The sequence below is a fragment of the Paraburkholderia sp. RAU2J genome, from assembly GCF_003634845.1.
In the GTDB taxonomy this organism is placed as follows: Bacteria; Pseudomonadota; Gammaproteobacteria; order Burkholderiales; family Burkholderiaceae; genus Paraburkholderia; species Paraburkholderia fynbosensis.
Genome location: NZ_RBXG01000003.1, coordinates 1152924 through 1209480 on the forward strand (window position 1 = coordinate 1152924; position 56557 = coordinate 1209480).

Sequence of the window (56557 nt, forward strand, 5' to 3'; positions counted from 1 at the left end):
GACACCTCTTCGAGCGCGCCGAACAAACCGTATCCAGCGTTATTGACGAGCACGTCGATGCGCCCGGCGCGGGCAAGCGCCTGCTCGATTGCTTGCGGGACGGCTGACGCGTCGGTCACGTCGAGCACCATCCCGTACGCCAGACCGGCGGGAGACAACTGTTCGAACGCCGCAATCTGCGATGGGTTGCGCACGGTGCCGACGACCTGGTCACCGCGCGCGAGCACTGCTTCAGCGAGGGCCCGGCCGAGACCGGACGACACGCCCGTGATTAGCCAGACAGCGGCCGATGTCGATTTGGCTGTCATCAAAATTCTCTCTAACGAAATTAAAAAATCAGTATCAGGCGACGGGGCCGGCTTCGACCATGTCGCCTAGCTCACCGCGCACATAGGCATCGATGGTGCCGGCACACGATAGCTTGTCGTCGCCGCCCGCCAGGTCCTTGTAGCGCACGACATCGCGAATGACCGGTGTGCGCACACCATCGATGCCGTGCCCGAACTCCATCACGACCTTGTCGCCGCTGATTACGCCACCCCAGCGTCCATCGGCCAGCAAATCGATAATCGCGAGGCGGCCCTCGACGACCCCTTTTCCATCGGGTGGATTTAGCAACTGTTCGCCCGTCGGGTCGAGTACGAGCGGCACAAGCCATGGCGGAACAGCCCACGCGTTTGCTGCGTGGAACCATGGGCAGAATCCGGATACCTCGCCCATGCCATAGCCGTCATTGAAGTTGCTCGCGTTGAAATTGAAGAAGCGCGCACACTGTTGCTGGAAGTCGTGGGGAAGACTCGCCCCTTTTTTGCCGCCACCGATGCTGATGACCGTGTCCGGATGGAAGTCGCCATCGGGTATGCCCCGTTCGCGCGCGGTTGCCACAATCTGGTACAGCATGCCCATCATCCCCATGATGAACATCGGCTCGCGGCGCCGTTCCAGCAGCAGATCGATGAAGCGCCGGAAGTCGGCCTGCACGAGTTCGGCGCGTGCGCGGCTTTCGATCTGGAATTTGGCGATCTCGCTGGGCATGGCGGTACCGTCGGCAATAGCGCGACGCATGCGTGCCATACGGGTGGTCTGTTCCGCGCTTTGCGGCACATCGGACATGTAGTGGATGTCGCCCGGAATGGCGATCGTTTCCGCGAACCTGGACATTCGCTCGGTGCCAGTATACGAACCGGAGGAGGGCGTCAGCAGGAACACCGGAACGCGGCGCGATGGATCGCGCATGGCGCTTGCCGCCCAACGAATGCCCTGGTCCATCAGCCGCCAGGCGAGTTCCCGGTCGACGCCGCTTTGATAGATGAACGATTGTTTTCCCGATGTGCCACTGGAACTCATCACGTAATGGCCGTGTCGGCGCAGTTCGTTGATCCAGTCGTCCATGTTCGTCACGTTGGCGTAGTTTGGTCCTTCGATCTTCTGCGCCGTAATCGTTTGCAGCCAAGCGGTCAGTCGCGCCCACTTTCCCTGTTCGATAAAGGAGTCGGGATAGCTCTTGTAGACGGCGTCCGCAAACAGCAGTGGCACCGCGTCGTGGAGGCTTGAAAGTTCGCTAACGCCCGCATCCGTTGCACGCTTGTCGAGAATGCGGATCTGTTGACGCCGCTGCGCGAACCGATCGCGCAGGGCTTGCAACTGGACGGCCGGAAGATCGTTGGGAGCGTTGCGAAAGGGGTCCGGATGATCGGTCAGTCGCAGGAGGGTGTCGAGCGCCGACATCATGCTGTCTCCTTCGCGTTATCAGTGCCCGCTTCTTCGGATATCCACTTCATAAAGCGGTGAATCGGGAACATGCCGTCATGCGGGTAGCCGCCAACGCCGTCTGAAATTGATTCGCCAAGCGTCACCATGCGCTGGACTCCGGCACACGCGAGCGCATCACGAACCTCGACGACGCGGTGAGGAGGGTAGATGCCAACGGTCTGGGTGGCCACGGTTGCAAAGCGGGTTGCATCGCGCAGGCTTTTCACCGGGATGACGTTCACCGTCTTGCAGATGGGATGAAAGTCGACCAGCTCGTCCGACCGGATCACAAGGCCCTTTCCGTCATAACCACCGAACACGCGATAAATCGGCTCCATTTCGCGTAGCACGTCGACTGCCTCGCGGATGTCGCCTGGCACCACAGGGCCTTGCCCGTCGCCATAGCGGAAGTCTTCGCCGAGTGCTGTCGCAAGGTGTTCACAATAGCGGTCGACATCGTCCTCGTCGCCTTCAATGAACTGATAACGGCTCGCATTGCACGCGTCCTGATTGAACGACTGGACATCGGCCGCGCCGGCGCGCGCAACTTCTCTAAGCAGTTCATCCGAAGCAAATGCTTCCCGGCCAATCAGCGAGATCGACACCTTCGGGTCGAAAGCGACCAGTTCGAGGCCAGGACCCGCGTAACGCATCGCGTGGCGCACGGCGCTTTCGCCGCCCCACACTACGAGCTTGTCGAAATATTGCGGGCGATACAGGATTGACTCGACGTTCTCGTCTCCGCCGCGCCAATAAGCTGCCGAAAACGACTGCGTCAGCGGATGCTCCAGGTCGATTTCGGCCATCGTGCGCAAAATGGCCGTTGCGGTAAAAAGGTCGTTGGAAGGCAGTTTCAGCAGATGCACACCTTTGGTCAGGGCGGCGCGCATCACTGTCATGGCGGCGACCATCGGGGAATTTCCGGCGAGTATGTGAACGAGGCGCGGCGGAAACGCGCGCAGGCGGCTGGGGCGTCCGCGCAACATGCGCGGCATCCAGCCGTCGATCACACTGGCGTCGCCGAGGCTGATGCGCAACTCATCTTCGATCACGCTGCGTGCGAACAGGTTCGGAATGTCCCGATAGCAGTTTTCCAGAATGCGGCGACCGAGCGGGCTCACTTCGACCATTGATTCAAGCGCCTGCTGCATCAGCGGATTCTTATCCAGATGAAGCCGCGGACCGAGTTCCACGAGAAAGTCGATAACCTGAGCAATCGGTAAATCGAACGCCGGCCCAGCCTGCATGCGAGACCAGATAAGATCGTCCAGTTCTATAGCCGGCGTGCGGAATCCCTTGCCAAGATCGCGCGAGATATGCGTGACAGCCTCGCCCGAAACGGTACGGCCGCGATAAACATGCGGCACGAGCAGATGCGCGGGGGTGCCGCCATGCAGTGATGGCGGGCTATTCTGGGCGGCGGTGTCGACATGATCCATAAGTAATCCTTCTCGATTCGGTAAGGGTGCGACGCTCGCGCCCGGGTGAATGCGCGCGTGGAAATAATCCTTATCAGCCTAGATTGACAATCATGCGATCCATGAACAGCTTCAGCGCTTTCACTTCGTCTTGAGTGAAACCGCGCAATTGCCGATCGTGCATCTCGACGATCAGAGGAAGGGTTTCGCAAATCGCGACGCGTCCAGTATCGGTCAGCACCAGGTAAACGCTACGTCTGTCCAATTCATTGCGAACGCGATGGAGAAACCCACGTCTTTCAAGAAAATCGAGCTGGCGGGTCATTGCTCCGCTGTCGGACAGCAGGATGCGATATAGCTCGGACGGCGTTCTGGCGCGGCCGTCGAACAGTGCTTTCAAGACACCCCATTGGAACGCGGATAGACCATACGCCGAGAGCTGCGCGTCTACCGCGTTGCATAACAAAATGCGTACCTGGTTCATCCGGTAGGCCACACTTTCCTCTGATCGATAGGTATGCGTGCCTTCTACAGACGGGAGTTCGCGGTCCGACGAAGCGGCCTCAAACTGAAGCTCTGACGAATTGTCCACTGGATTTCTGCCAAAAAAGTATCTGCGTTTGAAGGCAACTATATGCACGTCATTCAAAAAACGCAACGTTTTTCGTCGTGTGGTTTTCCCCATGTTGTCAACGATAGACGCGGTGCGCGACGATGCGGCGACATGTTCGGGAATGTCCAGTCTGAGGAAGGCTTGCCGGTCTCCAACGAGATGACTACGCGAATGCCTTAGACAGCGCGATCTGTTTTCAATGCTGTATGCGGTCGCGCATGCCGGGCCGCTACAAGATAAATACATTCAGGAAACCAAATGGAATGCGAAGACCGCATCAAGCTGTCGCCGTTACCGGTGGACGTAAGCGAAGTGACTGAGAAATGGCTGACGCAGGCACTTCAGACCTATTGCGAAGGTGTCGAGATCACATCGCTGAAACTGGTGGATGTCATCTACGGAACAGCAACGAAGCTGCGCGTTCACCTCGAATACAATGCGCGGGGAAATGAAGCCGGCTTGCCGCGATCTCTGATCGTCAAGGGCGGCTTTGTCCCCGAATATCGGCATCTGAATGCGTATATCTACGAGTACGAGGCGCGCTTTTTCGAGGAAGTGCAGCCTGAATTGCCGGTGCATGTTCCTCGCGCATTCTTCTCGGCGACCGATCATTCGAATGGGCAATCGATTGTCATTCTGGAAGATCTTGCGGAACGCGACGTGATGTTCTGCCGTGTACAGAGCACGTTGTCGTACGCGCAGGCTGCCGCAAACCTCGACGCGCAAGCCCGATTGCACGCGCAATACTGGGGTGCGCCCGCTCTCGCTGCAGGCGGTAAGCTTGCCTGGCTGGCGGAACAGGACCCCTTGCCGGAAGGGGAGGCCGGCACCTATCACTGGGGGCAGCTAAAAGCAGATGTATTCGCCCACTACACCCAGTTGCCGCGAGGGGCTGCGATTCCCAAGCAGTTCCATGACCGTGACTGGATGGAGCGAGCGCTGCTGAATCTGCGTTCGTTCGATCGGCTGGGCCCGATGACGTTTTTGCACGGCGATGTGCACTTGGGAAATCTGTATTTCGAGCGCGATGGCACGCCGGGTTTTCTCGATTGGCAATCGTATCGGCGCGGACCATGGGCGCACGATTTCACATACTTTCTCGTGTCCGCACTTGATATCGCCGATCGTCCAAAATGGGAACGCTCGCTGCTTACGCACTATCTCGAGCGGCTCGCCGCATATGGGGTTGCGACACCGCCGTCCTTCGACGAAGCATGGGATGCGTATCGACGGCATCTCGTTTACGGGCTCTACTTCTGGTTGGTGAATCCCGTTGAATGGCAGGCCGAGGTCAATAACTGCGCGGTCGTACCTCGTTTCGCGATGGCCGCCCTCGACCACGACGTGTTCGTTTTGATGGGTTAGCTACTAAAAAATTCTAATTGGGGGTAAACCTTGTCCGCGCTAATTGTTGCAAGCGACATGAGACTGCCGGTGACGGTCGATGGGATTTCCGCGAAGTGGCTGACCGCAGCGCTTCGGTTTCGCTATCCAGGTGTCGAGGTCACCAGCTTGATACGCGAGGACGTCTTGTCGGGAACCTCGACGAAGGTGCGTGTTCTGCTCGAGTACAACGGTACGGGAGACGACCTCGGTCTGCCGGCGCGGATGATCGTCAAGGGGGGATTTGAAGAGCACAGCCCGTTGATGAAAGATATGTACCATAACGAGATGCGTTTCTATCGCGACGTACTGCCATTCATCGATATGAACACGCCTCGGTGCTTCTATGCGGGCACCGATCCTTCTGGCTGGCAATCGATTGTCGTGATGGAGGATCTGCGAGCGAGCGGAGTCACGTTTTGTCACGCACAGCGTTCAGCAGGCTATGACGACGTCGCCGCGCGGCTTGTCGCGATGGCGCGTTATCACGCTCAAACGTGGGACAGTCCGGAATTCGCCGAAAACGGGCGATACGGGTGGGTCGGGGAGCGTTTCTCGGGGTGGTCGCTCGACTATCTGCGTCGCTATCTGGTGCCTGACGTATGGCGGCACTATGTTGAACTACCGCGTGGAGCGGCGGTCAGTCGGCTGCTTCACGACCGTGATTGGATGGACGCGGCGCTAACACACCTTGGCGAGTCGCATCGAGGCAAGCCGGTGTGTCTGATTCACGGTGACACGCACCTGGGAAATCTTTACGTGACATCAGATGGAAAGCCGGGGTTTTTTGATGCGCAGGTCAGCCGTGCGCCGTGGAGTCTCGAAGTTTCCTACCATATCTGCTCCGCGCTCGATATTGCCGACCGGCGCAAGTGGGAGCGCCCATTGCTTACGCATTACCTGACCCATCTTGCCGCAAACGGCGTGGAAACGCCTGCGTTCGAGGTGGCGTGGGAGGACTACCGGCGAGACCTGATCTACGGCTACTTCATCTTTGCCATAAACGAGACGCGCTTTCAAACGGAGGCAGTGAACACAGCTTACGCTGCGCGTTTCGGGGCGGCTTTGCTCGACCACGCAACGGTCTCGCCGGCGCAGTGATGCTCGGCTGACGGGTTCAATACAGATCCGACCGATGCTCACGGCAATAATGGAACTACTAGTTGCATTATTGGGCAACGGGGATTAAGCTAAATCTCCAATCCACAGGTGGAAAGGTCGACCGCGCGGACGAACTGCGGCGAACAGAAAGGAGGCGAGATGAACGCGACATTGGATACCGGCGTACCGGCAATGCAGGAACTCCACGTGTCGAACGAGATTCTTGACGATCGCACGGCCCTCCAGGCGGCGTGGGACCGCGATGGGTACTGGTTCTTCCGGGATGTGCTCGACACCCAAGCGGTTGGCCGGTTGCGCAGAGTATTTCTGGACGAGCTGTCGCAACTTGGCGTGATTGCCCCAGACGATCCCGTTGCTCGATACAACGGCAAGAGCCTGGAAGACTTTCCATTTCGTATGGAGTCGCTCGCGTCGCGCAAGACGTGGAAACCTTTCGTCGCCGAGCCGTCAATTCATCGTTTTTTCAGCCGCCTGCTTGCCGACGACCCGTTCTGGATTCCGACAGTCGAGTATCGAGCTACGCCCCCGGCGCAAGATCGCACCCGAGCTCGCTTCGACTACGTCCATCAAGACGGTTTCTACAACGCGGGAATTCCGTTCTCTATCTGCTGGATTCCGCTGGCCGAGATCGACCCGGAGGTCGGAGGGCTGGTTCTCGCCGAAGGGATGCACAAGGGGCCCTATTTGCACGATCTCGCGCAGCCGCCGCTTTTTCCGATTCCTGATGGCGCGGTGCCAGCGCATGCATGGCGCCGCACTACGTATCGCCCCGGCGATGTTGTCATCATGCATCTGAACACTCCACATACTGGGGTGGCAAATTACTCGGACCGCTTTCGTCTTTCGATGGACATCCGTGTGATGGCCGCGTCCGGCGACACACCGATTATCGGCAACATCACCTCGCTTACGTCTCGTGAGGTGGCGGTGCAGGGCGATCACGGCCGCAGTGGAACATTCGTGCTCGATGAAAACACGTACTGCCGGGGGATCGATGGCAGGAAGGTGCCGCTCGACGAGATTCCATCGCACTTTCATGAAGGAAATGAGGTGATTCTGGCGGCGTGTGATGGCCGGGTAACGGTGCTGCGTCCACCACACTGACAGTTCGTCGAACACTCACATCGGGTAAAGCATGCCTTTTCCAAAGATTTTCTATCAGCGTCTCGCAGGCAAGGTCGCGATCGTGACTGGCGCGGGTTCGCAAGGCAATGGTGTCGGTACCGGCAAGGCCATTGCTTGCCTTTTCGCGCGTGAAGGCGCGTCGGTCTGCCTGGTCGATCATGACGAGGATCGGGCTGCCGAAACGCTTGCAATGATCGTTGAAGCGGGGGGTAGTGGGTTCGTGTGCGCTGCCAATGTCACCGACAGCGATGCATGTGCACGCGTCGTGGCCGCTACGGTCGAGCGTTATGGCGCATTGCACATCCTGGTCAACAATGTCGGTGTGGCAGGGGCTGGCGGCCGCTTTGAGAATATTGATGAAGCCTCGTGGGATTACATTATCAACGTCAATCTCAAGAGTGCCTTTTTGATGAGCCGAGCGGCGGCACCTCATCTGGTTGCGGGAGGGCGTGGCGCAGTGGTCAACGTCAGTTCGACTGCGGGTATCCGGAGTCACGGCGCGGCGGCATACGGGTCGTCGAAGGCGGGCATGATCGCATTGACGCGTGAACTGGCCGTCGTGTACGGCCGCGATGGGCTCCGTGCCAATGCAATCGCGCCGGGACATATTTTTACCCCAATGGTCGAGAGCATGCTGGACCAGCAGGCAAAAGAGCGGCGCCGCAAGGTCGCGCCACTCGGCATCGAAGGGGACGCATGGGACGTTGCGGCTGCTGCGTTGTTCCTCGCAAGCGATGAGGCGCGCTTCATTACCGGCGTCTGTCTGCCGGTGGACGGCGGCGTGACGGAGGTTGCGGCACTCTGCGCTTACGATCTGGTGCGGCAATAGCGTCGTCGTGGAGCAGATCAAGTTCATCTTCACAATCGCGACCTCTCCGCTATCGCGGGCTGTGAAATCGATCGACATCATGCTGCGGACATCTTTCGCAAGATGCTGCAGACTCCGAGATCTGCCCCCCCGGGGGCCGCATGATCGTTCACGACAGCGATGTATTCAAGGAACACCCGCCACCGCAGATCTGGTAAACATTCTTACCTCTCTGTTAAGACATGCTGGAGCGAACGCGCCGGCGCAGTTTCTTCGTGTTCCTGATTCGCATCGGCTACATGGTTAGCCCTCGTCCGGGCCGGTGTCTCGTCTACCAGCATCTAGCTGGCAGGGAAATGTCGATTGACGCAATGTCAATGCTTCCAGATACCGCGACCAGGAGCCTGCGAATCAAGCAGTCACGCTAACGCTCGCGTCTCGCGCGCTGATGTGATCTTCGAAGCAGGCAATCCTGCTCAGATGGCCGGCTAATTCAAAGTGACCGTGATCGATGAGCGTTCAGTCGATCCTTCCTGGGGATCGCTGGCGTTAAGAGAAGGACCACGTGACGGTAAATGTTACGTTCATATTGTCAAATGTCATTCACAAAAGTATACTTCGTTCATGATGATGATTGGGTTCTCTTTCGGGAAGGGAGTCCCACGCGCGTCTTTCCGCGCTTTTAATGCGGGTTAAAAACTTTAATTGCGGAGAAATGCATCCGCGAGACCGGCAGGGAGACTTTTTGCATGACCGCAGCATTGGTAGAACAGTACGGCCCCCGCGAGTCGATGGAATACGACGTGGTGATCGTCGGCGGCGGCCCGGCTGGCCTGTCCGCGGTGATCCGCCTGAAACAGCTGGCGGCTGAGAAAGGCGTCGAGCTGGGCGTGTGCGTACTGGAAAAGGGCTCGGAGATCGGGGCGCATATCCTGTCGGGCGCGGTGATGGACCCGCGCGCGATCACCGAACTGATGCCGGACTGGAAGGAAAAAGGCGCGCCGCTGACGGTCGACGTGACCGAAGACCGCTTCCTGTTCCTGACGGAAACCGGCTCGAAAAGCGTGCCGACCTGGGCGCTGCCGGACAACTTCAAGAATCACGGCAACTACGTGATCAGCCTCGCGAACGTCACGCGCTGGCTCGGCCAGCAGGCCGAGGCGCTCGGCGTCGAGATTTTTCCGGGCTTTCCGGCGGCCGAAGTGCTGTACAACAACGACGGCTCGGTCAAGGGCGTCGCGACCGGCAACCTCGGCATCGGCAAGGACGGCGAACCGACCGAAAACTTCCAGCTCGGCATGGAACTGCATGCGAAGTACACGCTGTTCTGCGAAGGCGCGCGCGGCCACCTCGGCCGCCAGCTGAACGAGAAGTTCAAGCTGCGCGAGGGCGTCGATCCGCAGGTCTACGGCATCGGCATCAAGGAACTGTGGGAAATCGATCCCGCGAAGCACAAGCCCGGTCTGGTGATGCACACGGCCGGCTGGCCGCTCGAAAACGACACCTACGGCGGCTCGTTCCTTTACCACATGGACAACAACCAGGTCGTGGTCGGCTTCGTGGTCGGCCTCGGCTATTCGAATCCGTATCTGTCGCCGTTCGAGGAATTCCAGCGCTACAAGACGCATCCGGCGATCCGCGCGGTGCTCGAAGGCGGCAAGCGCGTGTCGTACGGCGCGCGTGCGATTACCGCCGGCGGCCTGATGTCGCTGCCGAAGCTGGTGTTCCCCGGTGGCGCGCTGGTCGGTGACGACGCGGGCTTCCTGAACGCATCGCGGATCAAGGGCTCGCATGCGGCGATCAAGACCGGCATGCTGGCCGCCGACGCCGCGTTCGATGCCGTGCAGGCTGGGCGCACCAGCGACGAACTCACGGCCTATCCGGAGAGCTTCAAGGCGTCGTGGCTGCATACGGAGCTGTACCGCGCGCGCAACTTCAAGCAGTGGATGAGCAAGGGCCTGTACCTCGGCACGCTGATGGTCGGCATCGAGCAGAAGCTGCTGGGTGGCAACGTGCCGTGGACGCTGCATCACCAGCATTCCGATCACGAGATGCTCAAGCCGGCTTCGCAGTGCACGCCGATCACGTATCCGAAGCCGGACGGCAAGCTGACGTTCGACCGTTTGTCTTCGGTGTTCATCTCGAACACGAATCACGAGGAGAACCAGCCGGCGCATCTGACGCTGAAAGATCCGTCGGTGCCGGTGAACGTGAACTGGCAGACCTATGCCGGGCCGGAGGCGCGCTATTGCCCGGCGGCGGTGTATGAGTTCGTCAAGAACGACGACGGCAGCGAGCGGCTCGTGATCAACGCGCAGAACTGCGTGCATTGCAAAACCTGCGACATCAAGGACCCGACGCAGAATATCGTGTGGGTCACGCCGGAAGGTGGTGGCGGCCCGAATTACCCGAATATGTAATCAATCTCCCAGACTGAACATCACGCTGAAGACGCAGTATGAAAATTGTCCGATCTATCGAAGAAATGCGCGCCCAGTTGCGCGGGCAAAATCGAACCGCCTTTGTACCGACGATGGGTAACCTGCACGAAGGCCACCTGTCTTTGATGCGACTCGCGCGCCAGCACGGGGATCCGGTTGTCGCAAGCATCTTTGTGAACCCGCTGCAATTCGGCCCTAACGAGGACTTCGAGAAATATCCGCGTACCCTGGAAGCCGATATTGAAAAGCTGCAAAAGGAAAATGTCTACGTGTTGTTTGCTCCGACCGTACACGATATGTATCCGCAGCCGCAAGAGTATCGCGTTCATCCGCCGCACGCCCTCGGCGATATGCTCGAAGGCGAGTTTCGCCCCGGTTTTTTTCACGGCGTGTGCACGGTTGTGATGAAACTGATGTCTTGTGTACAACCGCGCGTAGCGGTGTTCGGGAAAAAGGACTATCAGCAGTTGATGATCGTTCGCCAGATGTGCACGCAGTTCGCGTTACCAGTCGACGTCGTCGGCGCTGAGACCGTGCGCGACGTTGACGGCTTGGCATTGTCGTCGCGTAACCGGTACCTGTCGCCGGCAGAGCGCGCCGAAGCGCCTGCTCTATACCGACTACTGAATCAGATTCGTGACAAGGTGTTGAGCGGAGAGCGAGATCTGAAGTCGATCGAGTACAAGGCGTTCAGCGCACTTGCCGAACGGGGATGGGTTCCGGACTACGTGTCTATCCGCAAGCGGTCGGATCTGCAGTCGCCGGGCGCGTGTGGATCCGTCGACGAGCCTCTTGTGGTGACGGCTGCGGCGAAGCTCGGCGCAACTCGCCTGATCGACAATCTCGAAATCTGAATACGCGACACCGTTGGATGAAACCATGAGCGTTCATGCGCAAGACGTCCGTTACAGCGATCAAGCAGGGAGTTTGGGCGGTCACCTCAACGTGCCGTTTCTCGACTACCTCGGAGTGGAGTTACTACGCGCTCGTCGCCGGGCTTGGTGGAGATAGCGCTGTCCCTCGCGAAAACTCACGGTGGCTATGCACTGATGGCACATGACGGTGTGGTTATGGCGCTGCTCGGTGCGACGATGTCGAGTGCTGAATCTGCGATCGATCCACAGGGTGGAGTGCATTCATATCAGCATCGGAAACGCGAGGTCCGAGGCCTCCACACAGTATGGGATGGCGGATACCTAGAAGATCGGTGATACGTGTTCTAAAAAGCTGGGGGCGCATGGTGTGTTCCGTTTGCGGGCAGCATTAGCCGAGTCGCCGTTTTTTCAGAAATGCGAGAGCTAGTTGATGGTGTTCATCACTTAGCGTTGCAGCACGCTGCGTTGCCGGTGTGGCGTCGAGCACATGCGATGCCCTCTGACGCAGGAGGGTGTTCATGAGCTTTTTGCTCTCCCGCAGAGGGTCGTCAGACGCAATCTGTAGTTCAGGAGGCATTGCGTACATGCTCATGGAGCTTGCGGTCATTTGAGTGTCTCCTTGTACGTTTGCCCGACGTCATGGGCTGCTCTTTAGCGCGTTAGCCCGAGCGCGCAGATCGCCTTTGCGCACTTTCCCTGATGCCGTGCGGGGCAATTCGTCGACGATAAGCAGACACTCAGGCGTTTTCTGACGCGCCACGCCGGCCTGGACGAAATGCCGTAGTACAGCGGCGAGATCGAGTTCAGCGCCGGACTGGAGCACGACGACAGCGCACACTTTCTCGCCGTATTGCGCATCGTGTTGGGCGACCACTGCGACGTCCCGTATTGCGTTGTGCGTGGCCAGCACACGTTCGACCTCTTGTGATGAGATGTTCTCGCCACCACGAATCACAATATCTTTCTTGCGATCGGTTATCGTCAGGCAGTTCGCCGAATCGAGCTTGCCGATGTCGCCTGTACGGAACCAGCCGTCCGGGTTGAAGGCGTTAGCATTGAGCGACGGGTCGGTGTAGCCGACAAACAACTCGGGACCCTTTGTCAGAATCTCGCCCTCACTTCCGGTCGGCAAGTCACGATCCAACTCATCGACGATGCGAACCTGACTACCGGGCTGAACGCGACCGTCTGTGCACGCGCGCTCGGAGAACGTGTTGGCGCGCCAGCCGATGCTTACCGTCGAGTGTTCTGTCAGGCCGTATGCGCGCGTGCCGGCGAACCCGGCACTGTCGGCTAGCGCCACATGCTCGGGGGTGACTCCGGTTCCTCCTAGTCCATAAGTGACCAGAGACGAGAGGTCGCGTCCGGCGTGCCGTGCGGCGTCAAGCAAACCTTGAAGATGAAACGGCGTCCCTCCCGACAGGCGAACGCGATAACGCTCGATCAGTTCGGCTGCGAGCGGAGCATCCCAGCGGTCCATGAACACCATGTCGGTGCCCGTCACGAAAGGCCGCAGCAGGAAATTGAAGCCAGCAATGTGTCCGGCGGGGAAGGGCGTGAGATAAGGCCCGGAGCCGTCTATGAATGGAATCGACCACTCGGCTCCGACAGTCTGATGCGTATGCTGAACGCCCTTCGGGGCGGCAGTGGTGCCTGAGGTATAGAGCAGCAGGCAAACGTCCTGTGGCTGCGGTGGCGACTCGTTTTTGATCTTGGCATGCTTCGAGATCGCGTCGACCTCTTTCAGCGTGATGCCGTTTTGTGGCGTGCGCTCGCCGACGACGATGACACGCTCCAGATCAGGCAGATCGCCGAGCGCTTCGACGCGTTCCAGAAAATCGATCCCGCGCCAGCGCTCAGGCACGCACAGGAATCGCGCGCGCGACTGACGCAGAATAAAGCCGACTTCGGCAGGGCCATAGATGTGCACAATCGGCACGAGTACCGCACCGACTTCGAGCGCGGCCAGATAGAGCATGGCGGTCTCTTGCTGCGTCGGCATCTGCATGGCAATAACGTCGCCGCGGCGCAGACCGATGGCACGCAACCCGCGCGCGAGTCGTTCCGCGGCGGTAGTCAACTCTAAGGTCGTGACGCTCGTCAGCCCCTGCTGGGTATGGAAGTGCATGCGCGTACCCGGATTGGCATGCGCAGCCTTCGACAACAATACGTTCAACGGTACGTTCGGAATCCAATTTCTATCGCTAACTGGCTCATTCATAACAATTGCCCCAGCAATTTCCGCAACTGATCGACAAGCGCTAGCGGCTTATCCAGCATGAGGTGGTGATGTGCGCCGGCCATGGTGATCAAGTTCCGCGCGGTAGGGATGGCATCGATGATTCTGTTGGCCCGTTCGGCGCTGACTACCGTGCTCATTTCCGCGTGTACATAGGTCACAGGAACTGTTATTCGGCCCAGCAATCCCTCGTCGCTCTCGACCGTCTGGATATGACGCAAAGCTGGGTCGAAGCGCCAGGTCCAGCCCATCTCTGTTTGACGCAGGGACGTCTTCGCAAGATGATCCATCAGCCATGGCTCACACTTCTGATCGGGAATAAGCCGAAAGTGCTTCCTGCCAGTCGCGGCATCGAGATACGGTCGAGGGGCGGGACGTCTTTCTATCACTGGAAGCGCGTCGCCAGGCAGCGCATAGAATGAATCGAGCACAATCGCATGGCGGATCAATTCAGGGAACGTCGCGCAAGTCTGCAGGAGGCGCGAGCCACCGAAGCTGTGTCCCACCACAAAGGCCGGTGCAATGGATGCGGCCTTGAGCACTGCAGAAAAATCGCGCACGAAACTGTCGGGGCGATACTCAGCGCGATAATCACTCTCTCCCATGCCGCTGAAGTCGAAGGCGTGCACGCGGAATCGTTCCGTAAAAAACGGTGCAATAAAGTCCCACCAATGGCTGTGACCTAGATAGCCATGCGCGAACAGCAAGCCTGGCTTGTGCGTGTCTTCAGCGTTCCAGGACACGTAATGGATGCGTGTGCCGCTGGCATCGGTGAAATGGGAGTGGCGTGGCCGTTGCAGAGCCCGTTCAAACCACGAAGGTGCCGCGCTCGTCATCACTTTGACTCCATCATTGATTGGCCTTTGACACGAAGCGGGGAGTCGGCGGCTCTGCAGACCATGACTTCTGCCCGGTCTCGTCAAGATATTCATGCAAGGGGGTATTGTTGGTCGGTAGCCGGTTATGGTGTTTCTGAGCCCATTCCCGCAGGGAAGTCAGCGGAAGACCGTACGACGCCACTTTGTCGATATCGACAAAGTAGCCCACCTCGTTGATCCACTCCTGTGCGTTCACCCAAGCCGGAAAGAGACCGCGCGCGATCGCCTCCTGCGGTCCTACGTGCACCGCTTTGATACTTGTCCTGAGCACAGCGGAGAGTGTCGCGGCTACCTGGGACATCGTAGGCGCTTCGGAAGCCAGCGGGATAGTCTGCTCATGAAAACGCAGAGGATCAACCATCGACGCCGCAGCAAATGTACCTACGTCATCGGCCGCAACGAAGTGCAGTTTGGTTTGGGGCAGCAGCGCGGATAGCAACTCGCCTGTTTGTAGATGCGGAAACATGGACGTGGCCTTGGGGAGTGCCAGATTGTCCATCATGAAGGCAGGTCGCAGCACGGTCCAGTTGGCGAATCCCGCATTGCGCACTGCGTTTTCAACGTCCCACTTGTCCGTCCAATATCTGGTCGACCAGCGGTTTCTATTCCAACCTGGAAAAGACGTGTGATTTCCCGATTGCGCCACTGAAGTGTGCACAAACTGGGCAACGCCAGCCGCTCGCGAAGCGTTGATAAGCGCAAACCCATGGCGGCGTTCACTGTCTTCGCCTTTGACGCTCGGCAATTGCACCGAAAAGACTGCATTGACGCCTTGTAGGGCGACTACGAGGGAATGAGTGTCATCGAGATCTCCCTTAAATGCGTACGCGCCGGCGGCTTCGAGTGCGCGTGCGGCAGCAGACTCCGGATCGCGTGTCAGGAATTGCACTCGGAACCCTCTGGCGAGCAAGTGACGAGCGGTGGCGCCCCCTTGCGCTCCGGTGGCGCCGATGACAAGGACTGTGCCCGATGGTTGAGTCATTGAGTCTCCTTAGCGGCCTTAGCGTCGCACTGGCGGGCATCGTTTCGACGGTCACACCGTGGGAATGCCCACGGGCGGACCATTTTTAATTTCGACTGACAGTATTGTTGAGTTCGCATTATCATACATCGTTCACATATTGCGTGTCCGAGTTATGATTCGTTCATTGAGGCCCGGCATGTCCGGTCCGGGTCTTCGGTTGTCCCGTGCTTGCAGAAGAGTCCATGTCTTCCACACTGTTTGATTTGAGCGGTAGGGTTGCCGTCGTCACAGGATCCAGTCGCGGTATCGGCTTTACGAGTGCGCGCCGGATGGCGGAGCACGGTGCAAAGATGGTGATCTGCGGCCGTAGAGCAGACGCTTGCGACTTGGAGGGCCTTGGCAGGAAATGGTGCCAATTTTGTGATGAGCTCATGCGATATCCGCCGGGCGGCAGCGCGATAGCGACCACGTTCCAGTTACCGATGTGCTCGTGGATGTCGCAAAAATGCCATTCGCAGTGCTATCGGACTCTTTTGTAAATTCAGACGATCTCTTATGAAAATGGGTTGTGTGCGCGTGGCAGGGGACAGGAAAGTGCCGTGCTCATAGTAATTCGGCAAACAGTCACACGGTCTCGCGGCTGAGGCCTTGCGCAGAGCCGGTGACAACCGCAGTCTTTCGCGTGAGATTGAAAATCTGCGCGAGGCGTGCGCCGATCTGGGTTTCGCTAAACATCGAATGCTCTGCTCTAGTGCGCGCATCTTGTTTATCTACTCGAGCCACGTCCTGATGCCCGCGATATAGTTCGCCATCTGCGTTCGCGCCCTCTCCCTGTCACGGGCAATGACTGCGTGCGCGATCTCCCGATGGCAATGCTTAATCCGCGCGACGACGCGGTCTTTATGCTCGCGACTTCGAGAGTGGAAGGTGGAATGCGCATCGGCCAGTTGCAGGACGATGCCGCCGAAGAGCCGCAGCGCCGGGTCGCCGCTCAATTCGGCCAGAAGAAAGTGAAATCGCAGTAGCTCGTCGGCGCCTGCGCGGCCGTCGAGTTGTGCCTCGGCCGCCACCTGCTCGCACAGCCGTTGTTCGCCTTCTTCGTCAAGCCGCTCGATGGCGAGATCCATCGTCGCCAGTTCGAGCGCGAGGCGCGTGGCGAGAATGTCGCGTGGCGCGACGCCTTCGTACTCCAGATAAATGCTGACCGTCCGCATTGTCACGCTGAGGTCCGGGTGTATAACGACCAGACTGCCACCCGTTCCGCGTTGCACGTGCACGATGGAATGGTGTTCGAGTAGGCGGACCGCCCTGCGCACGACGGCTCGGCTCACAGCGTGCATTTCCATCAGATCCTGCTCTGAGCCGAGAGGCAGCCCTTCAGGCCAACCCAGATCGATGATTTCCTTGAGTATAGATGCGAAGAGCGTCTCAGCGCGAGTGATCGGTGAGCCAAGCGAATTTCTTCTACGACGGGGCGCAGACGGCACAGCGACACGGGGCATCAGCGCCGCCAGCATAGACAGCCACTGCTGGCGCGGCGCGCCAGCAGGGTGCCTGCCTTCGAGATGCCTGTCACGGCGTTGCGCCGCGAACTGGTTGAACAGGCCGACGTCTGCCGCGGGGACGACAAGGGACAGCGTAGCCATGCCTTGGGCTTTCTTGCGGGCACGATATTCGGCAACTCGCTCTGCGGATGACTTCGGCATATCCCGACGCGATACGAGGTTAACTGGAGACGTGAAGATGAAATCGATAACTACAAACCGAACGATGTTCAGTATATCGCACAAGCGGCGTAACAGGTAACGAATTTGCGCCACTCGAAAAGTATGCAGCACCGCGCATCGAAAAGGATGCCGACAAATCAATGGATTGGCGGCCGATGGGGGTTTTTGGTTTCGTGGCGAGCGCGCTTTTGTTCAAGCCCACGAATCGATCGATTTTTCCCCAGACCAGGAGACACCTATAGTGAATCGCTCCAACAATTCCACCATCCTGACGAGTACCTCCATCATGAGCGACATAAACGCCAAACTCCCACGCCGCGGCGACTTCGGCTGGCAACCGCTGGTCAGCGCTTTCGAGCCCACCATCGAGGACATGATGTCCAGCCGGGCCTACTTCGGCATGCTTCCCGAAGCGCTCTACTTGTGGGGAACCTTTCGAGACGAGGATGGCGAGATCTACTGTCCGATGCGCCGGATACCCGCAGGGCTGTCGACGGACGCCAGGGACACACGTCGTCGCTTTTATCTTTGCTCGACGCTTGGTCACGACGACGGTATGCATATGCACTCGGTCGGCAAGGAATCCGCGCCGAACGACGGCTTCTCGAGAACGTTGGAAGGCGAGCGCATCCACTGGCGAAGCCATCCGCAGGCACCTGGCAACGGCTTTCACGTGACCTGGACGCCCAACGAATGCAGCTGGTACGAAGAGAATGGCATGAACATCAAGGGCAAGCTCGTCAAGCCGGGTATGCATTGGTATCTGCCAGGGCGCGACGCCGGCATGTATTACGTCGCCAACATCTTCGAGATGGAAGGCACCATCCTCGGCAAGAAAGTACGCGGCATGATTGGGTTCGATCCGATCTATATGTACGAGGGCGGCGAGATCTACAAGACGAAAGACGCACTCGTACAAGAGAAGCTGGAACTCGTCTGGTACACATGGGCCACGCGTTACAAGGACGGCAGCATCGATTTTGGCCACTTCACGCTCGGTAACGACATGTTCGGCTTTGCCATTCTCGGCAATGAGAAGGGCGAGGTGCGCTTCACGTATGACGTGACCGGCGAGGTTGATTTCGGCGCCAACGGTTATTGGCAAGAAGGTATCAAGTACTCGGCCTTCGGCGACGAATGGGAATTCATTCCCGATCCGAAAGGACGTTTTGTCGGTCTCGGGAAGCTTAAAAATCCACAGGTGGATGGTCGCTGGCGCCGTGTCGGCGACACGCGCGAGCCCGACGTTTGGTTCGCGTGGGGCGAGGCGGCGCCTGAGCATGGGAGTCGTCCCGTGAATCGTCTGCCAGAAATGGGTGCGCGCATTGGCGTGAACTTCCAGAAATATTGAAGCGGACGAAACGCGCCCCTTTGTAGCTGTTATGACCGACGTAATCAAGGGCTACGCGGCGGTGGCCTCAGACGCCGACCTCGCGCCCTTCCAGTTCATCGGGCGTCATGCGCGGGCCACGACGTAGTGATCGATGTCTAATACGGCAGCGTGTGCCACTCGGATCTTCATCAGGCACGTGATGACTGGGCAACACGCGTTGTCCGGGCATGATCGTCGTTGGCGAGGAGGGTGGTTGCGGACGAATACATGGCCTCGTCCCGTTCGCCAAATGGTTTGGTCGACTGCATGCAGGTACTGGATTGCATATATACATTCGGCGTGTTTGTGGCACATAGGTGCTTGGCCCAATGGATTTCGCTCGGCGACTCCTTTACATATCCTCGGCTTCGTGAGCCCTCTTCGTGAGCCCTAAGACCGCGCGGGTTTTGTCGCCGACAGCGCGTTGCTCTACCTTCGGAGCTCGGCCGCTTGTCCCGCGTGCACCGGTGTTCTCAACGACCTCGTTGCCCCAGGAAGCACATCCAGGGACGAAGCGTCCGCTACAGCATGCTCAGTTCGCGCAGCTGCTGGATTTCGATTTTCCGGCCTTCAGATGCGGTCGTATCAGTCTTCGGAAGTTGAAGCGTGAGCACTCTCCAATGTCGAACTGCGCGTCGATGTGATCGACGTCCCCACGGAATAATCCGCATAAATTGTCGGGGTGTCGATCCGGCCCAAATGCGAACTTCAACAGAATTCAAGATCACAAACCTGATGCAGCGCAGGGATGCTCATGCTGTCGTGCCACTGCTATTCAGGCTCTCTAGCGCCTTCCTCAGGCGTTCCTCCTGATCGTTCGTGAGAGACGTCTTCAAAACCTTTCCGCCGAAAGGCTTCAGCTCTGGCAGGACCTTGTCGAAATTCACGCGACGCACGAGGATGAAGAGCGCCGACGAACCCGGCTCAATGTTCTGGCCCGTCGAACGCATGAAATCGTCATCGATTCCATAGTCCGAGAGCGCGCCCGACAACGCGCCCGTGCCAGCACCGATGGCCATGCCTGTTGCCAGCCCGACGAGCGGATTGAGCAACATCAGCCCAACCAGCGAACCAAACAGACCACCCCAAGCCGCGCCACTGAGCGCGCCGATCTTGACAAGATCGACGGCTTGCTTGAGGTGTACCTTGCCCTTCGCGCTACGGACCACGATGCAGGCATCCTCAAGATCGATCAGGTGTTCCTTTTGCATCTGCTGGAGTTTGGTCAACACCTGGTCGGCCGTCTCTTCGCCTTTGAAGCTTACAACGACTAGATCGCTCATCGATTTGCTCCTTTTCTCTGGGAAATAAGCCGAGCCCCTTCCGCGGCAAGGCGGTTGAATTCATGCTCAGCGCCGCGCGCGAGCCGGTCGACCGCACCGCAAAGCAGCTGCGCTGCCAGCCAGTGCATGTCCCGCCCGGCGCGCACCTTGGGTCGTTAAAGGGGGCCATTGACGCGATGACGATGACATCAAGACTAGGTTCTTGCCGGTTGCACTTCTTCCTCATTCCTGCAAGACGTGTCGGATCTCTGCGCTTGTGCTGCGCGTCTTTCAGATGTGAACGTACGGCGGCATTTCGAAAAAACTACGCAGCAGTACGGAAGAAAATCGGCTCGGCGCGCCCTACCTTTGCCCTACCGTGGACGGATGCGTGTGGCACTGGGCGTGGCCCGCGTGCGCGCGTTAGTCCATCAACAAACTGACGAGGAGCGGCGATGAGAACCGACGAAGACATCAAGCGAGACGTGGAGTACGAACTGAATTGGGATCCGGACATCGATCCATCAGACATCGGGGTTGCGGTCAAGGACGGTGCGGTCACATTGTCCGGTTTCGCGCGCAGCTTCCGGCAAAGGCGCAAGGCCGAAGAGGACGCGACGCGTGTGCGCGGCGTGAGGGGGGTCGCAAACGATGTGGAGGTGCGGTTGCCTCTGATCAACAAGCCGCCCGATCCGGAGATCGTGCGCGAGATCATTGCCCAACTGAAGGCCGAGCTACCTTATGCGGCGGACACCATCAAGGCGGTCGTCAGGGACGGACACGTGACGCTGAAGGGCGAAGTCGAATGGGACTACCAGCGTCGCCGCGCGGCCGACGCGGCGTTGCGGGCGAGCGGCGTAACCGGCCTGACGAACGAGATCGAGATCAAGCCGAAGGTCAAGCCCGATGACCTCCAGCGCAAGATCGAGGACGCGTTCAAGCGCAACGCGGAAGTCGACGCACAGCACATCACGGTGGAGGCCGAAGGCAATACGGTCGTCCTGCGTGGTACGGTCCGCTCGTGGGCCGAGCGCGAGGAGGCCGAGCGGGTCGCATGGCTTGCCCCCGGTGTGATGCGGGTCGACAACCGGATCACCATCGATTACTGACAGGTTCGCGGCTCAGCAAAGCGGACCCGCATAATTCCCCCAGCTACGGGATTCGTCAAACGGGGGCAAGGTCAACGTGTCGGAATTATTGTTAAGGAATTCTTTCTGATCAACTCCGGGGGGCAGTATCTACTTCGAGAAACTCTTGTCGCTCTGTTCAATCGCGAGCGCGGAAGTCCCGCGGTCGTTGTTTCGCTCGCAACTTCGCTAAATGAATCAGCTACCGACGTTCCGGTGGGCAAGTCGGAATGCACGCGGCGTCACACCGGTATATCTATGAAACACGTCGGTGAAATGTTGCTGAGTCTGAAACCCCGCGCGCGCGCCAACGTCAACCAAGGGAATAGTCTCCTCGCACAACATCGTCCTGGCAAATTTTACTCGTTCGAGTGTCACGTACAGATGAGGCGGGTTACCTGTCGCCGTTTTGAAAACGCGTGCAAACTTTGATGCACTCATGTGCACCAGAACTGCGAGTTCCTCGACCAAAATGGTTTCAGCTATGTTTTCATGAACGAAGGCTTGAATGCGAGTGAGCATTTGACGCGTAAGAGGCATGTCCGGCTCGACCGCGCCAGCACAGTGCCCGTAGCGGAGAGCAATGTGCACCGAGATGACATCGGCAAAAGCGTCGGCGCAGGCAGCGTCGATGAGATCCGCATTATGCAAGGCACCCAATGTATCCGCGGCCTCGCGCAGGAACGGATCCCAAGACCTAGACCATTTCGGGACCGCGTCAAACGCGTCTTGCGAGACTTGCCCAAGTACGCCCGGTTTGAGTGCGATAACCCATCCGTTGGAATCGTTGTCAGCGACCGCGGCCAACTGCGCCCCCGCCGGAATAACTGCGACGAATGGTGCACTTATTAGGAGGGATTGACTCATTCCGAGGTCGTCGCAGCCCGCAGCCCGCGCAACAGTGCTACCTGTCGGTATAACGAGGCGAAGTACCTGCACAGAATTCAGCCCGCCATCGGTGAAAGCGACGTTCATCGGTTGGCAGCGTAACCCGTGATCCGGGGTCGATCTTGTTGCTTGCTTCATGATAAGCAGAAGTCTCCGCGTTGCCGCGTCGCACACCTAAGCTTACGTCGAATTCAAGGCTGCCTAAGGCGGATTCGTAATATGGGCAGAAACAACCCGACTTCGTTGATGGAGTTGCTGCTGAGCTATATTGCTGGGCAACTCGGGACGACGCTCGACACGCTATTAGCCGGGATTCAGAGCAATCCACGCTCCTGAAGGCATTCAGCAAGCTGACGCTTACGCCGGGTATTGCGCAGCGTTCGAAAGCGTTCAGGTTCGCGAAGCGGCATGTCGTGCGCACCGCACGCGCGTCCGCGATCTGGTAACACCGATCGGACGTGGCTTGGGCAAGGTGAGCGCGCTCGAATCGAGCCTACCGTTCATCGCGATACCGACCACGTATGCAGGCTCAGAGATGACACCGATCTATGGCCTGACCGAAGGCGGTCTGAAAGGTAGGGGGCGCGGCATGCGTGTCTTGCCTAAGACTGTGATCTACGACGCCGAACTGTCACGTGAATGGCCTCCCGGCTTGTCTTTCGTGAGCGGCCTCAATGCCATTGCGCATGCGGAGGAGGGGATCGGAGGAGGGGATGTATGCCCATGACGGCAAACCAGTCATGTCGATGATGGCTTAAGGCGGAATACGTGTGTTGGCGACCGGACTGCGCGGCATCAGGAACGGGCCCCAGAGCCAGTTAGCGCGCAGCGATAGTCTCTGCGGTGCATGACTATGCGGCCGTGCGCTGGGGCACGTGGGAATGGCGCTGCGTCACAAGCTTTGTCATACTCCTGGCGGAAGCACCAGGCTGCAGCTTGCGTAAACGCACGCGATCATGTTGCCTTACGCACGGGCACGCAACAGCGCGGCGTCGCCTGAGGCCATGACACGAATCTGTCACGCGCCAGGCGGCGAGAGGGCCGCGCATGGTGTCTTCGAGTTTGGACGGGGGCTCGGCGTTCCATCTGGTTTGCGAGACTGGCATGCAGGAATCTGACCTCGATAAAGCATGCGAAATAGCCATGTCGCGTCCCTGTTAGAATCCCCGACCTATCAACGTAGACCGCCTCAGGCGTTACTTCAGAACGCCTGGGACGGAAACGCGCCCCGCACCTGAGGGTCGAAAGTTTGGGCAGAGGGCTTGCTTGCCATGCGACCGACCGCGTGGGCGCGGGATGCCTTTCGCGCTTCAGCGGGGCTGCACGCGCGGTCAGATGTGCTGCCCGACAACATCATCGTCATCGGCTTCTCATAAGTAGTTGAAGTGTATTGATACTGAAAATCGTGCTCGACGAGGCAGTCACCACTTCGGGTCAATTGAGCTTGTGCAGCATCGGCTTACTATCACGCCACCCCACGGTATTACCGTCGCACGCTTTGCGGAGCAGTTCGCGAAGCTCGACCGCTGGCGCGAGTTGCTGCGCTACATCTGCGCGCGCATCATCGCATCTACGCCGCAGCAACGCCGACCGATCGCTGCGATCGTAAGAGGATAACTGCGGTTTTTAGGCTAAAGGGCTTCCTGAGCGACATTTGACGCTCAATCAGGTTGCTCCCCTCGACGCTAGACTGTAGTGAGCAGCCAGGTGCTCGCCGAGCGCGACGGTACCAGGAAACCTTAGCGGGGGTGCGGATGATTTCACACGTGCAATTGCTTGAGGCGATCTTGCGCATGGTCGCAGCAGTGCTGCTGGGTTGTATCGTCGGGCTCGATCGAAACCTGCATGGCAAGCCAACCGGCGTCAAGACGCTAGGCCTCGTTGCGCTTGGCTCCTGTCTCGTCACGATGGCTGGTATGTCCTTCGAACTACACGGTTTCACCGACGGCAGCAACGCCGGCCGTGCGATTCAAGGCGTCATTACAGGCATCGGCTTTCTCGGCGCCGGGGTGATCCTGCAGAACCGCGCGACCGGCAGGATCAGCGGCTTGACGACGGCGGCTTCGATCTGGGTTACCGCCGCGCTCGGCATTGTGTGCGGCATCGGCGCATGGCAGATTGCGGGTATTGCCACCGCCCTGCTCCTGCTGTTGCTCTCGGTGGGCGGCAGCATCGAACGTGCGTTGCACCAGCGCTGGTTAGGAAAGTCGCCTGAAGAGCAGGCGGCGATCATGCGGCACGACGAATAGTCACGCGGCGGCGCGCTCATCGGCGTACTGCCCATGGAACGAATGTGCCGCGCGCCAAATGCATCGATCACGGACGATGCGAGACATATGTCAGTGATGCTCGTCGTAGTCGGACCTTGCCTTAGGTGTCGCGCGCACCTTTGCGTATTGAAACTCGGGCAGCGCCTTGATCGCATCTTTCGTCGCGCCAGCAAGCACCAGTTTGCCATCGTTGAAATCGAGCTGCTCGATCGGAATGGCCACGTCGTGATGCGACACCCCCAGAAACTGGTTTGCGGCAACGATTGCAAACGATACCGACCGGTCGGGTGCCACGATAATGTCATGAATGACGCCGACGCGCTCACCCTTCTCGTTGAAGACCGGCTTGTCCATGATCGACTTTCTCACGCTCCAGCCTGCCACGATCGCGGCCGACTCTTCCACGCTGACACCAAGCGGCTGGGCGCCGGCCACCTGGGCGTGCGCGTCTAGCGGGAGTCCGAGCGACGATGCGAGCAGCCATACAAGCAGATTCGTTTTCATGAGATTCCCTTCGTTATGGTGTTGACGGTGCGACACCGGGCCGGCAATGATCACGCTAATGCCAGACCGTGCGCAGCATAGTTCATGTTAGAACGCCTCACGGCAAGCCGCTATAAAAAAGCGGAGAGGGATCGGCTTATTTTGGTGCATCTGGGATGCCAATCTGGATGCCATTCAGCACGCCTCATGAATGAACGCAGAATTGCGAAACGCACGGCAGAAACGTGAAAGAATCGCAGATGCGCGGAGCCTAGACTGAAGTTCATCACCTGACGGTACAGCCTGGAGTGCCACATGGATGAACTGCTTGGACGCGCTTGGTGGATGCTCATTCTGCGTGGCACGGTCGCGCTGCTGTTCGGCACTCTGGCGCTATTCTGGCCCGGTCTTACTCTGCTACTGCTCATCACCCTCTTCAGCGCCTACGCAATCGCCGGCGGCATTGTCGCGATTGTCGCGGCCATGCGCTACCGCGGGACGCACGATGGCTGGTGGGTGCCCTTGCTGCTCGGCATCTGCAGCATCGGCGCCGGTGTCATAGCCGCGTTAGTGCCGGGCATTACCACGCTCGTGCTGGTCGCCGTCATCGGCGCAAACGCGATTATCACCGGCGTATTCGATCTGATCGCAGCAACGCGGCTGCACAGGCGCCTGCGCAATGCGTGGATGCTGGTGCTAACCGGAGTGCTGTCCGTGCTGTTCGGCATCTTCGTGCTGCTCTTCCCGGGCGCCGGCGCACTAGCGCTCGTCTGGCTGATCGGCGTGTATGCGTTGTTCACGGGCGCGCTGCTGTTCGTACTCGGCATCACTGCGCGTGCCTGGCACCATGACGCGCTGACCGGCGAGCCACACGCGCCATTGCATCCGTAAACGCGCCACCGCATGGGCACACTCGTGGGTCACAAGATCAAGGCCGCGGCCAGGCCCGCGTCCGCACTCACGGCACGCCCGCGGGCGATGCTGTGCCGGCCGCGCTCCTCGCATCGGGAGGTCGAATGGATCGCCCGTCATCTTCACTGGTCCAGCCTCAGGTCTGGCACTGGCGTACCTCCCGTAAGGAGAATCACATGCCTCTCGATCTCGACAAATGGAATCCGTTCCGGTTCTTACGCACGCACCCCGCGCAAGAAAACGCATCGGGCCACGCCGGTGCACCGCGCACCAGTCAGCAAAGCGCGCGGCAAACTGGGCAACAGACTGGCGGCACGCAAACGGGTAGCGGGGCACCGATGGCAGCCGCTGCTGCGCCGGTAGCACTTGCGCCTGTCAGCTGGCCGCTGCCCGATCCGATTCATCTGTTTGCCGAATTGATCCGCGATCCGTTCGGCGGCCGTGGACCGCTCGGAAGCTGGTTCGGCGACTTCAGCGCCAGCGAGTTTCAACCGCGGATCGACGTCACCGACGAAGGCGACGCACTGCGTATCGTCGCCGAATTGCCGGGCATGACCCGCGACGACGTCGAACTCGAAGTGATTGAAGACATGCTGATCATCAGCGGCGAAAAGCGATTCGAATCGACGAGCGAAGAACAGGGATGCTATCGGGTCGAGCGGTCGTTTGGACACTTTCAGCGCGCGGTTCCGCTGCCCGCGGGCATCGATCTCGATCGGGCAGAGGCCAGATTTGAAAACGGCGTGCTGACGCTGCGCGTCCCCAAAGCGGCCGGAGAACCGGCAGCGAAGCGGCGCATCGAGATCAAATAGCAGCCCACGGTCAGGCCTATCGTGAAACAACCCGTCAGCTTCCGAGGTCTCGATGACTCGGCCCATGCCGGCATCGAGCAGCAGATTGGCGAACTGGCCGCGCACCATCTGAAGCTGGATCTGCACCCGTTTTCGACGGAACTGGTCAGTCTGCGGGCGCATGTCGAAAGCGACACGCTGTGCACTGGCGACGCTTATCGCGTGAAGCTGCGGGTAGTACTGTCCGCTACCACGCGAGCTGCCGAGGTAGAAGCCGAACACGTGACGGCCGCGCTCAAAACTGCGGTCGGCGAACTCGAACGGCAACTGGAGCGCCAGACCTCGCACCTACTCATGATGGATAGCTGCCGCCGCAAGGCGCGGCGCGACAGTCCGGGCCGCCTGAAGACCGTGGCGGCGGGTACACCCGAAGAATCAGCGCGCGTTCGCGAGCATCCCGGCATATCCATTGAAGAGGGCACGCTCAGCGCCTCGTGCTGTCGGTCCCGCACGACGAAGCAGTGCGCGGCCGACGCGACGGAGGACGATGGGTTTCGCTTGAGGCTCGCAGCGCCGCTACACTCGTTCGGACACCAGACAAAATCGGCGAGGCGATCAGCAGATTTTCGAATTCTGGCAATCGGACGAAACGCTCAAGGTCGAAGACGTGCTGCCCGGCAGCGACGAAGAACCGCAAGAGGCAGCGAGCGAGCTTGAAGTGCACTCGCTCCCGGGCGGGCGGTGAGCCAGTTGCCCAACGCGCGGCGGCACGCGGTGCTGCTGGTGCAAGTAGACGATGTGCCGCTCCGGGAAGTCGCGGTACGCCTCGGCACGGACGAAGCCACCGTGCAGCACAGGCTTGAGCAAGCCGATGCGATCCTGCGCACGGCTAGAGGAACTGGGTGTCGCGGGAACAACGGATCAATCGACGTGCCGTCCACCGGATCATCTCGTTTCGAGTACAGCGCGAGCCCAGCATGCAAACAAGGCGGCATCGATATAAGCAGCGGAACAGATATTTTCCACCCACCATTACCCGCCCGTGAAGCGATGCCCTCGCGGACGAAAAGGAGATCATCATGGCCGAGTGCAGTGTATGTGGAAAGCCCGCAACCTCGCAGATCACGATCACCGAAAACGGTCAACGCCGTCAGCTGATGCTGTGCAATGAGCACTACATGGAGTTCATGGCGCGCAATCAGCGCCGCCTGTCGCCGCTCGAGTCCCTCTTTCACGGCGGACTTTTCGACAGTCTGTTCGACGACATGTGGCCACAGACGGAAGGCGGCCGCGGCAACCGGTCACGCATCGGACGCGCGCCCGGACAATCCGTCGGAGCGGATCAGGGTACAGGCGCCGGTAGCGGGCAAATGGGCGATTCAGCGGGCGCACACCCAGGCGGCCGGACACGCCGGCATCGCCGGGCGCGTGAAGCGGTGGACCTGCAGACGTACCTGAGCCAGAGCGGTCTGGACCGCCTGCAAGCCGCAGCGCAGGCAGCGGTCGAATATGGCAAGAACGAAGTCGATACGGAACACCTGTTGCTGGCGCTCGCCGATAACAATGTGGTGCAGGAAATCCTGCGCGAATTCAAGCTTGATCCCGAAGAGATCAAGAAGACCATCGACCAGACTGCGCCGCGCGGCACCCGCAAGGAGCCGAGCGACAACGAGCAGATCGGCGTGTCGCCACGCGCCAAAAGTACGCTGGAAAACGCGTTGAAGTCGTCGCTGGAACTGGGTCACAGCTATGTCGGACCCGAACACATTCTGATTGGGCTCGTCGAGGAAGAAGACGGCTTTGCAGGTGAATTGCTGCGCAAGCTCGGTCTGTCGTCGCCATCGCTGCGGCAAAAAGCAGTCAAGGTGGTCGGCAAGGGTGCAGAAGACGGCAAGATGGAAGACCGCTCGACCACGCCCACGCTCGACAAGTACGCGCGCGATCTCAGCGCGCTTGCGCGTCAAGGCAAGCTCGATCCGGTGATCGGCCGAGACAAGGAAATCGAAACCACCATTGAAGTGCTCGCGCGGCGGCGCAAGAACAATCCGGTGCTGATCGGCGAACCGGGTGTGGGCAAGACCGCTATCGTCGAAGGCCTCGCGCAACGCATTGCTCAGGACCAGGTGCCGGAAGTGCTGCGTGGCAAGCGCGTGGTCGAACTGAATATCAATAGCGTCGTGGCAGGCGCGAAGTATCGTGGCGAGTTCGAGGAACGCGTCAAGCAGGTGCTGGACGAGATCATCGAGAACCAGGACCGTCTGGTCGTGTTTATCGACGAACTGCATACGATTGTCGGCGCCGGCCAGGGCGGCGGCGAAGGCGGCCTCGATATCGGCAACGTCTTCAAGCCGGCGCTCGCTCGCGGTGAGCTGCACCTCGTGGGTGCGACCACGTTGAACGAATACCAGAAGTACATTGAAAAGGACTCGGCATTGGAGCGGCGTTTTCAGCCCGTCATGGTGCCTGAGCCTAGCGTCGAGGAAACGATCGAGATTCTGCGTGGTCTGCGCGACCGGCTCGAAGCGCATCACAAGGTGAAAATCACCGAAGAGGCGATCGCTGCCGCGGCCAAGCTCTCGGACCGCTACATCGCCGCACGCTTTTTGCCAGACAAGGCAATCGATTTGCTAGATCAGGCCGCCGCCCGCGTGCGCATTTCGTCGAATTCGCGCCCGCAGCCATTGCACGATGTCGAGGCGAACATCCGCCGCATCAAGCAGGAACAGGACGCGGCCAGCGCTGCTAAGGAATTCGATAAAGCCAAGGAACTGGAAGAACAGCTCGTCGCGGAACAAAAACGCCTGCACGAAGCCACTGAAACGTGGAAGAAGGAGCGCGGCACCAGTTCGCAGGAAGTGACGGCGGAAGACATTGCGCAGATCGTTTCGTCGCTCACGGGCGTACCGTTATCTGAACTCACGGCTGAGGACCGTGAAAAGCTGTTGCGACTGGAAGACCGCCTGAAGGAGCGCGTGGTCGGCCAGGATGAAGCCGTCTCCGCGGTCGCCAAAGCAGTGCGGCTTTCGCGCGCCGGTTTGACGGAGGCCGGCAAGCCGACCGCGAGCTTCCTCTTTCTTGGACCTACAGGTGTGGGCAAAACCGAACTCGCGAAGGCGCTTGCCGCTTCGGTGTTCGGCGACGAGAACGCGCTGGTGCGCATCGACATGAGCGAGTATTCCGAGCGTCATACGGTGGCACGGCTGGTTGGCGCGCCGCCCGGATATGTCGGCTACGAGGAAGGCGGGCAACTGACCGAGCGCGTGCGGCGCAGGCCTTATTGCGTGGTGCTGCTCGACGAAATCGAAAAGGCGAACTCGGAGGTGCACAACCTCCTGCTGCAACTGTTCGACGAAGGGCGGCTCACCGACGGCAAGGGACGTCTGGTCGATTTCACCAACACGATCATCATCGCGACCAGCAACGTCGGCTCACAGCTGATCCAGGACAACATGAAGGCCGACTCGAAACAGCTCGACTATCCTGAACTGCGCGACCGGTTGATGGAAATCCTGCGGCATCATTTCAGGCCGGAGTTTCTCAATCGCGTCGACGAGGTGGTTGTGTTTCGTGCGCTCGGCAAGGAGCAGATTCGCAGGATCGTCGATCTGCAACTTGCGCGTGTACACCGTACGGCGCTGGCCCAGGGCATCGATCTGTCGTTCGACGATGCGTTGCGCGATCACCTTGCGCAGATCGGCTATGATCCCGAGTTCGGCGCGCGGATGCTCAAACGCAAGATCCGGCTTGAAGTGGAATCGCAACTCGCCGATGCACTGCTGCGAGGCGACGTGCGCGACGGCGACAAGGTCACAATGACCTACGACTCGGGTACGCACTCTGTGCGTGTGCAGAAAGGAGCAGCGCCCACAGAAGCACCCAGCGAGGCGTCGAAGCAGGCACCGGCGCATGCGTGACGCTGGCATGCTGAAGAACGCAACGCCGCCCGCACGTGCGGGCGTCGTCGCCGTCACGATTCAAGTTCACCTGCGACGATCTCGTCGCGATAGCACCAGATCCACGTTTCGCCGGGTTCGATTGAACGTGCCAGCGGATGGCCGGTCGCGTGAAAATGCTTGCTTGCATGCCGGTTGGGCGACGAATCGCAGCAGCCGACGTGTCCGCAAGAAAGACAAAGCCTCAAATGTACCCACGGCTGGCCAAGCTTCACGCACTCCTCGCAGTAGTCGATGGACGTGTGGAGAATGCGGGCCTCGCCCAGGTGCGTGCAACCAGGGGTCATGATCGTACTCCTCAGACAGGTGCGCACAGACGTGCGGATCAAGGTTGCGCTTACGCTCACGCGCTATTCAGATAGCGATGCACCAGCGCCACAGCCATTGCCCCCTCGCCGACTGCCGACGCCACGCGCTTGATCGACGCGTGACGCACGTCGCCTGCTGCGAATACGCCGGGCACACATGTTTCCAGGTGCAGCGGCGCGCGTTCGAGCGGCCAGTTCGAATTCGCCCCATATTCCTGCAGGTCGGGACCGGTCACGAGATAGCCGGCTTCATCGCGGACAATACCGACCTCCTGCGCCCATTCGGTCTGCGGCACGCCGCCTATGCAGACGAATAGCCAATTCGTCCTTACCTTGCTTTGCCGGCCGGTGCTCACATCGGTCAGTGTGATCTCCTGCAACACGTCACTGCCTGCGAGTGCCGTAACCTGGATGCACGTGCGCACGTCAATGTTCGGCGCCGACGTGATTCGATCCACGAGGTATTGGGACAACGTGTTCTTAAGCGATGCGTCACGCACGAGCATATAGACGCGGTTGGCGGACTGCGAAAAATGCATGGCGGCCTGTCCCGCCGAATTGCCGCCGCCCACCACATATACGTCTTCGCCATGGATCAGCTCGGCCTCACTCGCGCCGGCGCCGTAATAAAGGCCCGCGCCGAGAAAGCGCTCTTCACCCAACAGGCCTAGCGTGCGATATGCCACGCCGGTCGCGCAGATAGACGTGCGCGCCGTGATACGTGTGCCGTCTTCCAGATACACGATGCCACGGCCTGGCGGAAACTCCGCGTGCACGCCGGCGCGCGCCAGCAGAATTTCGGCGCCGAACTTGATGGCCTGGACGCGCGCTCGTTCAGCGAGCTCCGCGCCGCTCACGCCCTGTGGAAAGCCCAGGTAGTTCTCGATTTTCGAACTGCTGCCTGCCTGGCCGCCCAGTGCCCAACGCTCCACTAGTACGGTATGCAGTCCCTCCGATGCACCGTACACTGCCGCGCTCAGCCCCGCCGGTCCCGCACCGTAAATCGCCAGATCGTAGGCCTCACGGGATGGACTTGAAAACCAGCCGAGCTTCTCGGTGATTTGCCGGATGGTGGGACATTCGAGCCGCGTGCCGTCGTGGAAGACGCAGACCGGCAAGCGCGAATCGGAAAGATGCTGCACGTGCGCCAGTTCCTCCGCTTCTTTATCGCTGCGCAGTTCGATCCATTCGAACGGTATGTCGCAGCGATGCAGGAAGTCGCGTATCGCGTACCCATTTGCGCTGCGCATGGGTCCATAGATCCTGACCATGAACATGCTATCCGCCTTTGAGGAGGGGGAGTTTCTTTCGTTTCACGCGCTTCACAAGCAGGCGGCAGCGCCAGGATAACGGCGGTCGGCCGTATTCGTGCATCGTAAGCCCATGGTAAGGGGCGTCTTTCGCGATACTGCCGGGTTTCGTTCGCTTTCCGCTCCTGGTTCCATCACATCGGGTCGCGCGACTCTTCCAGCTTGTGATCGACAAAACGCGTGCCCCATTCGATGCCGTCACGCACCGCCTCCTCCCGCGTAAGCCATTCCGGCTGAATCGTCTCCGGACGGAATTCGGCCACGGGGCTATCGGCATGGCGCACGCTCACCTTCGCCTGCCACGCGCCGTATGCGTTCTGCTCCGGCTGTACCACGATCTCGTAGCCGCGATGTTCAAACGCGTGCGTTCGCATGAGCCGCTCCGGTTTCGTATCAATGCGTCAATCTGGAAGGACGAATTCGGTACGCATGTCTTCGATCACCTTCTGGACATGATGTGCGCAATCTGCGCCGAGGTCATTGAGCGGCACTATGTTCCAGTTGCGGCCGGATGCGTCCGGCGGATGCCGCTCCGGTAGCGGTATGCGCACGTGCAAAGCTCCCGGCACGTCAGCGGCGGTTTTTGCCAGGCGGTTCTGCAGTTCGTCGCGAATTTGCTCAGCGGTTTGAACGGTCTTCGGCATCGGTCTGCCTCTCTCGGTCGCGCGTCCGGTTCGTGACTGAATGGCACATACGCTCCTCTTGTGTGAGCATGCACCAACGATGGTTTAAGTCTAGTCGCTAATCCGGGTATGTTTGGACAATCGGTCGCTTCTGCGGACTGCATCAACGGGGGCGCGCCGCAAAGCTGCTCTTCGGAAAAATGCGCAAAAAGCCGAACGACGCCGGTGTGCAAAGGCCCGATCCTCTCCAAGTCAGCCCGCAACGTATCTCAAAGCGGTTTTCCGCAGCGGATGAGCTGCTGGTGAGCTGGCAAAAACGAAGATACTCGACCTGCTTGACCCAAGTGACCGGGCCACGCTTGAACAGGTCGTACAGGCGCTGGATCGGGGGCGCGGTGCCGAGGTCCTGACGCTCGACGTAATGTTCCGGTTGCGCAAGCCAGTCCGTGTGCAGGTGGCCTTGAAGCTGGCGACACCGGCCCGCGACGGGACTGATTGTTTGTTATTCAAGATACGCAAGCGGACCAACGGGAAAAAGCCGCGCGTGACGCGCGCGTGGCTGCATTGAATCGCGCGTCGCGCGAGGCCTCCTAAGACCCGCACAGATCGTATGCGGTTGACGAGTGTCGAGTGGCGACTCGGCATGGACCTGATGCTTCAGCTTAGTAACTCTTCGAGTACATGACAGGTACCCTGTATCAGAAGCGCGAAATAGTGGGACCTCTGTTATCAATGACTAAATACGTCAGTTCTGCTTTGGCAGCTATTCGCAAAGAACCCGCGCAAACGCGAAGCACCGTAGCATGTGCGTTACGTGACCGTCGAATGAACTGTGCGCGGCGCGTGTGCAATCCATGCACGCGCGCGCTGCGTTCGCCGCGCTGCGACGGGCGCCCGGGAGCCAAATCATGGAAAGAAAGAAAATCTGGCTGCGCAGGGATCTCGATGCGTTGCGTTTGCAGTGGGACATGCTCAGCTTCTATGAACGCTTCGAGCAGCTTGTTGCGCATGTGCTGAGCGTGGTGATTTCCATCATCATCCTCGTGTCGCTCTGGCAGTTGATTCGCGCGGTGATTTCATTGCTGGTTTCGGACGCGCTGAAACCGCTGGATCACGCGGTGTATCAGGCCGTCTTCGGCATGGTCATGACGCTGCTGATCGCGATGGAATTCAAACATTCGATTACGCGCGTGATGGCGCGGCGCGATCATATCGTGCAGGTCAAAACGGTGCTGCTGGTTGCGCTGCTGGCTATCGCCCGCAAATTCATCATTCTCGATCCGGCCGGTGCGCCCGCCCAGATCGCGGCGCTTGCGTTTGCGCTGGTGGCGCTGGGGAGCGTCTACTGGCTGATGCGGCAGCGTGATGACCCGGTCGACGCGACGGCCGCCACGCAAGAGGGGCGCGATCGCGTGGCGCACGGGCAGCGACAGCAAGGGGTACGGCCCGGCGAAGGCGGGCAGCGCGGCAATTGATTCGACTCGCCACGCTCGTCACGTAGTGGCAGCGTAAGCGTCAATCTAGCGGACGGCGTCGATGGTCACGCGAAGTCCGGCCGCCTCCGGTTGTACCCGGGATAGGAGCGTTTCGAGCGCGAGCCCTTTCGGCTCAATGCTCATCGACCATACCGTAAGCGCCGCTACGCCGAACAACAGCGCACGGAGCCTGAACATGCCGCCCTGGCCGAATGCCGGCAACACGAGACCGACCCCATATCGACGGGCGACGGAACCCCGGCGACGCGGACGAATTGATTGCGGTATTTGCTAACGAATGCGTATTTTCTTTTGATCAGGCCGTCATGCGTGCGATGGTGGCGGATCTTCACTCGTCCCCCAAACGACGGTAGTTCAGACCGTCATCTGCCATCGTCGCATTGCCGCTCGGCAGCCGTCGTTCGCAAAACTTGCAAGGGCGAGTCATGCGCACGTGCTCCGGAAAAGCGTTCTAAACAATACTGTCCAATGCCCTGGAGAACTTGGCGACCGCGCCTTCGACGTCACGCAGTTTGTCGAGGCCGGATAATCCAATGCGGAAGGTCTTGAAATCTTCAGGCTCATCGGATTGAAGGGGTATGCCGGACGCGATCTGCAAGCCGGCGTCGGCGAATTTCTTGCCGGATCGTATGTCATCGTCGTCCGCGTAGCTGACCACGACGCCCGGCGCCTGAAAACCTTCGGTGGGTCAGGCTCACACGCCGAATTGAAATTCCATCGGGTTTCCACACAACCTCGGTCAACAGCAGCCGGTCGACGACCAAAGTACGACACCGATTATTTATGAATCGCCGACCTCAACTCGCGCACGTCTCTATCCGACACCGGCGCGGCATGATTGCCCCACGTGTTCCTGATGAAGCTGATAACGTCCGCGATTTCTGTGCTGGTCAATTGATCGTTGAACGCGGGCATTTTTTGTGGCTTTCGCTGATCGTCGGTCTTCGGGCTCTTGCTGCCTTCAATCACGATGCGCATGATCGAGGTCGGATCGGCAGACATCACGAGCGCATTGCCCGCAAGCGCTGGGGCTTTGCCGGACTCGCCCATGCCGTCCGCGCGGTGGCAGCGCGCGCAATACGATAGATAGAGGCCTGCGCCGGGACGCTCAAGCTCGCCGGTATCGACGGCTCTTGTCGTCAAGATTTTCGCGTGTTCGTTGTTGTCGAACGTGCCGCTCGGATTGCGCGCGGGCAGCGATTTCAGATAGGCCGCGATAGCGTGCAGGTCGGCGTCGCTCAGGTAGTGCGTGCTTTCTTCGACCACCGGTGCCATCGCGCCGAACGCGGTTGCACGCGCGCCGTGTCCGCCGCGCAGAAACGCGACGATCTCGTCTTGCGACCAGCGGCCGAGGCCGCTCGCGGGATCGCCGGTCAGATTCGGCGCGGACCAGTTGTCGTTGATGCCGCCCGTCAGGTAGTGCTCGCTGCGATCGTTGTAGCCCAACTCGTTGTACGCGGGGCCGCGCGGCGTGTGGCATGCGCCGCAGTGTCCGAGGCCTTGCACGAGATACGCGCCGCGATTCCATTCGGCGCTATGGTGCGAATCGTCGACGTAGCGCTCGTGATTGCCGAACAGACGACTCCAGAAGAACATCGCCCATCGCTGATTGAATGGGAACGGCAAGTGCGTGACGGGAGAGCGGTTCGTCGATGCTTTCACTCCATGCATGAAGTACGCGTAAAGCGCGGTGACGTCCTCGTCGTTCAGCTTCGCGAACGACGGATACGGCATCGCCGGATATAGCCGTTGGCCGTGCGGCGTTTTCCCCGCGCGCAGGACGTCGGCGAATTGCTGCAACGTGTAGCGGCCGATGCCGAACGTCGGGTCGGGCGTGATGTTGCCCGCGTAGATCGGACCGAATGGCGAATTGACCGGCATGCCGCCCGCGTAGGGCGTTTTGTCGGCGGCGTCGTGACAGGCGGAGCAATCGCCCGCCTTCGCGAGATACGCGCCGCGCTCGATCTGCGTCTGGTCCATCGCGACCGGCGAGTCGCGCGTGATTGCGGCGAAACTGTCCGGGCCGCTGTCGCGTTTGCAACCGCCGAGCAAACCGAGCGCACAGCTCATGACGAGCAGCGATAAGGTGGACGACGGAGCGCGTGTCGTTTTCATCGCGTCAGTACCATACGCCGCACGGGCCGACGAACAATGGCGCGAGCCACACGAAGATCACACCGACCAGAAAGCCTGTGCTCACCAGCGCGCTGCAAAGTGCAATGAAGCGCACGCGTAAGGCGTCGTCGGTGCGAAGCTGATTCGGCGAGCGCAACGCTTCATGGTGATGCGGATGCGGTTCGTCGGCGCGCTTGCCGCTGCGCGCCAACTTGAACCCGTACCACGCGAGACCCGCGCACGGGGCGGCCACCAGCACCGCGACAATCGAAATGGCGAAGATCCACGTATTGAAGCCGTTCCACAACGGCGTGGGGCGCGGCGCGCTAACGCCATAGCAGGCGGTCGCGGAAAGCACTTCGGAGACGATCACCTGCAACAGCCAGATACCCGGCGCGCCGAACAGCCCGGCGATCGCGCAAGCGGCCAGAAGTTTGCGCCGCGCGGCGAACGGCTGCGATGTCGAAAGTCCCGATTCAGGCATGGCTAGCACGCATGATTAGCGCCCTCTCAGGATGAACGGCGACAGATACAGCGTGGAGAAGATGAAGAGCCACACCACGTCCACGAAATGCCAGTACAAACCGCCGATCGAAATCGGCGCGGTACGCCGCTGGTCAAGGTAGCCGAGCGCGATCCACACCGTCATCACCGCAAGCACGATCAGCCCGACTACGACGTGCGCCATATGAAAGCCAGTGATCGTGAAGTAAAGCGAGCCGTACAGATGCGCGGTCAGTCCATACGGATGGTCTTTCCATTCTTTTATCTGGATCAGCAGAAACACGATGCCGAGCGCCATCGCAATGAGCATCGAGACGATCGACGTGAGTTTGCGGCCCTTCCTGAGTACGCGCTCCGCAAACCACACGAACACGCTGCTCGACAACAGAAACGCCGTGTTGAGCGCGCCGATGCCGACCTTCGGCATGCCTTCGGGCGGCCACGCAAGATGGGTTTGCGCTTCCAGATAGAGATACGAAAAGATCAGATAGCCGAACAGACACGCCTCTGTCGCGACCAGTGTCAGCACGCCCCACCAGCCGCCCGAGTGCTCGCCCGCGCTGCCCACCGGCAGCGTCGCGTCGAGGTCTTGCCTGGATGTATCGACGCGCGCGCTCGGCGGCGGCGGTTCGCGCTGCGCAAGCGCGCGGCGCGGCCAGAGCCATACGATCATCGCCGCCGCGCAGGCGACGGTCATCGCCGCGACGAACGCAGGGCTGTGCACGAGCAGCCCGACGAAGAAGAGCGCGCTGAACAGGCCGAGAAAGAACGGCGTGTAAGTGTCGTCGGGCATCTTCAGGATCACGTCGGCGCTGCCGCTCAACGGCGATACGCCGAGTGTTTCACGGCCGCAATGCAGCAGGTACCCAGTGGTGAGGCTCGAACGCCCGGTGATCTCATCCATGCGGTCTTCCCACAGCGGATGACGCGACGCGATCATCGGCAGCACGGCGAAGTTGTAGGGCGGCGGAGGCGACGGCACGGACCATTCGAGACTGGAGCCGTCCCACGGATTCGCGCCGGCGCGCGCGCCGCGTTTGGCCGAATACAACGCATTGACAACGAACATCAGCACACCCATGCCGAACACGAAAGAGCCCACGGTAGTCAGCATGTTGCTGAGATCCCAGCCCATGCCCTCGGGATACGTGTAAATGCGTCGGGGCATACCGAGCAACCCAGAGATGTGCATCGGGAAGAAGCCCAGATTGAAGCCGATCAGCACAACCCAGAACGTCAGCTTGCCGAAGCGCTCGTCCATGAGCCGGCCCGTGAACTTCGGAAACCAATAGGTGATGCCGCCGAGCACAGGAAACACGTTGATGCCGAGTAGCACATAGTGCAGATGCGCGACCACGAAGTACGTATCGGTGAGTTGCCAGTCGAGCGGCACCGCGGCGGTCATCACGCCCGAAACGCCGCCGATCACGAACATCAGCACGAAGCCCGCGAAGTAAAGGAACGGTGTTTTGAAAACGGGCCGGCCCAGCCAGATCGTCGCGATCCATGCGAATACCGCAACCGCGCTCGGCACGGAAATCAGCATGCTGGCCGCGCCGAAAATCGCGAGCGCGAGCGGCGGCAGTCCGGTGGCGAACATGTGATGGATCCACACTTCGAAGCCGACCAGCATCGTCGCGACCGTCGAAACGGCGACTGCCGCATACGCGACGATAGGCCGGCGGCAGAACGTGGGCAGCGCGTCCGACACGATGCCCATCGCAGGCAGCACGATCACGTACACCCACGGGTGCGCGAACATCCAGAACAGGTGTTGCCAGAGCAGCGGCCGTCCGTCACTCGCGACATCGAAGAAATGCGTGCCGATGTTGCGATCCATCCACAACAGAAGGAACGCGAGGCTCACCGCCGGCACTGCGAACAGGTTCGCGAACGAGGCCGTCAGCGTGCCCCATACGATGATCGGCAGACGGTTGATGGACATGCCGTCCGCGCGCATTCTGAACAGCGTGACGACGAAGTTCGCCGCGCCCACCGAGGTCGAAATGCCGAGCAGCACCATGCCGAGCGCGTACACGTCGATGTTCGGGCCGCGGTTATAGTCGAGCGAAGCGAACGGCACGTAGTTGAACCAGCCGGCGTTCGGCGCTTCGCCGAGCGGAAAACTCGCATACAGAAAGAGCCCCGCGAACAGAAACACCCAGTACGAAAGCGCGTTCAGCCGCGGAAACGCCATGTCGCGCGAGCCGAGCATCAGCGGCCACAGGTAATTCGAAAAGCCGCTCAGCACGGGCAGCGCGTACAGGAAGATCATCGTCACGCCGTGCATCGTGAAGAGCTGGTTGTACTGATCCGGCGTCAGCAGCGTTTCGTTGGGCCGCGCGAGTTGCAGCCGCATGATCAATGCTTCGACTCCGCCGAGCAGCAGAAAGCAGAACGCGGTGACGATATAGCGCAAGCCGATCTGCTTGTGATCGACGGTCGAAAGCCAGCCGCGCCAGCCGGGCTGGCTTTCCCACAGGTCGTGCAGCCGCTGTTCCTCGGGCGAGCCTTCCGCCACTTGTCCCACTTCCGGTTCGCGGAAGAAAGTGACTTGCTGTAGTGCGGCCAGATCCTCGCTCCCAGTGGCAGCCATGTTGGTCCTGTCAGTTGAGTGTTGCGAGATACGCGGCAAGGTCGCGTCCGTCGTTCGGGCTGAGCTTGATGTCAGGCATCAGCGACTGCGGTTTGATCTCCTGAGCGTGCACGATCCATTCCATCACATTGTCAGGTGTATCCTCCAGCGCGCCCGCGGCGATCAGACTGCGGCTCAGCAGATGCGTAAGATCGGGCGCCTGCACGCCAGCGGCGTCGCTGCCGCGCACCGTGTGGCAACCCGCGCAGTGTTCCATGAACAGATGCTGGCCGCGCGTGGCGTCGGCGGACGTAGGCGGCGCGGCTGGGCGCGCCTGCGCGTCGTACCACTTCTCGTAGTCTTGCTGGCTTTCGGCGATCACCTCGAAAGCCATATGCGCATGCTGCGCGCCGCAGTACTGCGTGCATTGCCCGCGATAGACGCCCGGATGATCCGCCTGAATCCATTGACGGTTCACCTGGCCCGGAATGGTCTGCGTTTTTCCGGCGAGGGCCGGCACCCAGAACGCGTGTATCACGTCCGCGCTTTTCAGATTCACCTGCACCGGTTCGCCCACGGGAATGTGAATCTCGTTCGCCGTCGTGAAATGCTCGGGACTTTCAGCGCCGTAATCCGCTTTCCACCACCAGTCATATGCGGTCACGTTGATGGTCAGCGCCGGTTCGCGTGAAGGCGACGCGACCACCGCGAGCACCCACAGCATGTAAATCAGCGCCGCCAACAGCAGCACTGTTGAGATCAGCGTGCCGGTCAGGACTGCACGGCCGCCGTCGCTCTCGGTCATCCGAGGCCCGCTCGCACCTCGTCGATGAAGCACCGCGTAAAGCAGCAGCGCGCCGACGATCACGCACACACCGACGCACAGCGCGGCCAACGCCCAACCCAGCACGAGCACCGGCCGCGAAGCGGGTCCGGCGCTGTGCAGAAAGTACGCGAGGGGAGTGGAGCCCGGCATCGCGACGCCACTCGTCATCGGTAATGCGCTAGGCGCCGCGCGAGGCTGGCGGCGGACTCGTGCCAATGCAAATGCATGCGCTCGCTCCTGAGCGGTCGGTCGAAAACTGGCGGGGGAATCGTGCTTATGTCATAACGTGCTCAAACGATCGGACCGCATTTGTGGTCCGATCATCTCTCGTCGGTAGCAAATGAAGTGCCTGACAAGCCGCTTGCACGCCCGCTGTCAACGGTTCTCCGCGCGCTGCAAGGGCCTTGATGGGATCGGCGGTGCGGCACGCAATGGCCTGCATCGTCAACGACGGATTCACGCCGCCGACGGTCGGAAACACCGAGCCGTCGCAGATCCACAGGTTGCGGATGTCGCAACTCCGGCAGTCGGCATTGACGATGCTCGTCGCCGGATCGTCGCCCATGCGCGCGGTGCCGTTTAGGTGGCAGGTGTCGTCGGTTTCGCGCCAGATCTCCGAGCCGCCCGTGGCCGCGAGCGCGCGTTCCATGAAGCCGAGCGAATGGTCGATCAGGCGTTTGTCGTTATCGCACCAGGAGTACGTGACGTGCGCGACGGGCAGGCCGTACTGGTCCTTTTCGTCAGGACAGGCACCTGACAACCGGCCAGTTTGGCATGAACGATGCTGGTAATCCAACGTCGCGCCGGCGGAGTCGTCGAGACGAAGGTTGAGTTACAGGAGTCATGTCATGGAACGAATTCCAAAAAACGCGCTCGTCGCGCTTCTCGTGGCTGCATTCGCGGCGGCCGCTCCCGGCTGCAAGCGCACGGCCAACGGCAACGATGCGCTGAGCACCGGCAGCAGTGGCGTCATGAGCAATTCGGCGGGAGTGAGCGGCACGCCAGGTGGCAGCGACGCGGCGAATCGTGCGAGCAGCGCCGCCGGCGCAGCGGCGAGCGGTTCGAACGCCGCGAGCGGTGAATCGCCGACGGTGAGCACCCCGGCAAGTGCGGCAAGCCAATAAGCGGGTTCGTGGGTTGCGTCGCGCCTTTTCCAGGGCGGCTCGATTGCGACGGGCAAAAGCCTGCAACTCGATTTCCCCGCGGCAAAACCGAAGTTTCAGGTCTGTCGGCGCTCTCGCATGCCCATGAGGAACGCCGTTTGCGCGGTGGGGAGAGATACATCGTCCACAACCCTGTCGTGCCTTACATAGCCAGCGGCGGCTCTTTCAGGGAGCTAACGATGCATCAGATGTTTGCTTGTTGTATTCACGAGTTCGGCGGTCCCGAGGTTTCAAACGGCAGAAGATCGATGTGCCGATGCCGGCCGATCACGAAGTCCTGGTTCGCGTGCGAACCGCGAGTGCCAATCCGGTCGATAACAAGACGCGTGCGGGAAAGTATCCGTTGGTAGGCCCGGACAAGCTGCCTTACACGCTAGGGCGCGATTTTGCCGGGGTGGTCGAGGCGGTTGGTAAAGAGGCGTCGCCATGGAAGGCGGGTGACGAAGTGTACGGATTCGTCGGCCAAGGGCAGGGCGCCTATGCGGAGTTCGTCGTCGTCGTCGATGCGAGCGCGCTCGCGCGCCGTCCCGCGAAGGTTGACTGGTTGTCGCCGGTGCGGTACCTCTCGCCGCGCTCACCGCATGGCAGGGGCTCTTCGATCACGGTTATCTGAATGCCGGCGAGCGTGTGCTGATTCATGCGGATGCGGGAGGCGTCGGACATTTTGCGGTGCAGTTCGCGAAGAACAGATGCGCAGAAGTATTCGTCACCGCGTCGGGCGATGGCGTGGAGTTCGTGCGAGCACTCGGCGCCGATCACGTGATCGCCTATTGGCAGCAAAGATTTGAAGACCTCGCGCGCGATATGGATCTGGTGTTCGATCTTGTCGGCGGCGAAACGCAGCAGCGTTCGTGGGCCGTGGTGAAGTCCGGCGGCGCGTTGATCTCCACGCTGAACGAGCCTTCGCAGATCGAGGCGACCAACCACGGCGCACGGGCCACCCGCTACACCGCGCGATCCGACGCAAAGCAACGCTCGGAAATTGGTCGCCTGATTGATGAAGGTGAGGTCGTTGTCAAGGTGACGGCAACCTATCCATTCGCTGCCACGCCCAATGCATTGGTAACGCTCGAAAAAGGACACGTACGCGGCAAGATCGTGGTCGATATGGCACAGAAAGCTGAAGCGTCAATTATGGCGTGCGCGACTACGCGCTGACCAAGGCAGGCATAGCAAACTTCACAAAGGGCCTCGCCAAACAGATGGTCAAACGAGGCATACGCGTCAACGCGGTCGCGCCGGGGCCGTTCTGGACCGCCTTGCAAGTCAGTGGCGGCCAGACCATGGAGAACCTGACGCACTTTGGCGAGCACGTTCCGTTGGGGAGGCCGGGGCAGCCGGCGGAGATCGCGCCGCTGTACGTGCAGCTCGCATCGACGCAGGCAAGTTACGTGACTGGCCAGGTGTTCGGCGCCTCGGGGGGCGCGGGGCAGCCGTAGCCGCCACGTATCGGCGCCGCATGTCGATCACACACGAGATGGTCTTTCGCAAGACAGCGTAGCGAGAGGCGCCCGCAACGGCAGACAGACGTGATTCGGGCCGGCCAGTCGGTTGCGGCGTACGAAGGCGGGGGGTACGTCTGGTTCGTTCGTCGTCGCGCGAATCAATGTGGCCAGACTACGTTGCGGCTCACCGCCAGGTTCTCTGTCGCCGACGACTCGATGCTCCTCGCGATAGCCGTGCAACAGGGGAGGCCGCAAGAGTGCATGGCTTAAGGTAAGAACTCGCGTTCAGCCAAGCAATCTGCACGCGTATCGTGCGACGACGGCAGCACCCATTCCCGCAGTCGCCAGCCAACTGAGCGCACGCAATGTCCAGTGCGCACTCAGGTCGCCCACGCAAGAGTGCCTTGTGCTGAGCAGCACGAGCAACACCATCACCGGAGTCGCAGTCGTGCCGTTGACCACAGCGCTCCAGTACAACACGCGAATCGGGTCTAGCTGCATCGCCGCCAGTACGAGGCCTATGGCGCCTCCCAGCGACACGATTGCGATCAACGCGAATGCGATGCGCCGGTTGTGCTGCTGGTCGAGCGGCCAGCCGACCGTGCTCGCGACTGCGTGTGCCGCCGAGCCGGCGAGCGGCGGCAACGCCAGCAGGGCACTGCTGATGAGCGCCAGACCGAGGAGGTGCGTATCGAACCGGCCAGCGACCGGCGCGAGCACGCTCGCGAGCGATGCCGCCGAATCAGGAGCTCGGCCGTTGGCGTGGAGCGTCGCCGCCGCGGCGATCATGATGGATACGGCGATCGCATTCGACAGCCCGGTTCGGATCAACGTATCGCCACGTATGCTTCGCAAGCGCCTCAAGCCGGCTTCCCGATGCCTTTCATCGTTGGAGCGTGGGTCTTGCGGGCGCTGCGTTTCCACTTGCTGTTCCGCCTGCGAATACAGTAGATATGGACTGATCGTCGTGCCCAGAACAGCGAGCAGCATCTCAAGATAATGCCCCGACCAGGAAATATGAGGGACGAAGAAGCTGGCCGTCAGTCTTGTCCACGGCAGTTGAAGCGCGATATCGACGCCGACATAGGCAAACAACGAAAGCGCCAGCCATTTAAGCACGCGCGCGTACCTTGCATACGGGACGAACCACTGGAGCGCGACGGAGAGAATGAGAAAGAAGGTCGCGAGGCCGGGGATCGACCCGCCCCACAGCAAATGCGCACCGACGCCCATCGCGACGACATCCGCCGCAATATTGAATGTGTTCGCAATGAGAAAGCGGCCAACAGCAAGTAAGAACCATACTCGCGAGTAGTGCTTGCGCATGTTGGTCGTCAACCCGTTGCCTGTCAGAACCGCGATCCGAGCCGACACGAGTTGCAAAGCGACGATCGACGGATAGCTCAGCACGCAACTCCATAACATGTCGTACCCGAACTGCGCGCCCGCCAACGAATAGGTGACGATGCCGGCCGGATCGTTGTCGGCGGCCATCGTGACGACGCCGGGGCCGATGTCTGCCGCCCAGGAATGCGCAGCGGTACCCCCTTCGACTTTGCCGCGTTGAGGGTGCGTGGCTCCCGTGTGATCGACTGAGGTCATGGTAGGGTCGAAAGTCAGTGCGTGTGAGGCTGGTCGGCAATTTAGGCTGGACAGCCAACGGTGCGGGCCGCTGCCGCGCTGCGCAGTCGCCGCGTGTTTCCTTCCGGAGACGTTGGAGTCGCGGCGCAGCAATGTTCCGCACGATTCGTACCGGGCGGCTCTGCGCGCCAGCTAGCTGGGTAGGGGATTTGCCAAGATGATGGCTATCGAAAATTACACTTTCCCCTGGCTTCTGCTGAGGACCGTTCAACAGGCGACGTTCGTGGCGAATGCGATGGCATCGGGCCACCGAGACGGTGGAACGCGGCTTGCGGCTCTCCTGAGCCGGGCTTCTCCGGCGAATTCCTGGTAGCCAGTTCAACCGGAGACTTACCATGCGACTCTTAGTAACCCAAGAGGGACTGCCACGCGTGTCGTGGGGTGCAGTATTCACGGGTGTGATTATTTCGCTAATCGTTTATCTTGTGATGAGTGTCCTCGGAACGGCAATCGGCGCGTCGTTGCTCAGTCCGTTGTCGCAACCGACCCCAAGTCGCGGATTCGGCTTTGGATCGGGGGCGTGGTTGATCGTGACAACAGTTATCTCCGTGTTTGGAGGGGCGTACTTTGCCGGGCGTTGCGCGCCCGTTCTCGGCTGGTTGCATGGACTGCTCGCATGGGCCGTCATGATCCTTTTCCTCGTCTTCGGATTAGCGTCGGTCATCGGAGGCGCGGTAAGCCTGGCAGGAAACGTGGCGTCGGCGGGTGCAACCGTCGGCGCTGCCAGCGCCCAGACGGATGCCGGTAGCAGCGCGATCAACTCGCTTTCACAACAGGCGCAAAGCGCCGTCGCCTCTATCACGGCTGCCGCATCGAGTCCCGGCGCGGACGCGGACGCCAGGCGGGCGGCAGACACTGCGGCTCGCACCGTGGCCCGCGCGAGCTGGTTTTCGGTGGCAGCGCTGGTCGTCGGCGCGGTCATAGCGCTCGGCGCAGGAGGACTCGGTTTTCGGCACCAACCGGCGGTTGAAAGTGGCGGCAGCCGTGCCTCAAAGTCGGGTTACGCATAAAGACGGGATGAGTCCCGGGTCGGCCAACGGCCGCCCATATCTTTTCACCGTTGCCGGCGAGCACAAGGATGCTCGCCGGGTCGGCGTGACCTTGTGTGCGGCGGTAACTGCTGAGCGGATTCAGTCGCCGGATAGCCGGCGCGAGGCGAGCGAGCGAGGCGCCTGAAGCAGGCTTACGCATGGCCCGAGGTGGCTTTCGGGGGCTATGCCGACGTTTCGCTTTTGCGATTGCTATCCAACGGGAAATACTCTTCGCGGTCGAGACCGCGTGCTTCGTCGTTCGAGGTGGTAGGACTCGGAAGTGCAGGCAGTTTCATATCGTGTTGCTGGACAGGATGCGAGACGAATAACGTCAAAATTACAAAGAAGAGGACGCTTTGCAGAGGGGCATCGCCCGGCGCGAGGGGTAATGCGTACGGAAGAAAGGTCTGCTGCCAGATCTCGATGCAACGAGCGCGGGTGGACCTGCTTGATACTATCGCGCAATGAATCAATGCAGCGGCGTTTGCGCATAGGGACGCGTGATCCACGTTCGTTAAGCAGCTGAGACGCCTGCGCCGTCTCGAACGCAGGGATCGTTTGCAACACGCGGACAGGTGGCCATTTGACTTGTGCCCGCCGGGATGAGCGGGCTCGCCAAGGGGCGAGCCCTTTCGGCGGGCGAGCGATTGTCTCCCCACGTCGCTTGATCAGCGTTGAGCACTCAGCAATTCGTTGCCCTGAGCCGATAGAGGCACCTCGCGTCGCTCGATGAAATTGCGGGCCCATGCGAGCGCCTCGCCCATGGCCTCCTCGCGAGTGGGCCGGATCAGATTCGGACACTCCCGGCCCGCACTGATAAGGCGACCTCGCAATGTCACCTCAACCCACGGCACCCATGCGCCGGTTTCAGTCGACTGCGCTGTCGAGGAAATCAGGTATCCAAAGTAATAGGACTCTTGTAGTTCTTGCTGGATTTGCAGGATATCTCCCATCATGCCCTCCGTCCGGGTTGGCCGCGGGCCAGGTAGTCGTTACGCGAGCACGCAGCCGACAGCCCCAGTGACATGATCGCAGCGGACGTGCGAACCGGTGTATCTGGGGCAATATAACGCCGGACGACAGAATAAAGTCATCTGCTTATCGCCGTAAAGACGACTATCAGATGCGCGGCGTCCTTGTTCGCGGTCATGGAAACGAAGGACTCCGATGTGCCCGGCAGGCATCAGTGAGCAAGCCTCATACCCAGAGATATGCCCACCGTCGCAAAGCAACTGGCTGGCACCCGCACCGCTGCCTCGGTGGCTGGCGTAGCCAGCAATGGCGAATTCGCCGTCCGTAGGCGCACCCCGCGTTGCAATCTAACGCTTTTTCACCGATCCGCGGTTCATCCATTGTTTGAGCATGAACGGCGCCATCAAGCCCGCGCCGAATGCAACATAGACCGCCGTGATATGCGCGGCCGGCAGGTGATATTCAAAGCCCGGGGTAAAGCGTTTGGGTACGACGATGTAGTCTCCGACCGCTGCGGCAACGGTCGTCCCCACGGCCAGCGCCATGCGATGGTTATGCTCGCGATTTCGGTTCGGGTGCACGCCGGCGGTTCCACGTTGCCGGCCGGTCTCAGCACGTTTCTTCGGGCCGTCCGCGCTGACCTCAGCGTTGCGGTCCTCTGCGTCGTTTTCGGCGCTCGCCTGCGCAATTCCGGCGAGAGCGCTGTCCTGAGTCGAACCGCCATGTCGCTCGAGCGCATCCCGGAGTGCCGCGAGCGCGACCGCATTGAACGCGGCCCAGCCGATCGACATCGTCAGATGGATCAGCAGACCCGCGATCACATGCCGGGGAGCCGGGTGAGCGGTGCGGCGCGCTTCTTGCGGCCAGAGCCAGTGACTCACCGCACTGACTGGCGCGCTTGCCCGCTTGCCGTGCAGCTTGCCGCACAGCGCGAGCGCGGCGGTGGACAGCAAGCCCGCCGCTATGCCTGGCACAAGGATGTCTTCTTTCGCTTCTATCCGGATGGTCATGGTTATCTTCCTCACAGGTGCAACGGGACTGATCGGAACGGCCGTTGCGCGGAAATTCGTCGAGCTGGGACACACCGTCATTTGTGGGGTACGCAATCCCGATGCCGCTTGCGACCGGCTGAACGGTTGCCGCCTGATCCCGCTCGATTTCGCGAAGCTGGCGAATCCCGCGAGCGCGGTGCCGCTCCCCGGCGGGGCCGACGTGCTGGTGAATGCGGTCGGTGTTTTCGCCGATGCGTCAGGCACCGATTTTCAACGTATCCATACCGACGCTGCTATTCGTCTCTTCGACGCCGCCGTGCGAGCAGGCGTGCAGCGAATCGTGCAGATTTCCGCGCTGGGTGCCGATGAGCAAGCGCATAGCGCCTATCACCTGACCAAGCGCGCGGCGGACGACGCTTTGCTCGCGTTGCCGGTTTCCTCGCTGATCGTGCAGCCGTCGCTAGTGTTCGCACCGCAAGGCCGCAGCACCCGCTTCCTGACCATGTGGGCGACTCTTCCGCTCGTTGCCTTGCCAGGCGATGGCGCACAGCGCATTCAGCCCATCTGTCTCGACGATCTCGTCGACGTGGTCGTGACGGGCGCTATGGCTCTGCCACCCGGACGCACGCATGGCGGCGAACGTCTGGCCGTGGTCGGCCCCGAGGCGTTCACATTGCGCGCGTATCTGGCTCTGCTGCGCAGGCTTTCGGGAGGCGCGCCGCCTGTGTTCGTTCCGGTGCCGCGCAGTTGGGTCGTTCTGGCCGCGCGACTGGGCGAGCGCTTCCCGGGCTCACTGATCAGCACCGACTCGATCGACATGCTTGAGCGCGGCAACGTGGCTCCCGCCGATCCGGTGACGCGCTGGCTCGGTCGCCCGCCTCGTGCGCTATCGGGTTTGCCGCCGGATCGCGAAGGGTTCGGTGCATCGGCAAGACTCGAATGGCTGGTGCCGCTCATACGGGTGTCGATTGCGGCGGTATGGATCTGGACGGCGATCGTGTCGGCGGGACTTTATCCCGCGTCGGCTAGCTATGCGCTGCTCGAGCGCGTCGGCACGCCGCAGATGTGGCGGCCGTTGCTGCTGTACGGTGCGTCGCTGTTCGATCTGCTGCTTGGCATTCTGTCGCTGTGGTGGCCAATGCGGCTCGGCCCGCGCGTGCGGCTCTGGTATTGCCAGATCGCGCTGACGGTGCTCTATACGCTGCTGATTACCTGGCGTCTGCCTGAATTCTGGCTGCACCCGTATGGACCTCTGTCAAAAAACCTGCCGATGATCGCTGCGCTGATCTGCCTGACACAGCTGGATTGGAAAGGCAGACCATGATGTATCTGCTGGTCAAGTGGCTGCATGTGCTGTCGTCGACCATTCTGTTCGGCACCGGTATCGGATCCGCGTTTTACATGCTGACGGTAAGCCTCGGCAAGGAGACACACACGGTCGCGCGGGTCACTCGGGGAGTGGTCGTGGCCGACTGGCTCTTCACGACGCCAACCGCCATCGCGCTGCCGTTGACCGGGTTTGCCATGGTAAAGCTCGCCGGCATGTCGGTCGCGAGTTCGTGGCTTGCGTGGTCAATCGCCTTGTACGCGGTCGCAATAGCGTGCTGGCTACCGGTTGTGTGCTTGCAGATCAGGCTTGCAGCGATCGCTCGACGGTGCGACGAGATGCGCGCACCGCTCACGGCTGGGTACTGGCGACTGTTTGCGTGGTGGATCGGGTTGGGTGTGGTCGCATTTTTTGCGTTCGTCGTGATTTTCTGGTTCATGGTGACCAAGACCGTGTAAGCCCAGCGCTTTCGATGCAAATACTGGCACGGCAAGTTCGGCAGGTGAGTTGATGCGTTGGCAATGGAAGGAGTGAGCAGGATGGCAAGGCCGAAGTTAGCATTCGCGAAGTTGTCGATGGAAGCGAGAGTCGCTCTGCCCGTCAGCGCGACCGACTACCGTATCTACGCGACATACCGGCGTACGGGCAGCGGCGCGTTCATGGGCGAGTTAAAAGTGGTGAGAACGCTCGACGACCGGCTGCTGTTCCCGTTCGACGCCGCATGTGTACAGCCTGTACCTTCGTGAGCATAGACAGAGAGCGAATACGAATCGGCGGCCTCTGGCTACGGCTAACCGGCCGGCGTGGACGAAACGGCCGCTTTGACGGCGGTGGCCATGGCACACTCCGCGAGAAAGATGGAAGTTCCATTTTGGAACCATCCTCGGCGAAGTTCACAATCGTGCTGAATGTCGCCACCGGAGCGTTCGCAACCGGCGCGACTCGACGACTGTTCCATGCCGAAACTTGCTGGATGGGTAACAGGCGGGCTCGGCCGATGCCATTGCAGGCGGCTTTCGTTAGAATCTGCTTTCGACTCTTTTATTCGTCTATCACCGGAGGCGAACGTGCCAGGCCTACTTCCCGATGTCGACCGCGAGGGACTCCTCGAGTATTCAGTCGTTTACACCGACCGATCAATCAACCATATGTCGCAGCTCTTCCAGGGAGTCGTTTGCGATATTTCCGACGCTCTGAAAAAAGTCTACAACGCGAGGTCGGCTGTCGTCGTCCCGGGCAGCGGGACTTTCGGCATGGAGGCCGTGGCCCGTCAGTTCGCGACGAACAAGAAGTGCCTCGTCATCCGCAATGGCTGGTTCAGTTTCCGCTGGTCCCAGATTTTCGACATGGGTGGTATTCCGTCTGAATCGCTAGTGTTAAAGGCGCGCCCGGCCGAACAAGGAAGGCAGGTAGCATATGCACCGCCCCCGATCGAAGAAGTGGTCGCGGCGATCAAGGAAAACAAGCCGGATCTGGTCTTCGCGCCGCATGTCGAAACCGCATCCGGGATGATGCTGCCCGATGCCTATCTGCGCGCGGTGTCCGACGCTATTCATGCCGTCGGCGGCATGTTTGTACTGGACTGCATCGCCTCCGGTACGATCTGGGTCGACATGCAGGCCAGCGGCATCGATGTCCTGATCAGCGCACCGCAAAAAGGATGGAGCGCGCCACCCTGCTGCGCACTGGTCATGCTCAGCCCTCTCGCACGCGAAAGAATCGACGCAACAACCAGCACCAGTTTCGCCTGCGATCTTCGCAAATGGCTGCAGATCATGGAAGCCTACGAGAAGGGCGGGTTCGCGTACCACGCCACGATGCCCACGGACAGTCTCGCGACGCTGCGCGACGTCATGAAGGAAACTGAGGCATACGGCTTCGACAAAGTGAGAGCTGAGCAGCTTGAACTCGGCACGCGCATTCGCTCACTCTTGCGTGACAAAGGTTTCAAAAGCGTGGCGGCCGAAGGTTTTCAGGCTCCGGGCGTCGTCGTCAGCTACACGGACGACGATGGCATACAATCCGGCAAAAAGTTCGCCGCCGCCGGCTTGCAAATCGCGCCCGGCGTTCCTCTTCAGTGCGATGAGCCTGAAGATTTCAAGACCTTCCGCATTGGATTATTTGGCCTCGACAAACTGCATGACGTCGAAGGCGCGGTCGCCAGGTTCTCCAAGGCGTTGGATAGTATTGTTTAGGACGCTTTTCCGAAGCATGTGCGCATAGCTCGCCCTTGCAACCGCATCGGCAGGACGACTCCGGAACCTGCCGAACAAGCTACGCGCGCGATTCGGCCCGAGCCGACAATCGCCGATCGGACGGCGCGGGCCGGCTGCACTACTAACGAATGAATCTTGGTGACCCTGAGCGGCCGCTTTTACGTGACCCATCCTCAATGGCCGCTTTCGAAGCCGGGACAGCCGCGCTTCGGAGGTATCTCCTTGCGGTCCCACGGCGGTTCATCGCCGAACGCCTCGGCGAGGTAATCGACAAACCGGCGCACTTTGAGCGGTATGCGCCGCGCGCTCGGATAAACCGCCTGAATCGTCAGATCAGCCGCGCGATAGGCCGGCAGCAGTGCTACGAGTTCGCCGCCCCGGATGTGCGCGCCGAACACGAACGTCGGACCGTACACGATGCCCGCTCCCGCAATAGCGGAGGCGAGCAGCATCGGGGTGTTGTTGGCCGTCATTCGGCAAGGTCCATCGATGACGTGCGTGCGGTTTTTCCCGTCGTGCAATGTCCAGTCTCCGGCCGACACGGCCTCGCTGAACGCCAGTCGCTGCGCACGCAGCAAGTCGTCCGGCTTGCGCGGCGTGCCGTGGCGCTTCAGGTAGGCGGGAGACGCACACACGACCATTCGGCACGGCGCAAGCCGGCGCGTCACAAGCCCCGGGTCCTCAAGCCGTCCGATCCGGATTGCGACGTCAACGCCCGCATCGATGAGATCGACGTAGCGGTCTGCGAGCAGCGCTTCCACTTTGACGTGCGGATGGTCCTCCATGTAGCGCGCCACAACCTCGCCCAGGTGCATCGCGCCGAACGTGACGGGCGCCGCGACGCGCAGCACACCACGCGCCGTGCCTTGCGTATCGCCCGCTTCCCGATTCGCTTCGTCGAACGCTTCGAGAATCCGCTTGCAGCGTTCGTAGTAAGTCTGGCCGGTATTGGTCAGACTCAAGCGCCGTGTGGTGCGGTGAAGTAGCCGTGCATTCAGTTCGGCCTCGAGGGCGCTCACGTGCTTGCCGGCCATCGCTGCCGATAGCCCGAAGCGGCGTGCCGCCGCGGCAAAGCTGCCTTCCTCGACAGTCGAGACGAATACGCCGAGGCTCGTGAGTCTGTCCATATTGCCCTCCCATTCGATAGCAGCATTATCGACTGAACACATGAATCAGGAAGTTATCAATCCGAGGACTTCAGTCTACGATTCATGCATCAGCTAACGGACAAGGAGCACGAAGATGGTAATCTCGTCGAACGGCACGTGGATTCACGTCACACAGCGGGGCAGCGGCGAATTCGCGCTGGTGTTCCTGCACTACTACGGCGGCTCGTCGCGTACATGGGACGGGGTAGCAAGCGAGTTGTCCGACAGGTATCGAATCGTTGCCACTGATCACCGCGGCTGGGGCGATTCCGAGGCACCTGCCGACGGCTACCGCATTGCCGATCTTGCCGCCGATGCCGAAGACGTTATCAAAGCGCTGGGGCTGCGTCGTTACGTGCTGGTCGGTCATTCGATGGGCGGGAAAGTTGCTCAACTTATCGCATCGCGCCGGCCGGGCGGCCTCGAAGGTCTTGTGCTCGTCGCGCCGTCGCCTCCGTCGCCGATGCTGCTTTCCGAGGAGCAACGTGCGACGTTGACCGGCGCGTATCAAACGCGCGAATCGGTCGAATTCGTTATCGATCACGTCTTGACCGCAAAATCGCTCGACGCCGCGCGCCGCGAGCAGGTCATCGAGGACAGCCTGAAGGCCGCACCGCAGGCCAAGGCGGCCTGGCCAAACGTGGCCATGCGAGAAGACATCACTGCGGCGGTGGCGACAATCGATGCGCCGACCATCGTCATCTCCGGTGAGCTTGACCAGGTGGATCGTGTCGCCACGCTGCAAGCGGAACTGCTGCCTCGTATTCCGCACGCGGCGATGCATATTCTCCCCGGGGTTGGACACCTGTCGCCGCTCGAAGCTCCGGCCGAGGTGGCGCAGGTTATCGCGCGATTTGTCGCAGCGATCGAAGACAAGTCCGCCGTGTGCAACTCGCCCTAGCAGGTCCGGTCGCTTTCGATGCGGCGCTGAACGCCGGCGAGCGTGGTGCAAGAAAGCCCTGCCAGAATGCGCAGTGGCCTGGCTCAGTTGCCGGCACTGCGCCAGCACACCTGTAGCGAAGTTCGTCGTGTACTGACGAGTGGCGACATAGCGCTCGTCCTGCTCGAGCTGAAAACTGAACGTGACGCTACCAGTGATCAGCAATCAGTTCCGCAACCGTGTGGGCCCGCTAGCGGGCCCACACGCGAATTTGCCGAGTCGGCGGACTCCGGCCCGGCGAGTCGGAACAGTGCAAGGAAGCTTTTCCCAACGCCTGCTGTCCGGTACGCCGGCGGCACCCGCCAGCCGTATTCCTCGCAAAAAATTGCTCGGCAGCTACCGCGTCACTCACTTTGAAGGGCCATCCGACTCCGCCGCTTCAGACGGTCCGTCCGCGTCCAGTTGCTGCCGCGCCTTTTCCCAGTATTCTTCGGAGCGTCCCTCGGGACTCCCATCTTTTTCCCAAAGAAAGAACGCGAGCGTGCGAATTTGCTCTTCGGTTACCGGCATATCCATTTCCCTCTCCATAGAGGTGCTCACGATGGCTAATCAGGGTGAACACCAGGCTTAATCAGGTGCTCAACATCAAAGGGTACCCGCGCGGCCCCAAGTGCAAACCAAACGTTCCGCCAAGCCAGCCTCGATAAAGGCCCCACAATCCCGACGATGATGTCGACAACGATGCCCGCGCCGTCACCGTCGACAGTTTCGCCGAGAAGTTTGACAGCAGCCCTTCCGCCCAACTGTTTGGCCAGGGCTATCAGCGTCCATCGCGACACCACACACGCTCCAGCTTGAATCCGCTGGCTTGCACTGCCTGGTCAATTCTGCATTCTGTCCTTGCGTTTCTTCAAGGTGCGTCTCGAAGGCCGAGCGGCGTTCGGGCTTGTCGTTGCACGTGCCGTCTTGGGCAGGACGAGTAACTGAGAACCAGGCGCGTCGCCAGGCAGAGCTGACTGCGCACTCTCGATACGTTTGAGCTCGACTTCGTGCCTTTCAGCGTCTCGTTGGTTGAATGGTTAAAAGAGCTGCGCGCCTGCGTGGTACGGCGCGCATGCACCGTGCCCGAAACGGGCACGAGGCAAAAAGATTTGCTGCCACGCATCGCGTCCCGCAGGCATGGCCGTTGCGCTTCATGGTGCTCTCTCTCACTTCAACAGGAGTCTCAAATGGCACAGCGCAAAACCGTCGACGATCTGTTTGTCCACCTGCTGTCCGATATTTACAGCGCGGAAAAGCAACTGACCAAAGCTCTGGCCAAACTGTCGCGCGCCGCCTCCGATCCGCAGTTAAGCGATGCATTCAAAACCCACCTTGAAGAAACGCAGGGACAGGTAGAACGGATCGACCGGGTTGTCGAAACGTGTAATCTTCGTTTGAAGAGAATGAAATGTGTGGCAATGGAGGGCTTGATCGAAGAAGGTCAGGAACTGATCGACGAAATAGAAAAGGGCCCGGTGCTTGATGCCGGTCTGGTCGCCGCGGCGCAGAAGGTCGAGCACTACGAGATTGCGGCCTACGGCAGTCTCTGCGCGCTTGGCAAGCAACTGGGCTTCACCGAAGGAGTGAAGTTGCTCAAGGAGACGCTGGAGGAGGAGAAAGCAACCGACCTCAAGCTGACGGAGTTCGCCGAACGGGCGGGTAACGAGAAAGCGACGCAAGAGAAGGGCAGGAAGGAGAAAGCCGAGCAGGCATAAGTGCGGCTGGATCGGGGTCGGGCTGAGGGGCTAGCGGCGCTCCGGCCCCGATGGGGCGTCTACCGAAGGCAGGCCGGACGGTGCATCGGAAAGCGCCTTCCAACGCTGACATCGCGACAGTCGTCTTTCCCGATGGGCGTCGCTTCCCTTTAACGCGGCGGCCGCCCGGTCTTTGACATGTTTGCCCTGACATACGTCAGTCAAACACGACTTGATGTCACTGGCACCGCGAAAGTGGAACGGACGTTGCTTCGTGCTCGCGACCAGAAAGGGAAGGAGGACATCATCATGGTGTTCGAGCATGAGCGCTGTATCGTTTATTTGACGGCGGGCATCGAGAACAACGCGATCGTCGGTCACGCGCGAATTGAGCTTCCGCGTGCAACAGTTAGTACGACAACCGGCGAAGAAGTGCATGACATAGCGTTCCACCGGGATTTCCTCGATGAAAACGAGGCGATGGAGTTTGCGAGGGAGCGTGCCATTGCATGGATCGATGAGCATGTCGAGAGTGGAACTGCGGACTGAAGGAGGGTGACAAAATCGGCTTGCAAACCATTGCCGACGGATGGTACCGACCGCCGGGTGAGCGGCCCGTCCGTGAAGGCCGAGGTTATCCTCCGAGGTTGCATGGCGGGCGATTATCCGGAACGCAATCCGCTGCTGCCGCTTTGGCACTATGCGGAGGAAGCAAGGTGCCCGGCGCCAAATCCATCCCGCTACGCGTCGTGGAAAAGCGCGTACAGCAGCGGGCTCTGTCGCAACAAGGCGTTGAGGTAAAATTCGGCGGACGGAAATTGCTGACGACCACGATGGCCAAGACGACGAAGACGCCGCGCAAGACGTTGGTCCTTGGCATCGCCAAGGTGCTGAAGCGACTGCCCTATCCACTGGATGTGATGCTATTGTGCGTGCGGTGGTACGTGGCATACTCGCTGAGCCTGCGAAAGCTTGAGGAAATGATGGCAGAACGCGGTGTCGAGGTGGACCATTCGACGGTACACCGCTGGGTCATCAAGCTCGTGCCGTTATTCGAAAAAGCGTTTCGCCAACACAAGCGACCGGTCGGCAAGAGCTGGAGGATGGATGAGACCTATATCAAGGTGAGCGGCCAGTGGAAGTATCTGTACCGCGCGGTGAACAAGGCCGGCAATACCGTCGATTTCCTACTTCGAGCCCATCGCGACAAGGCTGCCTCCCGTCGCTATTTTGAGAAGGCCATCGAGCGGAACGGCGAGCCGCGGACCATCACCGTAGATAAGAGCGGTGCCAATCTGGCCGCCCTGCAAGCCATCAACGCCGAGCGCCAAACGCCCATCAAAATCCGGCAGAACAAGTATCTCAACAACATTGTCGAGCAGGACCATCGCGCCATCAAACGTATCATCAAGCCCATGATGGGCTTCAAGGATTTTCGCTGCGCCCGCGTCATCCTATCAGGCATCGAAATGATGCATATGGTCAGGAAAGGGCAGATGAAAGACGCTGGTATTCAGCGGACTGTTGCCGAGCAATTCTATTCACTGGTTATGTAAGCAATCCTGATCATATAGGAGCCGCATCGTCCTGCCATCCTTATCGCGACACAAACCCGTACGGCTAGAGCCAGCGCCAGATGCCCGCGGGCCAACCGGAGAGCGGGATATGAGCCCACGTCGCGACGAGCCAGAAAACGACGCCGCCCACCACCGCGTGCATGCCGAACCCGCCCAGCCGCGCGCGGCCGGCGGCGATCGCCGCGAACGGCAGATAGCTCGTCTTCGATTCCCATGCGGGCCACAGATCGGGTTGCAGCCGCCGCTTCTTGCGGTCCTGTAACGCAGCA

54 protein-coding genes and 5 pseudogenes (2 of these 59 only partly in view) are annotated in these 56557 nt (G+C 60.4%); 30 read left to right on the plus strand and 29 right to left on the minus strand.

The window, feature by feature from the left end; translation table 11 throughout:
* The 4 genes from B0G69_RS36605 to B0G69_RS36620 form a co-directional block, all read right to left on the minus strand.
* Positions 1-308 carry the beginning of an oxidoreductase gene (locus B0G69_RS36605; RefSeq protein ID WP_121324930.1) on the minus strand. It extends 547 nt beyond the left edge of the window, so the window shows 308 of its 855 coding nt (coding positions 1-308); its start codon is at positions 306-308; its stop codon lies off the left edge, out of view.
* A gap of 34 nt (positions 309-342) precedes the next feature.
* Positions 343-1731, minus strand: coding sequence for a hypothetical protein (locus B0G69_RS36610; protein WP_241991661.1), 1389 nt, complete (start codon positions 1729-1731; stop codon positions 343-345).
* The gene (locus tag B0G69_RS36615; protein WP_241991704.1) at positions 1728-2999 is read right to left on the minus strand and encodes an acyl-CoA reductase; all 1272 of its coding nucleotides are present in this window, start codon (positions 2997-2999) and stop codon (positions 1728-1730) included. The genes B0G69_RS36610 and B0G69_RS36615 overlap by 4 nt, the downstream gene beginning before the upstream one ends.
* Positions 3000-3264: 265 nt before the next feature.
* Entirely contained in the window at positions 3265-3855 is a 591-nt protein-coding gene (locus B0G69_RS36620; protein WP_121324932.1) for a MarR family transcriptional regulator, read from the minus strand.
* A gap of 186 nt (positions 3856-4041) precedes the next feature.
* On the opposite strand from B0G69_RS36620, the gene B0G69_RS36625 reads away from it, so the two are divergent.
* The 6 genes from B0G69_RS36625 (at position 4042) to panC (ending at position 11516) form a co-directional block, all read left to right on the plus strand.
* A complete protein-coding gene (locus B0G69_RS36625) occupies positions 4042-5148 on the plus strand; it encodes a phosphotransferase (protein ID WP_121324933.1) in 1107 nt (368 codons plus the stop codon).
* A 57-nt stretch (positions 5149-5205) separates the two neighbouring features.
* Positions 5206-6267 (plus strand): phosphotransferase, encoded by a 1062-nt coding sequence (locus B0G69_RS36630; RefSeq protein WP_121324934.1) that lies wholly within the window; start codon positions 5206-5208, stop codon positions 6265-6267.
* 159 nt (positions 6268-6426) lie between these two features.
* Positions 6427-7392 carry a phytanoyl-CoA dioxygenase family protein gene (locus B0G69_RS36635; protein ID WP_121324935.1) on the plus strand — a complete coding sequence of 322 codons (966 nt, stop codon included), beginning with the start codon at positions 6427-6429 and terminating at the stop codon, positions 7390-7392.
* 31 nt (positions 7393-7423) lie between these two features.
* Complete coding sequence (locus B0G69_RS36640; RefSeq protein WP_121324936.1) at positions 7424-8242, plus strand: SDR family NAD(P)-dependent oxidoreductase; 819 nt, start codon at positions 7424-7426, stop codon at positions 8240-8242.
* A 728-nt stretch (positions 8243-8970) separates the two neighbouring features.
* Positions 8971-10641 (plus strand): electron transfer flavoprotein-ubiquinone oxidoreductase, encoded by a 1671-nt coding sequence (locus B0G69_RS36645; protein ID WP_121324937.1) that lies wholly within the window; start codon positions 8971-8973, stop codon positions 10639-10641.
* A gap of 38 nt (positions 10642-10679) precedes the next feature.
* Entirely contained in the window at positions 10680-11516 is an 837-nt protein-coding gene (gene panC / locus B0G69_RS36650) for a pantoate--beta-alanine ligase (protein ID WP_121324938.1), read from the plus strand.
* Positions 11517-11925: 409 nt separating this feature from the next.
* Here panC and B0G69_RS36655 read toward each other — a convergent pair whose 3' ends face one another.
* From B0G69_RS36655 to B0G69_RS36670, 4 genes are read right to left on the minus strand one after another with little or no spacing between them, the layout of a single operon-like run.
* Positions 11926-12144, minus strand: a complete 219-nt coding sequence (locus B0G69_RS36655; protein WP_121324939.1) for a hypothetical protein — start codon at positions 12142-12144, stop codon at positions 11926-11928.
* A gap of 30 nt (positions 12145-12174) precedes the next feature.
* Positions 12175-13713, minus strand: a complete 1539-nt coding sequence (locus B0G69_RS36660) for an AMP-binding protein (RefSeq protein ID WP_241991662.1) — start codon at positions 13711-13713, stop codon at positions 12175-12177.
* A gap of 41 nt (positions 13714-13754) precedes the next feature.
* Positions 13755-14612, minus strand: coding sequence for an alpha/beta hydrolase (locus tag B0G69_RS36665; RefSeq protein WP_121324941.1), 858 nt, complete (start codon positions 14610-14612; stop codon positions 13755-13757).
* A gap of 13 nt (positions 14613-14625) precedes the next feature.
* A complete protein-coding gene (locus B0G69_RS36670; protein ID WP_121324942.1) occupies positions 14626-15636 on the minus strand; it encodes an NmrA family NAD(P)-binding protein in 1011 nt (336 codons plus the stop codon).
* A gap of 224 nt (positions 15637-15860) precedes the next feature.
* Between B0G69_RS36670 and B0G69_RS36675 the strand changes: the two genes are divergently transcribed.
* Positions 15861-16157, plus strand: coding sequence for an SDR family NAD(P)-dependent oxidoreductase (locus B0G69_RS36675; protein ID WP_121324943.1), 297 nt, complete (start codon positions 15861-15863; stop codon positions 16155-16157).
* Between the two features lie 231 nt (positions 16158-16388).
* Here the strand turns inward: B0G69_RS36675 and B0G69_RS36685 are convergent, their stop codons facing one another.
* Positions 16389-17324, minus strand: coding sequence for an FCD domain-containing protein (locus tag B0G69_RS36685; RefSeq protein WP_121324944.1), 936 nt, complete (start codon positions 17322-17324; stop codon positions 16389-16391).
* A 262-nt stretch (positions 17325-17586) separates the two neighbouring features.
* On the opposite strand from B0G69_RS36685, the gene B0G69_RS36690 reads away from it, so the two are divergent.
* Complete coding sequence (locus B0G69_RS36690) at positions 17587-18696, plus strand: hypothetical protein (protein ID WP_121324945.1); 1110 nt, start codon at positions 17587-17589, stop codon at positions 18694-18696.
* 773 nt (positions 18697-19469) lie between these two features.
* Here the strand turns inward: B0G69_RS36690 and B0G69_RS36695 are convergent.
* On the minus strand, positions 19470-20000 hold the full coding sequence (locus B0G69_RS36695; protein ID WP_121324946.1) for a DUF1269 domain-containing protein: 531 nt from the start codon (positions 19998-20000) through the stop codon (positions 19470-19472).
* Between the two features lie 434 nt (positions 20001-20434).
* Between B0G69_RS36695 and B0G69_RS36700 the strand changes: the two genes are divergently transcribed.
* Positions 20435-21088 (plus strand): BON domain-containing protein, encoded by a 654-nt coding sequence (locus tag B0G69_RS36700; protein WP_121324947.1) that lies wholly within the window; start codon positions 20435-20437, stop codon positions 21086-21088.
* A 216-nt stretch (positions 21089-21304) separates the two neighbouring features.
* On the opposite strand, the gene B0G69_RS36705 is transcribed toward B0G69_RS36700, so the two are convergent.
* Positions 21305-21973 carry an AraC family transcriptional regulator gene (locus tag B0G69_RS36705; RefSeq protein WP_241991663.1) on the minus strand — a complete coding sequence of 223 codons (669 nt, stop codon included), beginning with the start codon at positions 21971-21973 and terminating at the stop codon, positions 21305-21307.
* Positions 21974-22466: 493 nt separating this feature from the next.
* Between B0G69_RS36705 and B0G69_RS42445 the strand changes: the two genes are divergently transcribed.
* Positions 22467-22721: an iron-containing alcohol dehydrogenase gene (locus B0G69_RS42445; protein ID WP_241991705.1), complete on the plus strand. Its 255-nt coding sequence runs from the start codon at positions 22467-22469 to the stop codon at positions 22719-22721.
* A gap of 1027 nt (positions 22722-23748) precedes the next feature.
* Positions 23749-24243, plus strand: a complete 495-nt coding sequence (locus B0G69_RS36720) for an MgtC/SapB family protein (RefSeq protein ID WP_121324950.1) — start codon at positions 23749-23751, stop codon at positions 24241-24243.
* Between the two features lie 90 nt (positions 24244-24333).
* Here the strand turns inward: B0G69_RS36720 and B0G69_RS36725 are convergent, their stop codons facing one another.
* Positions 24334-24768 (minus strand): PRC-barrel domain-containing protein, encoded by a 435-nt coding sequence (locus B0G69_RS36725; RefSeq protein WP_121324951.1) that lies wholly within the window; start codon positions 24766-24768, stop codon positions 24334-24336.
* Positions 24769-25062: 294 nt separating this feature from the next.
* Here B0G69_RS36725 and B0G69_RS36730 point away from each other — a divergent pair, with 294 nt between their 5' ends.
* The 4 genes from B0G69_RS36730 (at position 25063) to B0G69_RS36750 (ending at position 30364) form a co-directional block, all read left to right on the plus strand.
* Complete coding sequence (locus tag B0G69_RS36730; protein ID WP_121324952.1) at positions 25063-25638, plus strand: HdeD family acid-resistance protein; 576 nt, start codon at positions 25063-25065, stop codon at positions 25636-25638.
* A 197-nt stretch (positions 25639-25835) separates the two neighbouring features.
* On the plus strand, positions 25836-26471 hold the full coding sequence (locus B0G69_RS36735) for an Hsp20/alpha crystallin family protein (protein WP_121324953.1): 636 nt from the start codon (positions 25836-25838) through the stop codon (positions 26469-26471).
* 21 nt (positions 26472-26492) lie between these two features.
* Entirely contained in the window at positions 26493-27167 is a 675-nt protein-coding gene (locus B0G69_RS36740) for a hypothetical protein (protein ID WP_121324954.1), read from the plus strand.
* A gap of 356 nt (positions 27168-27523) precedes the next feature.
* The gene (locus tag B0G69_RS36750) at positions 27524-30364 is read left to right on the plus strand and encodes an ATP-dependent Clp protease ATP-binding subunit (protein ID WP_241991706.1); all 2841 of its coding nucleotides are present in this window, start codon (positions 27524-27526) and stop codon (positions 30362-30364) included.
* A 53-nt stretch (positions 30365-30417) separates the two neighbouring features.
* Here the strand turns inward: B0G69_RS36750 and B0G69_RS36755 are convergent, their stop codons facing one another.
* The 4 genes from B0G69_RS36755 to B0G69_RS36770 all read right to left on the minus strand — a co-directional run bounded on the left by B0G69_RS36755 (position 30418) and on the right by B0G69_RS36770 (position 32665).
* Positions 30418-30690, minus strand: coding sequence for a UBP-type zinc finger domain-containing protein (locus B0G69_RS36755; RefSeq protein ID WP_121324957.1), 273 nt, complete (start codon positions 30688-30690; stop codon positions 30418-30420).
* A gap of 56 nt (positions 30691-30746) precedes the next feature.
* Positions 30747-31961 (minus strand): FAD-dependent oxidoreductase, encoded by a 1215-nt coding sequence (locus tag B0G69_RS36760; RefSeq protein ID WP_241991664.1) that lies wholly within the window; start codon positions 31959-31961, stop codon positions 30747-30749.
* A gap of 194 nt (positions 31962-32155) precedes the next feature.
* Positions 32156-32395, minus strand: coding sequence for a DUF6566 family protein (locus tag B0G69_RS36765; RefSeq protein WP_121324959.1), 240 nt, complete (start codon positions 32393-32395; stop codon positions 32156-32158).
* Positions 32396-32422: 27 nt separating this feature from the next.
* Complete coding sequence (locus B0G69_RS36770; RefSeq protein ID WP_121324960.1) at positions 32423-32665, minus strand: hypothetical protein; 243 nt, start codon at positions 32663-32665, stop codon at positions 32423-32425.
* 887 nt (positions 32666-33552) lie between these two features.
* Here B0G69_RS36770 and B0G69_RS36775 point away from each other — a divergent pair.
* Positions 33553-34119: a phosphate-starvation-inducible PsiE family protein gene (locus tag B0G69_RS36775; RefSeq protein ID WP_121325137.1), complete on the plus strand. Its 567-nt coding sequence runs from the start codon at positions 33553-33555 to the stop codon at positions 34117-34119.
* 45 nt (positions 34120-34164) lie between these two features.
* On the opposite strand, the pseudogene B0G69_RS42450 reads toward B0G69_RS36775, so the two are convergent.
* From B0G69_RS42450 to B0G69_RS36810, 7 genes and pseudogenes are all read right to left on the minus strand, one after another.
* Positions 34165-34383 (minus strand): annotated as a pseudogene (locus B0G69_RS42450) (MFS transporter); the annotation flags it as partial.
* Positions 34384-34591: 208 nt separating this feature from the next.
* Positions 34592-34822, minus strand: a pseudogene (locus tag B0G69_RS36785) (alanine--glyoxylate aminotransferase family protein); the annotation flags it as partial.
* Positions 34823-34917: 95 nt separating this feature from the next.
* Positions 34918-36255 (minus strand): cytochrome c, encoded by a 1338-nt coding sequence (locus B0G69_RS36790; protein WP_121324962.1) that lies wholly within the window; start codon positions 36253-36255, stop codon positions 34918-34920.
* Positions 36256-36259: 4 nt separating this feature from the next.
* Positions 36260-36739, minus strand: a complete 480-nt coding sequence (locus B0G69_RS36795) for a hypothetical protein (RefSeq protein ID WP_121324963.1) — start codon at positions 36737-36739, stop codon at positions 36260-36262.
* 15 nt (positions 36740-36754) lie between these two features.
* The gene (gene ctaD / locus B0G69_RS36800; RefSeq protein ID WP_121324964.1) at positions 36755-39355 is read right to left on the minus strand and encodes a cytochrome c oxidase subunit I; all 2601 of its coding nucleotides are present in this window, start codon (positions 39353-39355) and stop codon (positions 36755-36757) included.
* Between the two features lie 10 nt (positions 39356-39365).
* Complete coding sequence (gene coxB / locus B0G69_RS36805) at positions 39366-40328, minus strand: cytochrome c oxidase subunit II (RefSeq protein WP_121324965.1); 963 nt, start codon at positions 40326-40328, stop codon at positions 39366-39368.
* Positions 40329-40542: 214 nt separating this feature from the next.
* Positions 40543-40923, minus strand: a pseudogene (locus tag B0G69_RS36810) (GMC family oxidoreductase); the annotation flags it as partial.
* A gap of 85 nt (positions 40924-41008) precedes the next feature.
* Here B0G69_RS36810 and B0G69_RS36815 point away from each other — a divergent pair.
* The 4 genes and pseudogenes from B0G69_RS36815 to B0G69_RS36825 all read left to right on the plus strand — a co-directional run.
* Positions 41009-41284 (plus strand): hypothetical protein, encoded by a 276-nt coding sequence (locus B0G69_RS36815; RefSeq protein WP_121324966.1) that lies wholly within the window; start codon positions 41009-41011, stop codon positions 41282-41284.
* A gap of 295 nt (positions 41285-41579) precedes the next feature.
* Complete coding sequence (locus B0G69_RS43040) at positions 41580-41936, plus strand: alcohol dehydrogenase catalytic domain-containing protein (protein WP_347232539.1); 357 nt, start codon at positions 41580-41582, stop codon at positions 41934-41936.
* 56 nt (positions 41937-41992) lie between these two features.
* On the plus strand, positions 41993-42481 hold the full coding sequence (locus B0G69_RS43045) for a zinc-binding dehydrogenase (protein WP_347232542.1): 489 nt from the start codon (positions 41993-41995) through the stop codon (positions 42479-42481).
* Positions 42469-42762 (plus strand): annotated as a pseudogene (locus B0G69_RS36825) (SDR family oxidoreductase); the annotation flags it as partial. The gene B0G69_RS43045 and the pseudogene B0G69_RS36825, both read left to right, overlap by 13 nt.
* 291 nt (positions 42763-43053) lie before the next feature.
* Here the strand turns inward: B0G69_RS36825 and B0G69_RS36835 are convergent.
* Positions 43054-44370: a divalent metal cation transporter gene (locus tag B0G69_RS36835; RefSeq protein ID WP_241991665.1), complete on the minus strand. Its 1317-nt coding sequence runs from the start codon at positions 44368-44370 to the stop codon at positions 43054-43056.
* Positions 44371-44744: 374 nt separating this feature from the next.
* On the opposite strand from B0G69_RS36835, the gene B0G69_RS36840 reads away from it, so the two are divergent.
* Entirely contained in the window at positions 44745-45419 is a 675-nt protein-coding gene (locus B0G69_RS36840; RefSeq protein WP_121324968.1) for a hypothetical protein, read from the plus strand.
* A 689-nt stretch (positions 45420-46108) separates the two neighbouring features.
* Here B0G69_RS36840 and B0G69_RS36845 read toward each other — a convergent pair.
* Together B0G69_RS36845 and B0G69_RS42455 are read right to left on the minus strand one after the other, a co-directional pair.
* Positions 46109-46396, minus strand: a complete 288-nt coding sequence (locus B0G69_RS36845) for a DUF6566 family protein (protein ID WP_147440825.1) — start codon at positions 46394-46396, stop codon at positions 46109-46111.
* Positions 46397-46759: 363 nt separating this feature from the next.
* Positions 46760-47422 (minus strand): hypothetical protein, encoded by a 663-nt coding sequence (locus tag B0G69_RS42455; RefSeq protein ID WP_241991666.1) that lies wholly within the window; start codon positions 47420-47422, stop codon positions 46760-46762.
* On the opposite strand from B0G69_RS42455, the gene B0G69_RS36860 reads away from it, so the two are divergent.
* The 4 genes from B0G69_RS36860 to B0G69_RS36875 all read left to right on the plus strand — a co-directional run bounded on the left by B0G69_RS36860 (position 47421) and on the right by B0G69_RS36875 (position 50926).
* Positions 47421-48728 (plus strand): SDR family oxidoreductase, encoded by a 1308-nt coding sequence (locus tag B0G69_RS36860; RefSeq protein WP_121324970.1) that lies wholly within the window; start codon positions 47421-47423, stop codon positions 48726-48728. The genes B0G69_RS42455 and B0G69_RS36860 overlap by 2 nt on opposite strands.
* Complete coding sequence (locus tag B0G69_RS36865; protein WP_121324971.1) at positions 48725-49189, plus strand: DUF2269 domain-containing protein; 465 nt, start codon at positions 48725-48727, stop codon at positions 49187-49189. Before B0G69_RS36860 ends, B0G69_RS36865 begins: the two co-directional genes overlap by 4 nt.
* Before the next feature lie 81 nt (positions 49190-49270).
* The gene (locus B0G69_RS36870) at positions 49271-49477 is read left to right on the plus strand and encodes a DUF6723 family protein (RefSeq protein WP_121324972.1); all 207 of its coding nucleotides are present in this window, start codon (positions 49271-49273) and stop codon (positions 49475-49477) included.
* Between the two features lie 321 nt (positions 49478-49798).
* On the plus strand, positions 49799-50926 hold the full coding sequence (locus B0G69_RS36875; protein WP_121324973.1) for an aminotransferase class V-fold PLP-dependent enzyme: 1128 nt from the start codon (positions 49799-49801) through the stop codon (positions 50924-50926).
* Between the two features lie 194 nt (positions 50927-51120).
* Here B0G69_RS36875 and B0G69_RS36880 read toward each other — a convergent pair whose 3' ends face one another.
* Complete coding sequence (locus B0G69_RS36880) at positions 51121-52074, minus strand: LysR family transcriptional regulator (protein ID WP_121324974.1); 954 nt, start codon at positions 52072-52074, stop codon at positions 51121-51123.
* Positions 52075-52189: 115 nt separating this feature from the next.
* Here B0G69_RS36880 and B0G69_RS36885 point away from each other — a divergent pair, with 115 nt between their 5' ends.
* Positions 52190-52996, plus strand: coding sequence for an alpha/beta hydrolase (locus tag B0G69_RS36885; protein ID WP_121324975.1), 807 nt, complete (start codon positions 52190-52192; stop codon positions 52994-52996).
* A 387-nt stretch (positions 52997-53383) separates the two neighbouring features.
* On the opposite strand, the gene B0G69_RS36890 is transcribed toward B0G69_RS36885, so the two are convergent.
* Positions 53384-53551, minus strand: a complete 168-nt coding sequence (locus B0G69_RS36890) for a DUF2934 domain-containing protein (protein WP_121324976.1) — start codon at positions 53549-53551, stop codon at positions 53384-53386.
* A gap of 653 nt (positions 53552-54204) precedes the next feature.
* Between B0G69_RS36890 and B0G69_RS36900 the strand changes: the two genes are divergently transcribed.
* The 4 genes and pseudogenes from B0G69_RS36900 to B0G69_RS36915 all read left to right on the plus strand — a co-directional run bounded on the left by B0G69_RS36900 (position 54205) and on the right by B0G69_RS36915 (position 56267).
* Positions 54205-54732 (plus strand): ferritin-like domain-containing protein, encoded by a 528-nt coding sequence (locus B0G69_RS36900; RefSeq protein ID WP_121324978.1) that lies wholly within the window; start codon positions 54205-54207, stop codon positions 54730-54732.
* A gap of 177 nt (positions 54733-54909) precedes the next feature.
* Positions 54910-55260: a hypothetical protein gene (locus tag B0G69_RS36905; protein ID WP_241991667.1), complete on the plus strand. Its 351-nt coding sequence runs from the start codon at positions 54910-54912 to the stop codon at positions 55258-55260.
* A pseudogene (locus B0G69_RS42460) lies at positions 55254-55466 on the plus strand (hypothetical protein); the annotation flags it as partial. The gene B0G69_RS36905 and the pseudogene B0G69_RS42460, both read left to right, overlap by 7 nt.
* A 78-nt stretch (positions 55467-55544) precedes the next feature.
* Positions 55545-56267, plus strand: a complete 723-nt coding sequence (locus tag B0G69_RS36915; protein ID WP_121325140.1) for an IS6 family transposase — start codon at positions 55545-55547, stop codon at positions 56265-56267.
* Positions 56268-56331: 64 nt separating this feature from the next.
* Here B0G69_RS36915 and B0G69_RS36920 read toward each other — a convergent pair whose 3' ends face one another.
* Positions 56332-56557 carry the 3' portion of an NnrU family protein gene (locus B0G69_RS36920; RefSeq protein ID WP_121324979.1) on the minus strand. Its footprint extends 467 nt past the window's final position, so only the last 226 of its 693 coding nucleotides appear in the window; its start codon lies off the right edge, out of view; it ends in the stop codon at positions 56332-56334.

Bases quoted from the DNA above. Each gene is read 5' to 3' on its own strand.
- B0G69_RS36915 (WP_121325140.1), top strand. From the start codon at position 55,545: ATGGCCAAGACGACGAAGACGCCGCGCAAGACGTTGGTCCTTGGCATC.
- B0G69_RS36890 (WP_121324976.1), bottom strand. From the start codon at position 53,551: ATGGATATGCCGGTAACCGAAGAGCAAATTCGCACGCTCGCGTTCTTT.
- B0G69_RS36730 (WP_121324952.1), top strand. From the start codon at position 25,063: ATGGATGAACTGCTTGGACGCGCTTGGTGGATGCTCATTCTGCGTGGC.
- B0G69_RS36905 (WP_241991667.1), top strand. From the start codon at position 54,910: ATGTTTGCCCTGACATACGTCAGTCAAACACGACTTGATGTCACTGGC.
- B0G69_RS36610 (WP_241991661.1), bottom strand. From the start codon at position 1,731: ATGATGTCGGCGCTCGACACCCTCCTGCGACTGACCGATCATCCGGAC.
- B0G69_RS36615 (WP_241991704.1), bottom strand. From the start codon at position 2,999: ATGCAGGCTGGGCCGGCGTTCGATTTACCGATTGCTCAGGTTATCGAC.
- B0G69_RS36735 (WP_121324953.1), top strand. From the start codon at position 25,836: ATGCCTCTCGATCTCGACAAATGGAATCCGTTCCGGTTCTTACGCACG.
- B0G69_RS36885 (WP_121324975.1), top strand. From the start codon at position 52,190: ATGGTAATCTCGTCGAACGGCACGTGGATTCACGTCACACAGCGGGGC.
- B0G69_RS42455 (WP_241991666.1), bottom strand. From the start codon at position 47,422: ATGACCATCCGGATAGAAGCGAAAGAAGACATCCTTGTGCCAGGCATA.
- B0G69_RS36620 (WP_121324932.1), bottom strand. From the start codon at position 3,855: ATGGGGAAAACCACACGACGAAAAACGTTGCGTTTTTTGAATGACGTG.
- B0G69_RS36880 (WP_121324974.1), bottom strand. From the start codon at position 52,074: ATGGACAGACTCACGAGCCTCGGCGTATTCGTCTCGACTGTCGAGGAA.
- B0G69_RS36705 (WP_241991663.1), bottom strand. From the start codon at position 21,973: ATGAGTCAATCCCTCCTAATAAGTGCACCATTCGTCGCAGTTATTCCG.
- B0G69_RS36770 (WP_121324960.1), bottom strand. From the start codon at position 32,665: ATGCCGAAGACCGTTCAAACCGCTGAGCAAATTCGCGACGAACTGCAG.
- panC (WP_121324938.1), top strand. From the start codon at position 10,680: ATGAAAATTGTCCGATCTATCGAAGAAATGCGCGCCCAGTTGCGCGGG.
- B0G69_RS36725 (WP_121324951.1), bottom strand. From the start codon at position 24,768: ATGAAAACGAATCTGCTTGTATGGCTGCTCGCATCGTCGCTCGGACTC.
- B0G69_RS36630 (WP_121324934.1), top strand. From the start codon at position 5,206: ATGAGACTGCCGGTGACGGTCGATGGGATTTCCGCGAAGTGGCTGACC.
- B0G69_RS36835 (WP_241991665.1), bottom strand. From the start codon at position 44,370: ATGACCTCAGTCGATCACACGGGAGCCACGCACCCTCAACGCGGCAAA.
- B0G69_RS36695 (WP_121324946.1), bottom strand. From the start codon at position 20,000: ATGAGCGATCTAGTCGTTGTAAGCTTCAAAGGCGAAGAGACGGCCGAC.
- B0G69_RS36670 (WP_121324942.1), bottom strand. From the start codon at position 15,636: ATGACTCAACCATCGGGCACAGTCCTTGTCATCGGCGCCACCGGAGCG.
- B0G69_RS36700 (WP_121324947.1), top strand. From the start codon at position 20,435: ATGAGAACCGACGAAGACATCAAGCGAGACGTGGAGTACGAACTGAAT.
- coxB (WP_121324965.1), bottom strand. From the start codon at position 40,328: ATGACGAGTGGCGTCGCGATGCCGGGCTCCACTCCCCTCGCGTACTTT.
- B0G69_RS36900 (WP_121324978.1), top strand. From the start codon at position 54,205: ATGGCACAGCGCAAAACCGTCGACGATCTGTTTGTCCACCTGCTGTCC.
- B0G69_RS36655 (WP_121324939.1), bottom strand. From the start codon at position 12,144: ATGACCGCAAGCTCCATGAGCATGTACGCAATGCCTCCTGAACTACAG.
- B0G69_RS36645 (WP_121324937.1), top strand. From the start codon at position 8,971: ATGACCGCAGCATTGGTAGAACAGTACGGCCCCCGCGAGTCGATGGAA.
- B0G69_RS36845 (WP_147440825.1), bottom strand. From the start codon at position 46,396: ATGATGGGAGATATCCTGCAAATCCAGCAAGAACTACAAGAGTCCTAT.
- ctaD (WP_121324964.1), bottom strand. From the start codon at position 39,355: ATGGCTGCCACTGGGAGCGAGGATCTGGCCGCACTACAGCAAGTCACT.
- B0G69_RS36625 (WP_121324933.1), top strand. From the start codon at position 4,042: ATGGAATGCGAAGACCGCATCAAGCTGTCGCCGTTACCGGTGGACGTA.
- B0G69_RS36760 (WP_241991664.1), bottom strand. From the start codon at position 31,961: ATGCGCAGCGCAAATGGGTACGCGATACGCGACTTCCTGCATCGCTGC.
- B0G69_RS36840 (WP_121324968.1), top strand. From the start codon at position 44,745: ATGCGACTCTTAGTAACCCAAGAGGGACTGCCACGCGTGTCGTGGGGT.
- B0G69_RS36665 (WP_121324941.1), bottom strand. From the start codon at position 14,612: ATGACGAGCGCGGCACCTTCGTGGTTTGAACGGGCTCTGCAACGGCCA.
- B0G69_RS36860 (WP_121324970.1), top strand. From the start codon at position 47,421: ATGGTTATCTTCCTCACAGGTGCAACGGGACTGATCGGAACGGCCGTT.
- B0G69_RS36795 (WP_121324963.1), bottom strand. From the start codon at position 36,739: ATGCCTGAATCGGGACTTTCGACATCGCAGCCGTTCGCCGCGCGGCGC.
- B0G69_RS36640 (WP_121324936.1), top strand. From the start codon at position 7,424: ATGCCTTTTCCAAAGATTTTCTATCAGCGTCTCGCAGGCAAGGTCGCG.
- B0G69_RS36790 (WP_121324962.1), bottom strand. From the start codon at position 36,255: ATGAAAACGACACGCGCTCCGTCGTCCACCTTATCGCTGCTCGTCATG.
- B0G69_RS36865 (WP_121324971.1), top strand. From the start codon at position 48,725: ATGATGTATCTGCTGGTCAAGTGGCTGCATGTGCTGTCGTCGACCATT.
- B0G69_RS36775 (WP_121325137.1), top strand. From the start codon at position 33,553: ATGGAAAGAAAGAAAATCTGGCTGCGCAGGGATCTCGATGCGTTGCGT.
- B0G69_RS36870 (WP_121324972.1), top strand. From the start codon at position 49,271: ATGGCAAGGCCGAAGTTAGCATTCGCGAAGTTGTCGATGGAAGCGAGA.
- B0G69_RS36675 (WP_121324943.1), top strand. From the start codon at position 15,861: ATGTCTTCCACACTGTTTGATTTGAGCGGTAGGGTTGCCGTCGTCACA.
- B0G69_RS36635 (WP_121324935.1), top strand. From the start codon at position 6,427: ATGAACGCGACATTGGATACCGGCGTACCGGCAATGCAGGAACTCCAC.
- B0G69_RS36815 (WP_121324966.1), top strand. From the start codon at position 41,009: ATGGAACGAATTCCAAAAAACGCGCTCGTCGCGCTTCTCGTGGCTGCA.
- B0G69_RS43040 (WP_347232539.1), top strand. From the start codon at position 41,580: ATGCCGGCCGATCACGAAGTCCTGGTTCGCGTGCGAACCGCGAGTGCC.
- B0G69_RS36755 (WP_121324957.1), bottom strand. From the start codon at position 30,690: ATGACCCCTGGTTGCACGCACCTGGGCGAGGCCCGCATTCTCCACACG.
- B0G69_RS36765 (WP_121324959.1), bottom strand. From the start codon at position 32,395: ATGCGAACGCACGCGTTTGAACATCGCGGCTACGAGATCGTGGTACAG.
- B0G69_RS36685 (WP_121324944.1), bottom strand. From the start codon at position 17,324: ATGCCGAAGTCATCCGCAGAGCGAGTTGCCGAATATCGTGCCCGCAAG.
- B0G69_RS36720 (WP_121324950.1), top strand. From the start codon at position 23,749: ATGATTTCACACGTGCAATTGCTTGAGGCGATCTTGCGCATGGTCGCA.